We start from the raw sequence: 57671 nt of genomic DNA, 5'->3' as shown, positions 1-57671 counted from the left end.
GATTTGGCAAGTGGAATACCTTTCATTCTGGGCATCAAGATTTGAATGAAGCATTTGCTCAAATGTATGAGCAAAATGATTTTTCTAATCCCAGTTTTGCCATCACAACTCCAACTTTACTGACCCAAGCGCGGAGAGATTGTCCAGAAGATTGTCAAATAGTTGAATTTCTGACTGTTGCTAATTACAGTTATTTTAAGCAACTCTGGGATAGCGATCGCAAAGCTTATCGAAACAAGAAAAAAGAAATTTTGGATTCAATTTTAGACGTAGTTGAGAAACACTACGTTCCGAATTTTCGCAAACACATGGTCTTTCAGATTACAGGAAGTCCCACCACTAACGAGCGCTTCTGCTGGTGTCCTAATGGCAATTCCTATGGTTCTAGTCTAACGCCCCGTAACATGGGAGTCGATCGCCTAAATCACGAAACATCTCTCAACAATTTCTATTTTTGTAACGCCTCCTCCGGCTACCCAGGATTTGCGCCGACATTTTGGACAGGAGCACTTTTGTATCAACGTTTATCAGGCGATCCAATTTTAGGCTAGGAGGAATTCTCTAATAAAAAACACGAGGCAGAGCCTCTAGTAATGCGTTCCCAGGTAGAACCTGGGAACGAAAATTTATCCCATTTTCCATCTTCCATATTCTTTCCCCCCTTGGGGGGGGGTAGGGGGGGTTCTTCTTCCATCTTCTCCCTTGGGGGGGTAGGGGGGGTTCATCTTCCATCTTCCATCTTCCTTCTATCTATTTAGGAGAGAACCATGAGAATTGCAATTGTTGGAGGCGGAGCTAGTGGAATGGCCACAGCCTACTGGCTCGATAAACAGAAGCATGATGTTACAGTGTTTGAAAAACAGCCAATTTTAGGCGGACATATTCGGACACTCAACAAAAACGTTGCGCCCAATCAATCTGAGTGTAAAGAGATATTAGAAAATGGGGTACTAGAATTTCCGACAGTGTTTTATAATTTTGCTACTCTCATGGGAGAGCTAGGAGTAGAATTAGAGCCTGTGGAAATAGGTTCCTCGCTATTGTTTAAAGACGGCCGCCACTTTTTATCAGGAGTCGCCATTCAGAAAAACTTCACGGGAATTCAACGCCTGATTGAATATTTACAACTCGATGCTCTCTATGCTCGTTCTGCTGGATTCATCCTGAAAATGCGATTTTCTCAAACCCATGATTTCTACGATATGCCACTGGGTCAGCCTTTACATAGCTCCTGTGTACGCAATACTTGGCTCAAGTTACTAACCATGTATAGCTACTCGATACCTTTTGAAATTATCAACAATTTTCCCGCAGAATTGGCGATTCCCATGCTACGGGAATATGCGTCGGTTAACTGGGTAAGGATTAAAGGTGGCGTGTATTCTTACATTGAAAAAATTATCGATCGCTTTGGGGGTAAGATTTTGGTGAATGTGGAAATTGAGAGTATTTGTAGAGGCGCTGATGGTGTAAAAATTGTGCTGTCTACTGGGGAGATTCAGGAGTTTGATAAGGTTGTTTTTGCAACACCTCCCGATCGCGTAATGAAGCTGTTGTCTGACCCCACGGAGGCGGAAACTAAGCGGTTTTCGGCATGGCAAGCCAATTATGCGACTACTTTGCTGCATTCGGATACATCCATGTACGATCGCTACGGTATTCGCAAGTTATCAGAATTTGATTTTTTTGAAACAGACAAAGGATGGGGCTATAATGCGAGTTTAAATCAGCTTTGTGGCATCTCATCTTCGCGGCGATATAGTTTAGCTTTTCACATGGATGAATTGATTGCAAAAGAGCAGATTATTCACATTCAGAAACATCACACGCCTTTATATACAGTGGAATCTTTCCGATATCGAAATGAAATTATCGAGACTAATGGAGAGAATCATACTTATCATGGGGGGGCTTATTTGGGTGATGGTTTGCATGAAGGAGCGATTACGTCTGCTTTGCGAGTTGCTAAATTAATCGGGTGAGCTCAATCTACCTCTCCCATAATCATTGTGGAACAGGCATCCCTTCGACTTCGCTCAGGACACCGCCTGCCTGTTCTTGACTGTCTTTTTAGGAGATGTCTAATAGAAATCTCCCAAAATTATTGTGGGGAGTAGGGGTTATACCATTTTCATAAAGTCCTACTACAGATGTAGTTCAAAGCCCCCCCTTAGTAAGGGGGGGTTGGGGGGGTAGATATTAGGCATCCTGCTTACCCTTGATGCAAATGGTATAATAAACAGCCCAAATAGCCATGGGACGCAAATAGTGACAGGCCCGAAAAGTCCCCGTTGCTGTAATCGCTTCCGGCGTCCGAAACTGCAACCCATGGTCATAAATTTGTCGCACCACCGTATCAGTCAACTTAAATGCCTTATCCTCCATTCCCATCTGCACCAAAAAAGCCGCTAGCCCAAAATTAATCCCCGTCCAAACTTCTAGAGGATGAGTCGCATTCGGATTTTCCGGTGCACCATTGAGCATCAACCCATTGGCAGCCCCAAACTCACCATCTTTGAACTTCAGAAAGCAAGATTCGTAGACAGTTTCTAAAGCACTAATGGCACATTCTAGCGGCACAATGTCCGGCAAATCTAACAGTTTTGCGTAAAATTGACCGCACAATTGATCTGTCATTACCACTGCGGAATTACTCTCACTATCCAAACGGTAATATTGACCGTTCCAGAGTTTTTCTTGATAGTTTGGTCTGGCTTGTTCCAACCAACTGTGATATAATGCAATCTTTGCTTGAGGATTCGGAATTATTTCTGGCGCTCTATCTTCTAGGATTTCGCCGATCGCGATCGCACTTTCGAGCGCAGCCAACCACAAACCCCCACAATAGGCACTTATCCCCCGCATTTGCCAGTCATCAAACGTCTGATCCGGTGCTCCCGAATTCTCAGGAATCCCATCACCATCCTCATCAAAGGTTTTCAGATAAGCCAAAGCCTCAACAATTGCCGGCCAACAATCTTGCAAAAACTCATAATCTGTGCTACCAGTCAACAGGAAATCGCGATAAACTTGCAACACAAAATCCGAAGGCAAATCCTTCCACAAATTGCAATCTTGATAGCTAGTATAGTTCGTTTTCTCCCAAGGATGCTCGTTGGGAGCACCCAAATCGTGGGGAGTCGCGCCGACAGCTTTTCTAATAGCCGCAGCTTGATTCCAGCCCACAATTCTCGGTGTATCATCGCCCGTAGAAATTGCCCGCGCAAAAGCGATCATTACCGATTTTTCTAATTCCGGCCACAACATCAATAAAGCAAAGGAACCGTAAAGACGCACGTCTAAACTTTCATACCAACGGTAATCAAGGCACTCCAAAACTCCAAATTGACCCTTCGGATCGCGTTCATCAGCCGCAGTCCAAAGAGTACCGCCGTCAGTGAGGATATACAACTCATTAAACAAAGCCATTTTGAAGCTATCACTCAAATCTTCCCGTGACAAAATCGGTTTTTGCCAAGCTTCTATACTTTCGCGCCAAGTATCGGAATGCTTCATAGCAGTACGGATCATCGGCCAAGCATTTTTGCCATTGCGCCCAAAGAAATCTGTATAGCGGCGGTAATAACAAACTCCGGGTGCAAATTCAGTAATGGGGAAATCCCAGGCTAAAATAAACGGAATTTTGCGAGTTTTTCCTGGTCTAATTGTAAAGCGAACGGCGATCGCACAGGCCGATCTTTCTCCAGGGGCTGCCGGTGTCTCGTCTTTATCGTCCAACAAGAAACCTTCACCAGAAAAGTGTCGCCAAATCTCCTCCCCATTCCCCGCAGGATTCCAGCGAGTTTGATAGAATACTTCTACCGCTGGATTGGTAATAGTGGCGATCGCCCATTGTCCATCCCCTTCTTTTGGCTCATCATCAGCATTTAAGCGCGTCATGACACAGCCAATCCGGTGAAAATCTTCCACCAACAAATTCATATTTCCGCCACTTTCTCCCCACCGAGGCAGATACTCATAGGCGGGACTACCATCATCCCGAACCTTAACGGGAACCCCCCCGTAGCCCCCCTCAGTCAGGGGGGGCTGGGGGGGTATAGCATTAGTAAACCAGCCGACAATATTCTCCCAAGTTAACATGATGCTGAGAGTAATTGGCGCATCTGTAGGATTGTGTGCCACCCATTCAAACATGGCAAGTGGGTAACTGCTTTCTTGATAGTTATGAGGCAAAATTGGCGAAAATTGTTCGCAGCTTAATTCAGCCTGAAATACATTTTCATAAACAAACCAACTCCTGGGATACAAAGCATGATAAGTCCCAGAAGATTGAGATTCTCCCCCTCCTCCTTCTTCCTCTTCCCTCTTATTTTCCCCCCTTGGGGGGGGTAGGGGGGGGTTCTTCTTCCTTGGGTGGGGTTGCGGGGGGTTGACTTCTTCCTTCTTCCTTCTTCCTTCGTTGGGATACCATTTCCAACTAGATAAACTGCCATCTGTAGGCGGTTCAGTACACAATGCAAAAGCTTGTTTTTTACCAGCAGTTTCTTCAAAAACGCTGAATTGACAAGCGGGCAAACTATTAAAAATATGTTCTCCACCGTCGATATGCCAGAGGTTGAAGTCTCCACGGGGCGATCGACCAATACAGCCTGCACCGAAGCCACCCAAGGGCATTCCGTGCCAAGGGCCGTCGTCAAGATTGCTGGCGTAGCGGACTGTGTAGGGGTTGTCCCAACCGAGGCCTATGGCGCGTTTCCAGGTGTGTGGAGGGATGTTTGGATTGGATGTGCGATCGTTCATGATTGATTTGTATGGGGAAAGGCGATCGGTGAAATTCCGGCAGAACCTTAATAGTATATGTAGGACTTACGCAAAAAACCCAGTTTCTGATTTAGATTTCAGATATCGTAGGGTGCGTCGCCATCAGTCATCTACTTGGAAACCCGAAAAATCTGATAGCGACGCACCCTACAAGAACTCTCGTTACCGACAATATATCATCTCAGCTTAGATTGACAAACTCCGCAGGTATCGTTTAACATTTAATTAGATGCTAATTTCATGTCATCATTATGATTAACCTTTCAAGAGACATACATTCTCTCACCGATTTCAAACGTAATACGACTGAGTTTGTGCAGCGGCTCAAACAAACAAAACATCCTTTAGTTCTAACTGTCAACGGGAAAGCAGAGTTAGTTATTCAGGATGCTGAATCCTATCAGAAACTTTTAGATGCGGTTGAGTTATTAGAGACTTTAAAGGGAATTAAGCTGGGTTTGGCACAAATGGATCGAGGGGAAGGAAAAAAAGCGGAGGATTTTTTCAATCAACTGTTTGATAAGCTAGACAGTTAGCCATGAATCAGAAATATCAAGTCATTATCCAACCCGCCGCGCAAAAAGCAATCGAGGAAGCCTATTTTTGGTTGAGTAATCATTCTTCTCTGAAGGCTAGAACTTGGTTAGAAGGATTGTATAAAGCTACCTTATCGCTAGAAAATATGCCTTCTCGTTGTTCTTTCGCCTTTGAGAATAGTTTTTTTGATGAAGAAATACGACAACTGGTTTACGGTAAGGGACGAAATGCGTATCGGATTCTGTTTACGATTGTTGATGATAGGGTTCATATAATTTTCGTGCGACACGCTTCTCAAAAACCGATGATAGGTGAATCAGATGAGGGCTGAAACTAACACTATGAACGGAAGTATTATTGCTAGTGAGGGTAGTAATCAAGCTGCCATCCTGCCGCTTCCAGAGTTTTACAGTTCCGTCCGAACTACCAGAGGCAATCAAATTAAGAAAACTACTTAGAGGACTTGCTCCAATAAAATCAATGCGAGAGTCAGCAGTTCTCAGTTGTGAACTATTGGCTAAAATTTCCTTAAGCTTTCTTTGTTCTTCAGGCTTTAACAAGTTCATAGTTAGTCGCCATAATTAATTACTTTTGGTTGATGATTTTCACAATTATTTTTCACGAGATGGGAGAATTGGTTCAAATTGAGTTAGAAGTTCAGGAAGCTTATTTTGTACAACATCCCAGATTACATCAAAATCAACTTGGTCATATTTATGGATCAACATATCTCGCATTCCAGCTATCTCTCTCCAAGGGATTTCTGGATGTTGCTGACGAAAATCTTGAGATAGCCGTTTGGTTGCTTCGCCAATAATCGCAATCTGGTAGAGAATGGCTGATAATTTTTCATCATTCATTTCCAGTTCAGCTCGACTTATCTTGTCAGTGTAACGCAATATTCGTCTGGCTGCTCTTTCTATATCAATTAGGGATTCGTTATCGCGTGGCATAAATCACTTGTGCTGAATCTAAAATAATTTGACGACGTAACCAATTCTCGCTTTTTTCCAGGGCTTTCTTGATGATGAAATCTACTTCACGGGTAAACATTGCTTTTAACTCATCTTGCATTTCTAGAGTTTCAGTCAAACCCCGTTTAGCTTCTGGCGCAAAAGTCACTAACACATCAATATCACTATCAGGACGAAAATCCGATCGCAAAACCGAACCGAATACTGCAAATTCAATAATCTGCCAACGCTGACAAAACTCAATAATCGCTTTTTCTGAAACTCCGAACCGTCTCTCCAGAATATTTTTTGTGTCCACCTGGCTAAGAATTTCTATAGTCATTGATTCAAACTCCTAAATTTTCTTGTATTCAAAAAGTGTTTCCAGCGATCGCAATTCTGCCTCTGTCTCATCATCAATTTGCGGTAAAGGGCGCTGCATGATCGAATATAGCGATCGCCTTTCTCCTTTGCTTTGTAAACCGATCTCCCGCAAATAATCTTCGATTTTAAACACCATCGGTTTTCGATCGGATTTCGCCACATCAGGGCTGCGGTAAATCGCCGTTTTAATCGCAGGCAATAGCAATGTTTTTACTGGTTCATATTTCCCTGCACTAATGGCATCTTGTGCTTGGTCAACCAAATCTTTAATACTCCTCCAACAGCCTCAGCCGGATATTTTTGAGTTTACCATATTCCGTAAGGCATATCTATACTGAACGATCGCCCGCACTCTCCCAAACCCATCAAAAAGCCCGTGAAACCCAGCTATCCCGTCGGCAATAATCCCGCCTGTCACAAAATCAATCAGGGATTTGCGATCGCCCATATCATGCAATTCTCAACATACTACCTTAATATTAAATTAGTTTTGGGAAACAAGCTATGAAACGAGATAATGTACTAGCAATTGTAGCCGCACACCGAGAACAGTTGCATAAAATGGGAGTAAAATCTCTTAATTTATTTGGTTCAGTAGCACGAGATGAAGCTCGTTCAGATAGTGATGTAGACTTTTTAGTTGAATTTAATCAACCTGTAGGACTCTTTGAATTTATCGAAGTGCGGCTTTATTTGCAGGATATTTTGGGATGTTCAGTCGATTTGGGAACTCTGAAATCTTTAAAACAACATTTGCGAGAACCTGTACTTAAGGATGTCATCCATGCCTTCTAGAAATTGGCGACTTCGCCTTCAAGATATTTTGCAATCTATTGTATTCCTAAAGATTTTGACACGCCACTTTATCGATGTAGAATATCATCTAAGCGAAGTTGCAAGTTCTTTAGCAGAGGAGAAATAACTGGTTCACCTAGGCGAAACTGTTGCTGGATGTAATCTTGGTCAATCAGTTGACAAACTGTGATAGTAGGTTGTTTAGGTTTACCGATAAAAGCCACACCACCCAATCCACGATAATCAACTATCCAATATTCAGGAATTCCTACAAGAGCATATTCTTCAACTTTTCGGGCGTAATCCGTTTCCCAATTAGTGCTGACGACTTCTACCACTAACTTAATCGATCGCCCCAGGGTAATCACAGGTTCTCTTTCCCAGAGAGGTTCGCTGACAAGGGCAGTTTCATCTAATACGACTATATCGGGACGGCGCGCGGTAGCTGCGTCGGAAAATGGACGGATCAAACAAGTGCGGGGAATGAACCAGGGTAGTTTTTCGGCTGCGATAACGATGCCGATTTGAGTTGGTAGTTTACCGCCGACGGTTTCGTGGGGGCCTGTGGGTTCCATCTCAACTAATTCTCCGTCAGCGAGCTCGTAGCGGAAGTTGTCACAATAGCGATCGAGGAATGTTTCAAAAGTTAGGAATTTGTCTGTAGTGTAAATCATTAGAAATCAATACTTTTTTGCTTGATTTTAATTACGATAGTTTAGCATTGATGTCAAATAAAACTAGCTCGGAGATCCCCCCTAGCCCCCCTTAATAAGGGGGGGACAAGATTCCGGTCAAAGTCAACCCCTACTCCCCTTTTTTCCCCCCTTGGGGGGGGTAGGGGGGGGTGGGGGATTTAGGGGGATCTAGACGTCGATAAAAACGAGAGAGACAGATGGTTTCAGTTTTAATTGAATGTTGAAAACCTTATTCCTTCACCTCAACAAATCCCAAATCAGTCCCTTTCCCAGCATGAACTAAAGCCAACTTTTCGTAACGCCTAGCGTGCTCGATTAATTCCGCGGCTTCTTCCTGGGAAACATCCCGCAATCGCTTCGCAGGTACTCCGGTAACTAGGGTGTAAGGGGGAACGTCTTTGGTAACAACAGCCCCTGCACCGACGATCGATCCTGTGCCTACCCTGACTCCATCGAGGACGATCGCCCCAATCCCGATCAAACAACCCCGTTCAATATAAGCTGAGTGAATCACCGCTCGGTGTCCCACTGTCACAAAATCTTCCAAAACCGTAGGTTTTCCTGGATCGCCGTGTAAAACAGATCCATCTTGGATATTAGTACAAGAGCCGATCGCAATCCGCTCCACATCCCCTCGCACCACCGCCCCGTACCAAATACTCGCCCCCGCACCGACTTCTACCTTACCCATAACCACAGCACCGGCGGCGACAAAAGCAGCTTGGGAGAGATCGGGAATAGGCCAATAGGAAGGAAGTGTAGTCACGGATTCCTTGGGATTGCTCATCGAAAAAATGGGTTGACCTTAACCAATGGTCAATAGGAGATATAATACAAGTATTTGGGACTTTTGCAGAGAAAAAATTTTGGGACGCACTACATGATCGAAGTAGCCTTGCAATACCCGATGTTTGGCCCGGAGATTCAGTGTCCCCACTGTCGCCAAACAATTCCGGCTCTAACCCTCACGGATACCTATTTGTGTCCGCGTCACGGGGCTTTTGAGGCCGATCCAAAAACGGGAGATTTAGTTCACCTTCAGTCTGGGCGACACTGGCGCCACTGGGAAAATGAATGGTATCGTCAGCACACTCACCCCGATGGAATTCGGTTTGAAATTCACGAAGCGCTCGATCGACTATATACTCAAGGCTACCGAGCAACTCGCATCATCATTGCCCAACGCTATCGGGAATTAATCAGCGTGTATTTAGAGCGCAGCACATCTTGGCGGGGTCAATCGGAATCTGCCATGCCGAAGCTTTACGGTTTACCTGTGGATTTTAGCCCCCAATCCCAGGAAGAACCTTGCTGGGAAGTGATTAATTTTGATTTGGAAAAAGAGCCAGGAGTTCCGATTCGATATCCCTATTTTCGGTTGTTTGAATAGTCATTAGTTAAATGCACCACGCCTCGATTCGTACTGCTAATATTCACCGGGCGATCGCCTTTTACGAACAGTTGGGATTTACTGTGTGCGATCGCTTTACTACAGGTTACACCCTAGCCTGTTGGATGGAAGGCCTCAACGGACGCATTGAACTCATCCAAATCCCGGAACCCAAACCAGCCCCTGATGCTTTTGGAGACGAGCATTATGTTGGATATTATCATCTATCCTTTGATTTAACTGAGGTGACATCTGACTTGCCTACTTGGTTAGAGTCTCTCAAACAACGGTTTGAGCAAGCAGCTTCTGAGGAACCAAGCCAGTTTCAGCCGCTGAAAGTTTTATTAGAACCGACTCAACAGGCGATCGGCGATCGTGTTTACGAAGTAGCTTTTATTGCCGATACAGATGGTTTACCTTTAGAGTTTATTTGGCGTCTGAATAACTGATGCAATTCCAGATCGTGCAACACTAGCCTCTTCACTAAAATAAAACCCGCGTCGGCGGGTTTTATCTTAAAGCTAATTGTTAAGTGCCAATTTAATCTACTTCTGAGGAACCACAACTTCATTAGCAGCAACTGGACGAGCTGAGGAAGCGGTAGTTTTCAAAAGTGCGATCGCCTGGGCGTAACAAGGATCGTCCTTAGTAGCAACCAAAGTCGGTTTGTTAGCTAATTTCAGCTTTTGTGCATCGGTGACTTCGACTTTGACATCGGGAGTAACGCCCTTGTGACTAATATCAGTACCGTTGGGAGTATAGTAGTGAGCGATCGTCACCGCCAATCCCGAACCATCAGACAAAGAATGCACCGATTGTACTAAAGCTTTGCCAAAAGTTTGACCACCCATCACCGTCGCGCGTTTATTGTCCTTGAGAGCACCAGCCAAAATCTCGCTGGCGCTGGCAGAATTGTCATCTACAAGCACCACCAAAGGCTTGTCAGTAATAGCAGTCCGATTTGCCTTCATTTCCTGAGAATCTCCGGCTCGATCGACTGTACGGACGATAGCCCCGGTATCCATCCACATCCTGGCAATATCAATGCTCACACGTAGCAAACCCCCTGGATTGCCACGCAAATCCAACACAAAAGCATCAACTTTCTGATCCGAGAGCTTTTTAATTGCCGCTTGCATTTGTTCTCCGGCGTGGGAGCTAAACTCTTGCAAACGGATATAACCGACTTTCTTACCTCCTTCATTTTTGAGGCTGTAGCGAACTGCGGCTACCTCAATTCTGGCCCTAGTCAGGGTAATATCAAACTCACTTTTACCAGGCCGAGCAATCCGCAACGTGACTTTAGTGCCTTCAGCGCCCCGAATTATTTGAGCAGCATCAGAAACAGTCATGCCTGTAGTAGGTTTACCATCAATCACCAAAATGCGATCGCCCGCTTGAATCCCAGCCTTGAGGGCGGGGGAATTTTCCATCGGCTCAACCACCGTAATCGCCTTAGTTTTCTCGTCCGCTTCCAGCCTCATCCCTACCCCTGTCAGTTCCCCAGAGGTTTGATTAGTCAACGCTTCGTACTGCTTCGGGTCCATGAAGCGGGTGTAGGGGTCGTTTAACTTCTCTAATGCCTTGCGGAGAGAAGTATAGGCTGCTTCGCGAGAGGTATAATTTTGGCCCAGCAAATCTTGGCGGGTGACTTGCCAGTCAGTCTTGTTAAAGCTGCCATCAACATACTCTCGGTTCACGATTTGCCAAGCTTCGTCTAAAACAGCTTTAGGGCTATCTTGAAGCTCAGCACGGACGGATTGACTCAGGCCGGGTACAAGCAAAGATATGGAAGCGGTTGTGGCCAGAGCCCCACTGAACAGGGCTGCCTGTAATTTAGAAAAGCGTCTGCGGGCTACATTCATTGAATTTCGCTCAATTCTATTTTAGATTTTTGATGGAAGATTTTCGATTGCTAAAAAATCTCAAATCAGTGTAAATAAACTTTGTTGCGGAGGCTATGGCATCCTTTTGAACAGTTTAACTAGCTTTTTCACCGATCGCCAACCAATCACCAATCTATTTTACTGAATTTTACGCTGACCGACTAATCCTTTAAACTTAATTAATATCCTAAATTTCCAAGTGCCGTGCAAGCTAAAGTCGAACAATTTTACCAAAAGTGGTTGAGTCTGCTCCTCTGTGGAGTTATTGGTATAGCAGCCGCTTGCGGGGTCATTACCATGCAGTCCCAGGAGCAATTCGGCGGAATTTCTGCTAGGGAAACTGAGGGGGGAAAGCCCTTACCGACCATCTCGGCCGCTACTTTCAAGCAATCCGAACAGCAAGAAGCCCTGCGGCTGAAAATTCTCAAAGCCATCCCCAGTTTTGGGTTTGACAATTTAATTGCAGATTGGACATTTCTGAAATTTTTGCAATATTTTGGCGATGACGAAGCCAGAGACATCACAGGTTACAGCCTTAGTCAAGATTATTTTGACATCATCACTAGACGAGACCCCAGGCGAGTGGAAATTTACCCATTTCTGTCAGTTGCTGTTTCTTTTTACCAAGCAAAACCAGAAATTGCCGTCGAGTTAATGGAACGCGGCACTAATGCCCTGTCGCCACAAATTGACCCCCAAGCGTGGACGGTATGGCGAAATAAAGGACTTGACGAATTGCTGCTGCTGGGTGATATTCCTGAGTCTATTCGATCGCACGAAATGGCTGCTGACTGGGCAGAAAAAACACCACAAGGTCAGAAATTAGCACCGATGTTTCGTGCTACTGCTGAGTATTTGCGTCGAGACCCGGATAGCGTCCAGGTACGCTTTTCTGCTTGGAATATGGTTTATGCTCAAACAAAAGACAATTTTGTGCGCCAAAGGGCGAAACAAGCTCTTGTCAAATTGGGAGCTCAGGTGCGAAAGGATAAAAATGGAAAAGAGAGTTTTATTTTACCACCGAGAAAGTAGTTGAATCTTGGGGGTTTACTTTTAAATGTATTGGTAATTATCCCATTTAAAATCTCAAATCAGCTTGGGTTAGTTCGCGCCACTCACCGGGATTTAGGCCTTCTAGACGCAAATGTCCGATCGCACATCTAACCAACCGCAACGTCGGGAAGCCCACTGCTGCGGTCATCCTGCGGACTTGTCGATTGCGGCCTTCTGTCAGGGTCATTTCCAGCCATGCTGTGGGTATATGCTTGCGAAATCGAATCGGCGGTTCCCGTGGTGGTAAAAGGGGTTCCGCTGATAATAATTGCACTTTTGCCGATCGAGTCCGATAATCTTGAATAGTGACACCAGTCTGCAAAGTAGCGATCGCACCAGCATCAGGAATCCCTTCCACTTGCACCCAGTAAGTACGGGGATGAGCGAATTTCGGGTCACTGAGTCGGTGCTGCATTAGTCCATCATCCGTTAGCAACAACAAGCCTTCACTATCGCGATCGAGCCTTCCCACCGCATAAACGTCAGGAATCGGAATATAATCTTTCAGAGTTCTGCGTTTAGTTTCTCCTGAGTTGTCAGTGAATTGAGTTAAAACATCGTAAGGTTTGTAAAAGAGAATATAACGATAAGGCATGACAAATTAAAAAATAAAAATGTACGGTCAACTGTCAACGGTCAACTGTCAACGGTCAACTGTCAACGGTCAACTGTCAACGGTCAACTGTCAACTGTCAACTGTCAACTGTCAACTGTCAACTGTCAACTGTCAATTGCTATACCATGCCCGAATCCACACACCGAGTTTGCATCGTCCTAGGAACCCGCCCAGAAGCAATTAAACTAGCCCCAGTAATTCAACAATTCAAAAATTCCCCATCCTTTGACACCCAAGTAATATTAACAGGCCAACATCGAGAAATGGTCGAGCAAGTCATGGGACTGTTCCATCTAAAAGCCGATCGAGATTTAGCAATAATGCAACACCAGCAAACCTTGACAGACATTACTTGCCGCAGTCTGCAAGGTTTAGAAGCATTGTTCAAAGAACTACAACCAAAAATTGTCCTAGTACAAGGAGACACAACCACAGCTTTTGCCGCTGCTTTAGCTGCATTTTACCAAAAAATACCTCTAGGTCACGTAGAAGCCGGATTACGAACAGACGACCTGTTGAATCCTTACCCAGAAGAGGCTAACCGCCGGTTGATATCTCAGCTCACACGGCTGCATTTTGCCCCAACAGCCCTAGCTGCGGAAAATTTGGTGCGATCGGGCGTTTTGGGACAAATTCACCGTACAGGCAACACAGTGATTGATGCTTTGCTGGGAGTAGCCAAACGCGAACCAGAATGTAATATTCCCAACTTAGAATGGAGCAAATATCGCACTATTTTAGCCACAGTTCACCGCCGCGAAAATTGGGGAGAACCATTACAAGGAATTGCCAAGGCATTTCTCAAAATTTTAGCGCAATTCCCAGACACAGCCTTGTTATTACCACTGCACAAAAATCCCACAGTTAGAGAACCTTTACAAGCTATTTTGGGCAACCATCCCAGAGTCTTTTTAACTGAACCTTTAGATTACGCAGAATTAGTAGGAGCGATTCAAAGAGCCTATTTAATCCTCACAGATTCTGGCGGCTTACAAGAAGAAGCACCCAGTTTAGGGAAGCCTGTTTTAGTATTAAGAGAAACCACAGAAAGACCAGAAGCAATTGCCGCCGGCACTGCTAAACTCGTCGGTACAGATGCCGATTTAATAGCAGACTCCGCCGCCGAATTACTGAGCAATGCCGATGCTTACAACGCAATGGCAATGGCAATCAATCCTTTTGGAGACGGTTTGGCGGCGGCACGGATTTTGAAAATTGTTAAGGAGTATTTGAGTTAGAGCAACCGCCAAGCCTGTTAAGGTGCTCGGTCAACTTTCAACTATCACGTCAAATTCTATCAAATCCTTTCTTCAACTGAATAATTCAGATTTCTATTCTCTCCCTCTGTGTCCTCTGTGTTCTCTGCGGTTAAATCATTCCGATGTGCTATGGAAACCGAGTTGAAATCCCAGCCGGCATCCTTCGTCTATTTTAAGGAGCAGGAACTTGGGGCTGAAAGTTGCGAGTACCTTTATACCCCGATAAGATAGCAAGTTTTTCCAATGATTGCATTCCTGTATAATATTTACCCCCAATTTCCCAGGTGGGATAAGCTTTGATATTGGCGGCTTTGCATAAATCTGGCTGAGCATCTTTTCCTCTGGGATCGCACTCAATGTAAGTAATTGCAGTCAATGCTTCTTTGCCAAAAAGTTCTTGTTGTTTGTGACAATAAGGACACCAGTAAGCACCGTACATTCTCGCTCTAATGGTCTGCAAATGGGTTGCTAAAGCTACTTGATCCGGCAGGGATTCGCTACTAATAGGGGGTGCTGTCTGTGGGATTACTGGTAATGTGGCAGGGGGAGGAGGTGGGGGAGTTTGTGCTAACTTTTGAGTGGATTTGTTGCGGAAAGTGAACTGTGCGATTCCTCCCTCTGCTTGGGCTGTGACTAAAATCCCGAAAGTGAGGATGGCACCGATCGCACATAAGTTGATTTTGCTGAGTCTCATCTTGAATTTCCTGTGGAATTTGCTAGAATTTTACCAGTTTGGGCGATCGATCGCCGAGTAAAATTAGGACGTAAGGTGGTGATGCTGTACCCATAACTGTCTACTTTATTGGCGGCTAAGGCATAATATCAAATCCGGTAACATCGGAATTATTCATCTCTCTTATCTCCCTCTGTGTTCTCTGCGTTCTAGTAAGGTTAAATCATTCCGATGCAGCCGGAAACGATATAACTCAACAGTCACAATGAGTATACAAACAAAGTCCGACAGGGAATTAATTCCCTGTCGGACTTTCTCAAAACCGGGTTTCTTCGCTACTTTTTCCAATTTGGATTGACCGATCATCCTTATATAATGCAGCGCCAATCCTTGAGGTTATAGTTACACAAAGAAATTGGTAACGGGAATAGTGCCCAAAGCGGGTAACGTCCCGGTAGATCCGGTTAAGTTGATCACTAAATCGTTACTCGCCTGAAAACCAGCAGTACCATCATTAATCACAAGGTAAGTACCTGCGATTGAAGCCGTTGTAACCACAACTAAAGCAGCGCTATTAATTCCTAGAGCTTGGTTTCCGGCTAATGCTCCATTAGCATCGGTAAACACTTGAGTTATGACATTTTGTAAGGTAGTAGCAGCGCTATTAGCAGCACGGCTAAAGCTACTGGGCGCACCCATAGCTGCTCCACCTTGGGTCAGCAAGTCGATTTTATCACTGCCGATCGCCAAGTCGGTAATGCGATCGCTCGCGGATACAGGGGATTGTCCAAACTGGAACAGGAAGGTATCCGCACCCGTACCACCCGTTAGAGTATCTTGACCAGCCCCCCCGTTGAGCGTATTATTGGCAGCGTTGCCTGCAATAGTGTTCGCTAAACCGTTGCCCGTGCCGTTAATCGCCGTAGTGCCAGTTAAGGTAAGGTTTTCCACTTCTGCCGGTAAGGTGTAGGTGACAGAAGATTGCACCAAGTCGGTTCCTTGAGCTGCAAGTTCAGTGACGACATCTCCGACGCTATCGACAACATAAATATCGTTCCCCAATCCACCTTTAAGTTGGTCGTTTCCGAGTCCTCCATCTAAAAGATCGTTATCATTACCACCATCCAGGGTGTCGTTTCCTGCACCCCCGTTGAGGGTGTCGTTGCCGGCTAACCCATTGATGATATCTGCATTGGCAGTTCCAGTTAAGTTATCAGCGCCAGCAGTGCCATTAATGGCGGCGGTTCCCTGAGTTTTGAAATTCCAAGTGCTATTTCCGGTAATACCAGCATAATTGTTGCCAGCAATATCTTTAATTGCACCGTTGACAATTTCCACGTAGTAATCAGTACCTTGACCTAAATCTGCTGTCGGATTAATCGTGAGTTGAGTGCCACCAACTGTGACATTAGCAGCAGTTGCCGCGATCGTTTCTACAACCGAATTATCAGACAGTTTCTTGATGACCAGATTGCCAGTGCCTTTTTTAATGGCTTCACTGAAATTGACAACTAGGTTAGCGCCAACGGCAACCCCTGTGGCATTATCAACCGGAGTGAAACTGCTGGCTGTCGGTGGGGTGATATCGGCGGGTGCAACAGTTTTGAAATTCCAGGTGCTATTTCCGGTAATACCAGCATAATTGTTGCCAGCAATATCTTTAATCGCACCGTTGGCAATTTCCACGTAGTAATCAGTACCTTGACCTAAATCTGCTGTCGGATTAATCGTGAGTTGAGTGCCACCAACTGTGACATTAGCAGCAGTTGCCGCGATCGTTTCTACAACCGAATTATCAGACAGTTTCTTGATGACCAGATTCCCAGTGCCTTTTTTAATGGCTTCACTGAAATTGACAACTAGGTTAGCACCAACTGCAACCCCTGTGGCATTATCAACCGGAGTGAAACTGCTGGCTGTCGGTGCGATTGTATCGGCAGTGATAACTGTTCCTGTTCCTTGGAAGCTATAACCAGGAGAAGTATTTTTACTGCTAAAGTTGACCTTAGCATTCCCAGTCGTAAAAGTAGGTAACGCGGTGAAGTTGGCTTTGTATAGGGTGGTCGGTGAAGCCACGTTTGGCCAAGCCACACCGTTGATATTCAGCCAAGCCACATTAATCACTTTATCAGTGGAGGCGTCGTTATCTTCATCCAGGGTGTCCGCCTCTGGAGTGCCGATAGTCGGTGCTACGGGAGTTGACAATACCCCTGGATTCGCAAAATTGACAAAGTTAAGCTTGGAAGAATCGTAGTGCAGTTTAAATCCGAAGGAGGATGCCAGGGTGCTGTTGTTATCCGATGTCGAATACTTGGCATCAATTGAAACTGAACTACCCGGAGCTACATTCTGAGTGGTGGCGTTTGCGCTAATATTTTGGGTAGCGCCACTATTAGTAATTACGCCATTACTATTAGTAATTACGCTATTACTAGATGCAGGGGCTGTGGGCAAATACGAGCTTAAGAATTGCTGAATCTGAGTCGCAGTAGTGCGAGTAGCACCAGTACCAATGACTCCATTAGTTAGGGTAGTACCAGTAAAACCAAACAGATATCGAGCAATCAAAACCCCGTCCGTGGCTCCCTGTGCGACACCGTTGCCATCGGCATCTAGCATCGTCGTCCGACCATTTTCCAGGTAAGTTTGTATGTCTGTAGCAGTGGTGCGGGTGGCCCCAGTACCAATCGCCCCATTCGTGAGGGTAGTACCAGTAAAACCAAACAGATGGCGGGCAATCAAAACCCCGTCGGTGGCTCCCTGGGCTGCATTGTTACCATCAGCATCTAAACTGACCGGTGGTGCCAGAGTCAAGACTGCGGATGTGGGTGAAAAGCTATATCCAGGGGAGGCGTTATTACTGCTAAAGTTGACGTTTGTGCCTGTGTAGGTGGATGATGCCGTGAAGTTGGCTTTGTATAAGTTAGCGGGTAGAGCAGTATTCGGCCAAGCCGCACCACCGAAATTCAGCCAAGCCACATTAATTACTTTATCGGTGGCGGGGTCGTTATCTTCGTTCGCGGTGTCTGTCTCGGTCGTACCGATAGTCGGTGTTACGGGAGTTGACAACGGATTGGTAAGATTGACAAAGTTTAGTTGTGAGGAGTCGTAGTGCAGCTTAAACCCGAAGGAGGATGCTAGGCTGTTGTTGTTATCGGATGTGGAATATTTGACATCGACTCCGACGGAGTTATTGGGCCTGAAGCCTTTGGTGGTTTGATTTCCGGCGGTAGCACTATCAAAGTCGGGTGTAATTGTCTGTAGTAGCCCGCCAGCGGTGGCAGTTGTGAAATTCCAAGTGCTATTTCCGGTAATACCAGCATAATTGTTGCCAGCAATATCTTTAATTGCACCGTTGGCAATTTCCACGTAGTAATCAGTGCCTTGCCCTAAATCTGCTGTGGGATTAATCGTGAGTTGAGTACCACTAACTGTGACATTAGCAGCAGTTGCCGCGATCGTCTCTACCACCGAATTATCAGACAGTTTCTTGATGACTAGATTGCCAGTGCCTTTTTGGATGGCTTCGCTGAAGTTGATAACTAAGTTAGCACCAACGGCAACCCCTATGGCATTATCAGCGGGAGTGAAACTGCTGGCTGTCGGTGGAGTGATATCGGCAGCGGTGGCAGTTTTGAAATTCCAGGTGCTATTGCCGGTAATACCAGCATAATTGTTGCCAGCAATATCTTTAATTGCACCGTTGGCAATTTCCACGTAGTAATCAGTGCCTTGGCCTAAATCTGCTGTGGGATTAATCGTGAGTTGAGTACCACTAACTGTGACATTAGCAGCAGTTGCCGCTATGGTTTCTACCACCGAATTATCAGACAGTTTCTTGATGACAAGATTGCCAGTGCCTTTTTGGATAGCTTCGCTGAAGTTGATAACTAAGTTAGCACCAACGGCAACCCCTATGGCATTATCAGCGGGAGTGAAACTGCTGGCTGTCGGTGGGGTGATATCGGCAGCGGTGGCGGTTGTGAAATTCCAGGTGCTATTGCCAGTAATACCAGCATAATTGTTGCCAGCAATATCTTTAATTGCACCGTTGGCAATTTCCACGTAGTAATCAGTGCCTTGGCCTAAATCTGCTGTGGGATTAATCGTGAGTTGAGTACCAGCAACTGTGATATTAGCAGCAGTTACGGCAATGGTTTCTACCACCGAATTATCAGACAGTTTCTTGATGACCAGATTGCCAGTGCCTTTTTGGATAGCTTCGCTGAAGTTGATAACTAAGTTAGCACCAACGGCAACCCCTATGGCATTATCAGCGGGGCTGAAACTGCTTGCTGTGGGTGGGGTGATATCGGCAGTCGTAGCAATATTAAGTTGAATCGCACCGGTATTACTGTTATAACCATCAACAGCAATTTGATAGGTTGTCCCGGCTGTCGCATTCAGGCTGATCAGGCTAGTGTTATTCCCCCCTCCATCATCATCAAAGCTAATCAGACTTAGGTTATTAACCGCCGCGCCTGTGAAAATGGACAAGTAACTATCAAAATTACTGCCCTTTGTGTCTACCACAAAAGTGTTGCTACTGGGTGCAGTCCAAGACCACCACACCGAGTTAGTTGTCCCACTTTGGATAGGTTCACCTACTTCTCCGGTGGCTCCAATATTTGAGCCTGTGGTACTCACAGGTGCGCCACTTAGCAGAATCCGGTTAGCAAAGTTATCATTAGCCGTCGATGGTGGTGGGGTAGAGCCGGCCAAAGCATTGTTAATGTTCAACCGACCTCCTGAAACAGTCTTACCACTCAAAGCGGAAATAGGATCAGTTGTTTGCATCAGCTTGTCTTTAACTTGCTGTGCTGTCCAAGTGGGATTTTGAGACCACAACAACGCCGCCGCGCCGGTGACATGGGGAGATGCCATCGATGTCCCAGAGTAAGTGGCATAATTTGCTCCGGGTGTGGTGCTATAAATATCAGATCCGGGCGCACCTAAATCTACAGTGGTGGCTCCATAATTGGAGAAAGAAGAAAGTCCATCGGTGCGGGTGGTTGAGGCAACAGAAATAATATTAGATAGGTTGTAGCTGGCAGGATAAGCAGGCGTTATGTCTGTGTTCAGTGAACTATTACCCGCCGCGGCAATAAATAAAGCTCCCTGTTGTCCGGCAGTATTGATGGCATCGGATAGGGCTTGACTGTAGCCTCCGCCACCCCAAGAGTTATTAGTAAGTTTGACTCCCTTCGCCGTTGCATAGTTAATCGCCAAAATCGCATTGGATGTAGCGCCCGAACCACTATCATCTAAAAACTTAAGTGGCATAATCTTGGCATTCCAAGCAACCCCTGTCACTCCAACTCCGTTATTGCCTTTTCCCGCAATGGTTCCCGAAACATGGGTACCATGTCCCTGCACATCCATCGGGTTATTGTCGTTATAGGCAAAGTCCCAGCCGCGAGTGTCGTCTATATATCCGTTATTGTCGTTATCGATGCCATCTCCGGCGATTTCCCCTGGATTTGTCCAGATATTTCCCACTAAGTCGGGGTGGTTGTAATCAACGCCCGTATCAATAACGCCGATAACTAAGTTGGGGTTTCCTTTTTGAATATCCCAGGCTTCGGGGGCATCGATGTCTGCATCGGCTGTTCCGCCACTTTGACCTGTGTTGTTGAGTCCCCATAATTGGGTATAGCTAGGGTCATTGGGAGTTGTGGCTTGGGGTGTAATTGTGGCTAATTTTTCTTGAGTAGGACTCGGTTTTTGGATATCTTCAAGGGTGATAATATAATCCGGCTCTATGTATTCAATGCGGGGATCGTTCTTATAAGCGGATATTGTTTGTTCAACCTTTCCTGAAGGAATCTGCCAAATGTCAATGCCAAGTTGTGAAGCTTTGGTGACGTTGGTCACTCCGATTTCTGCCTGCAAATTGGTAATTTGACTTGAATTTGTGGTGGGTCTCAGTTTGAGTATTACACGATTGGGGTTGAAATTTGTAGCCATGATGATGCAGTTCCTGTATTGATTGATAGCTCGGAAAAATGTGGGGATATCGTCTGGCAAAAATGCCATTATAGATCTGTTAATTATTCACAAAGTTGTTTTATTTATTTACCCAGTGTATAATTAACAATAACAATATCATTGTTTCACATCGATCGCATCAGCAATAACTCTCAAAAATCTAGGCTAATTGGCCTAGTAAGTCAGTATCTTTACTGAGGTAAATCGCCCATCCATGCCACATAGCCAAAGCAAATTAAGCAGCAGCCCTAGGGCTACTGCTTTCTGTCGTCTCAACCGGGAGCAACTACAGCGGTTCCCGCTGCAAGAGCGACACACAAACATGAATCCTCAAATAAAATTTATATTCAATCACAATTCAGCTAGAACTTGTGGGTATTTTTCAGCAATTTTTACCGCTATTTTTTTGATTTTGGAAAATCCTGTACGCCTCCAAAAAGAGCGAATAGTTTGTTCCTTGATATTCAACTGGCGGGCGATGGTTGCCATTTTGGCTGGCGATTCATCCAAAAGTAATTTTTGAGCAATTATTTGGCAGTTGCAGTCGGGACGGTTGCGAGGATGACTGTTGCGCAGTTCCTGTTGTGGATCTCCCTGGAAATAATTGGCTATATCCCGTACTAAAGCTTGTTTTTCTTCTCTGTCAATCCGTTCGATTTCCAAGTCCAAAGCATCCAAACATCCATAAAATCCACTTGTTTCTAAAGCCTCTAAAGGAAGTGTGTTTTGATTTTTGCTATTTTTGGAAGTATATAAATCTTGAATTCGATACCTGAGATGACCGTTAACCCAAGTGACGAGACTGGCTTGAATCGGAGAACGTTTGGGATTAAACTCGTGAAGGTGCTTGTTTAACCATAGCCAAGTTTTATTCTGGGCTTGTAAATAATAGGGATGAGAAACTTTTGACAATTTTGGTGAGAGTTGCAGTTTCCGAAATAATCGATCGACTAATTTTCGACGCTGGATAATATCCACTGATTCCGAGCAAATTGCTAAAATTAGTTCACATAATAATTCGTCTTGGGGAGTGCGATCGGAATATTTTTCCAGTTTCAACCTCAATTCATTTATGCGCTCCATAATCACCATTTTAGTAAATGTACCCGATGTAACACCGTGCAAACTTTGGTTTAGGTTGGTAGAGATGAAAAATGATTAAACTAACTCGCAGACTTTAGGTACAATTCGGACAGCTCACCTAAACCTAGTTTGGTACAGTTGTTACTTCTACACATTTTCCCGGAGTGGCATAATCAAAACAAGGCTAAAATTCACACAGAAAGTTCACAATTTTTATGAAAAAATCACAAAAATCACAAAAATCATCTTATAATTACTAAAAAATAGATTAACTGGGGAAAGCAATGGAAGTGGAACAAATGTTGAAGGTCTTAGATGCCTGGGTTTTGGAAAAGAAGGGCCGATCGCTGGATTGGGCGGAAAAAGAGATAATTCGACTAAGCTGGCTGGATGTGGATTATGCGGATATGAACATTTATGGCTACAAACCTAGCTATATCGAGAGAAGGCTAGCACAAGGTTTGTGGGCTCTAGTATCTGAGGTGATTGGGGAAGGAACAAAAGTTACTAAAAAAAGATTCAGGCTGGCGATGGAAGCAGCAATCAAAAAGCGCTCGCAGCCTGTGCCCCCACCAATAGAAGTGACTTTTATTGGGGAGGCGAAGGATGCTAACAATCGAGGGTTTAAATTAAAAGAAGCTGGGCAATTAATTGAAGCGAGAAAACACTTCGAGCTAGCTATTAAAATTAATCCAGATAATGCAGCAACTTATTACAATCAGGCATTGATGTATGAAGAAGCGGGAATAGTCGATCGCGCTATTCAACTATATCAGGAGGCGGCATTCCTAGGATTTGCTGCGGCTTACTGCAAGTTGGGCCGCTTGTATATCATTGAATATAAAGATTTGCGGAAATCCGTTGAAAAAATTGGGCTAGGTTTAAAACTGGTGGAAACGGAGAAAGTTAAGCATGACAAAATAGTCAAAGCAGGGTTGTTAACTTATCTTGCTTGGGCTTGGAAGGAACAAGGATGCTATGAAGAAGCTTTGAGCAATTTGCAACAGGCTATGAAACTACAGAGCGATCGGGGTTTAACTTATGGCATTATGGCGGAAGTTTACGAAAATCTGGGGAACCATGCAGAAGTTGCGACTGCTTGGAAAAAATGCCTGGAATATGCTAAGTGCGATCGACCCGATGAAGATTTTTACATTGGTAAGGCTCGTCAGCGTCTGAAGCAAATAAATGGTTGTAATTAAAGGTAAAGTGCGATCGCAGCGCGATCGCACTCTGACTAAAAAAACCGGGTTTTTGACTAAATTTGCGGGCTGCAAACTGTATATTTTCTTAGGAAAACCCGGTTTCTGATACCCCATGGGGTCTATGACTAATTAATCAAGGACATGGGTATTCATTGCCATATTCATCTATACATATTTGGGGTATGATGTGATTGGTGGCTGACCCAAAGGCGATGCGGGCGATGGAAGCACCTGAAACTGCCGCTAGTACCAGACTTATGTTGGCGAATGCGATCGAGCAGATGAGGAGGGGTGAAATCAAGACTTTGCAATTCATACTCTTGTCTCCAAGTCAATTTTTTGAACAAAGGACAACTGAGTTAGGCCTAACTGCTGTCTACATACCCACTCTATAAATGTCTGATTCCAACATGGAACCCAACAATCCAAAACAAGTTGGGGAATTAAGTTGGAAAGGTTAAAAATACCTCTCCTAATAGACTGCTGTACGTGAAGTCTGTTACTCAACCTTAAAGAGCGTTGCTAAGATGACCAACATATCAAATCCCCCTTGCCTGGAATGTCAGGAAGCAGAACAGAGAGAGAATCTCGATATTAACTGTATTTTAAATAGACTAAAATCAGTAAAAAAAAGCCAACTTTCTTCTAGGGAAATTTCCTATTTATGTTTGTGTTTATGTTTGTTGTCAAGGTATGAAAAAGCTTTTAGAATGGTTAAATATAAAACCCCGACAATAGAAGATCTCAATACCAAAGATCCAGAAATCAGTAAAAAGGGTGAAAATCTGAGTGCAGATATGTCAAAAACAGTACACCTTTATATTAAAGAAATGATGAGCATATATGAAGAAAAACGCTTGCCACCTTGGCCTAAAATTGTATCATTTATGCGCGATACAGGATGTAAAAAAAATCAGCAATCACCTCAAGTAGAAATGCAAAGGTTTATGTTCATTGCCAGAGTCAAAGGTAATAAAATATCTGACCTTGAAATGCAAAATCAATTGAAAACCATTGGAATTGAAATAGAAATTATAGAGATGCTAAGAAATGAATAATGAAATTGATAAAAATCAGCAACAAGAAGAAATGAGTAGCAGCACTTTGTTTGTTTTCAAAGGATCTCAGGAAGATTTTTACCGGATGATGAGTCTCTTTGAAGCAGGGGAACTGAGTGATTTACTGGGGATAGAAGTGCTGGATGTAGGAGCCATTGTAGAATCTCAACTGGTAGCACAGCCAAAAGTCATAAATTTGAGCCAATGGTTCCAGAATAATTTTGTTGAAGCTATTCAGGAAGCATGGCTGACATTAGAAGAAGTTTTTGGTAAGAGCATACGGAATCCAGCTTTTCGATCGCAAGCTGTAAAACGAGCTAAATCAATTCAATTAGGCGATCGTACAGTAGCTTTAATTCTCGATATAGCAACAGCGGAAAACCAAGAAATCAGCACAATATTAGGAGTCTATCCTATTGGCAGTCAAACTTATCTGCCAGAAAACCTTAAGCTGGATGTGTATGAATCAGAAGAAACTTTAGTAGAACTTCAAGCACCATTACAAAGTGAGGGAATGATACAAGAATTATTCTTTTTACCTGGAGAAGCATTTCGGATAGAAGTTTCTTTGGGTGATTTCAAGCAAATAGAAAATTTTCTTTTATTCCCAACAAGGTAGGCGATAAAAATGTCAGGTGTAAAGTTGGTTTTCTTAAAAATTAATAATGGCAATTTTGACCAAGGGTTTAAAGTTAACTTGCGAATTTACCAAGCAGGAAATTCTGCTTTTTTAGAAGCTGATGGCAGATTTCCCGCAGCACCAAAGATTCCTGAAATATATCAAAGTTGGCAGAAAAAATATTTACGCATGGACTGGTGTTTTCGAGCCAGGAAGGGAGAAACTATCAACGATGTTGGCAAGGTTCCCGAAGATTGTAGCCAATCATCTCAAAAATTAAGAGAAAGCATTAAAGAGTGGTTGAGAAAGTCTGATGATAGCGAGTTTCAAAAAATCAGGGAAAGACTTATAGGAGAATTAGATAAAAAAGACGAAATTAGGGTATTTATTCAAACCAAAGATGAGTTACTGAAAAAAATTCCTTGGCAGGAATGGGATTTATTTGCGGATACATACACCAATTCTGAAATTGTCCTCAGCCCCCCTGAAAATACAGAAATTCCCAGAAATGTTACAGCGTCAAGAGGAAAGTTTAACATAAAAATATTATCTATTTTGGGTTGTAGCCAAGGAATTGATGTTCAAGTCGATCAGAAGTTTCTCAAAAGTTTACCTAATACTGAACCACTTTTTCTTCCCGAACCTCGACGGAAACAATTAAGCGATAGCCTTTGGGAGAAAAACTGGGATATATTATTTTTTGCTGGTCACAGTTGGAGTGATAGTAACAGTGGCAATCTGGCTATCAATTCCGATGAAACACTCACCCTGCTAGATTTGAAGCACGGTTTGCGCTGCGCTATAGAAAACGGCTTGCAGTTGGCTATTTTTAATTCCTGTGATGGTTTGAAGTTAGCAGAAAATTTAGCTGATTTGCACATTCCGCTAGTTATTGTGATGCGGGAACCTGTACCCGATCGGATTGCTCAAGAGTTTTTGAAATATTTTCTGACGGCGTACTCAAGTGGAGAACCTTTATATTTAGCAGCACGGAAAGCACGGGAACGTTTGGAGACAGAAGGTCTAGACAAGGAATTTCCGGGGGCGACTTGGTTGCCCATAATTTGTCAAAATCCCGCTGTAGAACCTCCGACTTGGCAAGGTTTTCTCAGTAAAACTGAAACAAAATTTCAAGAATCATTTCGGGAACTTAAAAAAACTTGGAAAACCGAAAATACTCTCACAGATCATTCAGACATTATTAAATCAGTCGCGATTCACCCAGATGGTCAAATTTTCGCTAGTTGCAGTCTGGACCAAACGATTAAAGTATGGAACTTGACAACAGGAGAACTTCTCGAAAATCTCACCGGACATTCTGGCGGCGTGACTTGCGTTAGTTTCAGCAGCGACGGACAAACTCTTGCTAGCAGCAGCGCCAATCCTGACGGCACTATTAAATTGTGGGATACTCAAACCTGGCAACTAAAACGCACTCTCAAAGGCGATGATTGGGTGGTTCTTTCTGTATGGTCGATCGCCCTAACCTCCAATGGTAAAACTTTAGTCAGCGGACACCATGCTGACAGTACCGTGAAAGTTTGGAACCTCGAAACCGGGGAATTGCGACACACTCTCAGAGGTCATGTTTGGGCAGTTCATGACGTTGCGATCGCTCCCGACGGCAATATAATGGCTAGTGGAAGTTTCGACAGCAATATCAAGCTTTGGAATCTTCACACAGGCAGAGAAATCCGCAATTTAAACGGCCCTGGGGACGGCCCTATTGGTTGGACTCGTTCTTTCTTTAGCGACAACATCGTTTATACTGTTTCCTTCAGTCCCGACGGACAAACTCTCGCCAGCGGCGGGGCGAAGCAACCGATTAAACTATGGCGTTTAAGCAGTGGAGAAATCAAAAGCAACTTGACAGGACATACGGATGATGTTCACGCTATTGCTTTTAGTCCTGATGGCAAATATCTCGCCAGCGGTAGTGCCGATCGCACTATTAGAATTTGGGATTTATTTACCGGAGAACCGATTCACACTCTAGGACATTCAGACACTGTTTATTGTCTTGCCTTTAGTCCTGACGGAGAAACTCTCGTAAGTGGTAGCCGAGATAGAACTATTAAGATTTGGCGTTTTTCCACCTGACGATAACTGCTAATATCGCTTTTTGAACAGGCTTTCCGGCCTGTTCAACAATAAATATGGTCTATGTCTATTAAAAAATCTCCCCAACAATCATCCCCGCCAATATGACAAACCCTACCCAAACATTTTGGCGAAATATTTGACCATAAACGGGATTCGGGATATCCGCCTTCCGCAGTTGACTGTACTGCAAAAACCACAAAATTGCCGCCCCCAAAACAGCCAACCAAAAACCAATATGCAACTGTAAATTAATCCCCATAGCCACTAATAAACCCACTGTAGCTAAAAAGAAAAAACCCACAGCATTAGTGGCATTATTCCCAAAAAATAGCGCACTGGAATTCACACCTAAACGCAAATCATCTTCCCGATCGCTCATGGCATAAACGGTATCAAATCCCAAGGTCCATAGCACCACAGCACCCCACAGCAACCAAGTAGCTAATTCTAGTTTCCCAACCGTCGCACTCCAACTAATTAAAACGGCAAATCCCCAGGCTATTGATAATACTAATTGCGGGACTGGAAAGAATCTTTTTGCTAGGGGATAGCAGATAATTACTGGTACGGCGGCGACGCACAACCAGAAACTTAAGGGATTTAGATAAAAGGCGAGAATGGCCGCACAAACAAAGGAAATTAAAGCAACTCCGATCGCAGTTTGCACTTTCAGGGCGCGGGATGCTAGGGGGCGCGATCGCGTTCTTTCGACTTGGGGGTCAATATCCCGATCCCACAAGTCGTTGATGACGCATCCCGCCGCACTGGTGGCTAAGGTGCCAAGCACAATCACACCCACCAAGGTTGCGGGTGGCCTCCCGTGGGCTGCTAAAAATACCGCCCAGAGGGCTGGAATCATTAAAATTAGCCGTCCTGCTGGCTTGTCCCATCTCAAAAGCCTCACGATGGCTAGCAGTGTGGATTCGGTTGGGCGATCGGACTCGGTAAGCATTTCTATTTTAGATTGGAGATTTTTAATTTTTAATTTTATCAAAATTTAGGTGCCGATCGCCCAAGCTCAAGGCTGCGGAAAATGGAAAACCGGGAATCTCGAATAGGTGAAAGTCTGTAAATTCGTGAAATAATGAAAAATATCTGTCAACTCTGATACACTCCTATGGTTAATTCACTTGCTTCTGCGGAGTCAAATCGCATTATTGCTGCTATTGATATGGGTACTAACTCCTTTCATATGGTGGTGGCGCGCATCGATGCGAAATTGCCGGCTTTTACGATTATTGCTAGAGAAAAAGATACGGTGCGCTTGGGTGATTGTGAAACAAAAACAGGGTGTTTGAAGTCTGAGGTGATGGAAAGGGCGATCGCCACTTTGCGCCGTTTTCAAGGTATTGCCAAAACCTTCAATGCGGAACAAATAATCGCTGTGGCTACCAGTGCGGTTCGAGAAGCCCCTAATGGTCGAGATTTTCTCAAACAAGTTGCGGACGAACTAGACCTTTATGTTAGCTTGATTTCCGGCCAGGAAGAAGCGCGGAGAATTTATCTCGGTGTTCTTTCGGGAATGGAATTTAACAATCAATCCCAGGTAATTATTGACATAGGGGGCGGTTCTACTGAATTAATTTTAGGAGATAGTGCAGAACCTCGGTGTCTCACCAGTACCAAAATTGGTGCGGTTCGCCTCACTGGAGAATTTGTCAAAACTGACCCGATTAGCAGGGAAGAGTTTGCCTATTTGCAAGCTTATATTCGGATTGCGCTGGAAAGACCGATCGACGAATTGCGCGCTCAATTTAATGGTGATGAAACTCTCCGTTTAATTGGTACTGCTGGCACTATCGAAACTTTAGCTGCCATTAACGCTCGCGAAAAATTGGGAACCGTACCAAGTCCCCTGGCTGGCTATCAATTAAGTTTAAAGGATTTGCGGGATTTAGTCAATCGTTTTCGCAAACTTTCCTATGCCGAAAGGTTGGCAATTCCGGGAATGTCTGACAAGCGGGCGGAAATTATTCTGGCTGGTGCTTTGATTTTGCAGGAAGCCATGACGCTATTAGGAATGGAATTTCTCACGGTTTGCGATCGCTCTTTGAGAGAAGGGGTAATAGTTGACTGGATGCTGTCTCACGGTTTGATAGAAAACCGCTTGCGTTACCAAGGTTCAATCCGCCAGCGCAGCATTTTACACATGGCCCAAAAATATCAAGTTAATTTAGAGTATAGCGAAAGAACCGCAGCATTTACTCTCAATTTGTTCGACCAAACCCAAGGAATTCTGCATAATTGGGGAACCGAAGAACGGGAATTGTTGTGGGCGGCAGCAATTTTACACAACTGCGGTTTGTATGTCAGCCATTCGGCTCACCACAAGCATTCTTATTATTTAATTCGGAATGGCGAGTTGTTGGGTTACACTGAAACAGAGATTGAAATTATTGCTAATTTAGCGCGCTATCACCGAAAAAGTTCTCCGAAAAAGAAGCATGAAAACTTTATGATTCTTCCCAGAAAGTATCGGATATTAGTTGGCAATTTACATCCTTTTTTGCGGTTAGCAGTCGCTTTAGATAGGAGACAAATTGGAGCAGTTGCTAACTTGAAATGCGAGGTGAGACCGGAAGTGAGAGAGTTTCATTTACAACTAACACCGAAAAATAATGATGATGATTGCGCTCTTGAACTGTGGAGTTTAGATTACAAAAAACCTGCTTTTGAAGATGAGTACAATCTCAAATTAGTGGCAAGTTTAGAGCCAAATCTTGTGGTAGTTTAAGACCGGCTTCCTCAGCGCAGTAGAATCCCTGAGCCTAGTCGAATCCCTGAACGTAGTCGAAGGGGTTTGTTTATTCCGCTATAATTGAGCGATCGCGAATTTCAGCATAAAATACAAAAATGTCCAATCCCTTGCTCAGCCTCAACTACGAACCCGCCATCGAATCCCTCGGTGGCGACTATTTTGATGAAGTCCCGGCGGCCGATTTTCCCCAGCACATCCTCCGCTTTCGCAATGACCAATTATTGCCGAAATTGGGTTTAGATCCAGCACAAGTAACCGACGAACATTTCACCCAAGCATTCGGGGAATTTCACTGCGTCCGTCCCTTCCTCGCACTCCGCTACCACGGCTATCAATTTAACGAATACAATCCCAATTTAGGCGATGGTAGAGGCTTTTTGTACGGTCAAGTTCGCGGTACTGATGGCAGACTTTATGACTTTGGTACCAAAGGTTCGGGCCGCACACCTTATTCCCGGTCTGCTGATGGTAGACTGACTCTCAAAGGGGGAGTTCGGGAAGTTTTAGCGGCAGAAACTTTGCATAGGTTAGGAGTGCGGACATCTCGCTGTTTTAGTTTAGTTGAAACCGGGGAATCTTTGTGGCGTGGGGATGAACCTTCTCCCACGCGCTCGTCTGTCATGATACGTTTTAGTCATTCTCACATCCGGTTCGGTACTTTTGAAAGATTGCATTACATCCGTCGCCCGGATTTAATTACAAAACTTTTAGATTTTGTGATTGAATATTACTATCCTGAATTGCATTTAGCAGCCAGCACTGAGGGTCTTGCTCCAGGGGAAAAATATGCACTTTTCTATGCTGAATTAGTCAAGAAGGTAGCCGAATTAGTTGCTCAGTGGATGGCGGCGGGATTTTGTCATGCTGTGCTCAATACTGATAATATGTCGATTACTGGAGAAAGTTTTGACTATGGACCTTTTGCTTTTATCCCGACTTATAATCCTAAGTTTACCGCGGCTTATTTTGACTATTATGGTCTTTATTGTTACGGGAATCAACCGTTTATTTGCCAGGGGAATTTAGAGAAACTTCAGAAACCGCTAGTTTGTGCGATCGCTCAAACCGATCTGGATGCTGCTTTGGCAAAGTTTGGCGATTATTATAATGCAGCTTATCGACAGTTGATGCTGAATAAATTGGGATTTGAGCAGTTATCGGAGGCTGATGGTGATGAGTTGTTGCAACTGACAATTAAATTGCTGGCGGAGTCTCAAGTCGATTATCAAGGTTTCTTTTTTGAGTTGCGAAAACAGTTCGCTCCCACTTGGCGAGATGATGCGAGTCAAATTTTTAGTGAAGCGGAACCGACGGATTTCATAGCACATTGGCGGCAGTTTTATTGTCACGTTTTGCAAACTTTGTCCTCCGACGATCTGGATCGAATGGCGGAAAGGTTACGCAGGTGCAATCCCGAACAATCGCTGTTGAGACCGACGATTGAGGCGGTTTGGGAGCAAATAGCTATTGAGGATAATTGGCAACCTTTTTATGAGTTGGTTAAGCGAATTCAAGACTCGTAAAGGGAATTGGGCGTTGTTGACGGTTGATCTCAATTCCGGTTGTATCGGAATGATTTAACCGCGAAGGCGCGAAGTACGCGAAGGAAGAGAAGAGAGAGTTTAATACAGGACGATGAAGAGAGGATTTGGTATGACTGTTGATTGTTTGCTCACCACCATGGGAGCATCCCGATTTTGTAATGGCTATAGCATGACCGCAGATAATTTATTAGTGATAACCAGAGATTTACAGCCGTCATGCTTCGCCCCTAGGAATATATTTGCACTCATTGAGATGCACCCACCACAATCAACAGACAACTAACTATCGTCCACTGACTATTTGAGTTTTTCTATCTCAAATTGTGCGTCTTTGTAACCGCCGGTAAGTCCTTGATCGAGAAAGATTTTTCCGGCTTTTTCATAGTCACTAATCGCTCCTGCTTTGTCTCCTAAAGAGCGACGCACAGCGCCTCTACCGTAGTAAGCCGCAGCATAATTGGGGTTGATCCGAATTGCTTGCACATAATCGGCGATCGCACTATTGTAATTATTTAACTGTTGGTAAATCTTGGCTCGATTGGCGTAAGCTTCAGCATCGTTGGGATTGATGCCAATGGCTGAGGTAAAATCCGCGATCGCCCCCTGTGGGTCTGCCCCTCCGTTGCGAGCTAAACCCCGATTACTAAAAGCATTATAATCATTGGGATTCATTTTCACCGCTTGAGAGCAATCCTCAATTGCTTTGGGATAATCTTTTAAGTTTAAATAAGCAATGCAGCGATTGTTATAAGGAACCGCATCCTCATCGCTCAGCGCAATGGCCTGAGTGCAATCGTCAATGGCTGCTTGATGAGCCGCCAAATTTAACTGGGTACTGCACCGATTAGCATAAGCATCTGCATTCTTGGGATCGATCGCAATTACCTGAGAATAATCGGCAAAAGCTCCCTTATAATCACCCGAATGAAAGCGAGCTCTCCCCCGACTATACAAAGCTTTAGTATCTTGAGAATCGAGCTTAATTGCTTCTGTATAATCCCCAATGGCTCCCTGCAAATCTCCCCCCGCAGCGCGAGCTAATCCCCGTGAATGATAACCTTTAGCCAGTTGGGGCTGCAACCGAATCACCTCACTCAAATCTTGAATCGCCGTTTTGTAATCTTGTAAGTCCAAATAAACCACACCTCGTTCATAATAAGCATCAACATCGTTAGGTTTGAGACTCAAAACCTTAGTGTAATCCTCAAGAGCGCCTCGCTTGTCGTTAAAATCGTAGCGAGCTAAACCTCGGTTAAAATAAGCCTGAAAGTAATTAGGATCTAGAGCGATCGTCTGAGAATAATCAGCAATTGATTCCTGATACTTTTTCAAATCATAATTGGCATTAGCTCGCCGATACAAAGTCTCAGGATTGTTAGGATTGAATTTAAGTGACTGGCTAAAAGCCTCTACTGCCCCAGCAGCATCTCGATCGCGAGACTTTGCCACCCCCTGTTCGTAATATTCCCTAGCTTTCACAGGATTGGGACGATTCCAGTAATTGAACAGCAACATTAAACCTATTAGGGTGCCCAACCCAGCGAAAGCCAGCAACCAAAACCTGCTTCCCAAATTGAAAAAGGAGTTACCATAAGACCAGAATCTCGACTGAGACAGGCTGTTTTTTTGAGAATTATTTGCAGTATCGTGGCGATGTCTGATCTTGCTCAAAGCCTCCAAAACTTCCTCAGCAGATTGATAGCGCTTGCCAAATTGATGACAGACCATTTTGTCAATGATATTAGCCAAATTGTTAGAACATTGAGAGCGGTTGCGCCAGACAATTTCTCCGGTATGAGAAGGGCTTGGATCTTGCAATTTTGGCAAGTCAGTACCGGGCAATCCGGTAATAGCTTGGATAGCCATCATCCCGACTGCATAGATATCGCTGCTAAATTGTGGGTTGCCTTGAAATTGTTCGATCGGCATATAAGCCGGAGTCCCTGTCGCAATGGTTCTCGGAAATTCTGTATCATAGTCACTCAGATGAGTTGTAACTTCTTTTACCGAGCCGAAGTCAATTAAAACCAATTTTCCATCTGGTTTACGGCGGATTAAATTGGATGGATTGACATCGCGGTGAATCACTCCCTGAGAGTGGACAAAAACGAGAATTTCTAAGACTTCTTCTAGGAGGGATATCACTCGTTCTTCCGGCCAGTATTGACCAGCTACGATTTCCCTGTTTAGTGCTTGTCCCGGCACAAATTCTTCCACTAAATAGAACTGATTGCTGTCTTCAAAATATGCTAGTAAAAAGGGAATTTGATCGTGTTTTCCTAATTTTTCTAGAATTTCTGCTTCTTGTTTAAATAATCGATAAGCAGTTTTGAGAACTGTGGAAGTATTGCTGGGTGGTCGCAGTTGTTTGACTACACATTGAGGGTGGTTGGGGCGGCGAGTATCGACAGCTAAATATGTTTGTCCAAAAGCCCCAGAGCTCAGCACTTGGACTACGCGGTAACGTCCGTCTAGAAGTTGACCAACCATGTTCATATTGGTAAGGAGTAATGAAACAATTTTAGATTTGGGATTTGGGATTTGGGATTGGGAATTTGGGATTTTAAATTTATGGCTAATTTAAATCTAAAATCCCCGATCGGATAGGAATTGGTAAGGACTACAGTTAACAGTTAACTGATGAAGCATTTAGTTAAGTTGGTTAATTTGTGCTTGCGCGTCTTGAAAACCATCGCCTCTTCCTTGTTCTAGAAACAGCGTTGCAGCTTTCTGAAAATCTGCGATCGCCCCATTACGGTCTTTGAATTGGCCACGGACGAGACCTCGACTGTAGAAAGCTGTAGCATTGTTGGGGTTGAGTTTCACTGACTGTGCAAAATCTGCAACCGCTAAATTATAGTTTTTCAGTTCCGAGTAAATATTACCGCGATTGCTATAAGCAACTGAATCACTGGGATTGAGCCGAATTGATTCTGTAAAATCGGTGATGGCACCGGCCTTGTCTCCCGAAGCGTTACGAGCTAATCCTCGATTGCTGTATGCTTTGGAATTTTTCTTGTTGAGTTCGATGGTTGAACTGCAATCTTCAACGGCTTTCTGAAATTGTTTTAAATTCAGGTGAGCAATGCAGCGGTTATTATAAGCAGCTTCGTCTTTTGGATCGATGGTAATTGCTTGGGTACAATCTTCAATCGCTTTATCGTAGGTTGCTAAATTCAAGTAAGCGCTGCATCGGTTGGTATAAGCATCAGCTCGATCGGGCGCTAATTCGATCGCCTTAGTGTAATCTGTCATTGCTCCTTGATAATCTCCCACATTAAATCTCGATCGACCCCGACCATAATAAACACCAGCATCTGTGGGGCTAATTTGAATCGCTTGGGTAAAATCTGCCATCGCTCCTGTTTTGTCCCCAGCAGCCGATCGAGCCAAACCCCTGTTGCTATAAGCTTTAGTATCATTGGGATTCAAGCGAATTGCTTGGGTATAGTCTTCAATTGCCGCCGGATAGTCCGACAAATCGTAGTAAGCCAAAGCCCTTTGATAAAAAGCATCGGCATCAGTGGAATTCAGCCGGACTGCTTGGGTAAAATCTTCTAGAGCACCCTGCTTATTGCCTAGTTCCCGGCGGGTCAAACCTCGATTGTAGATGGCTTTACTGTGGCTGGGATTGAGTTTAATGGCTTGAGTATAATCCTCTATTGCTTGCTCCCGCGCCCCAAGGTCATAGCGAGCGTTAGCCCGCTTGTAGAAAGCTTCGGCATCGCTGGAATTGATGGCGAGGGCTTGGGTATAATCAGCGATCGCACCTGTTTTGTCCCCTTGCAGTGCCTTTTGTTGACCCTGGGCGAACAATTCCTGTGACCTCGCTGGATCTTGAGTCTGCCAATAGTAAATGAGTCCTGCTGTCAAGATTAAAGCGGAAAAAGTTCCAGCAATACTGAGCAGGATGATTTGACTCGGCTTCAGAGGCGGTTGACTCATAGCTGGAGTAATGGTGGTTGGTAGCGGTGGCTCAACCTTGATTTTTCGTCTGATTTTCTTGAAGTCGGCTAAAACTTCTGTGGCACCCTGATAGCGTTCCTCAAAGTCGGAGCGCACCATTTTCTCAATAATATCTGCTAAAGCTACACCACAATTTGCTCGATCGCCACCATTTATTTTCTGTTTCTGATTTTGTAAGGAAGCCAGTTCAAGAGTTGAAACTCCTGTGACAGCAACCAGAGCAATCGTACCTAGAGCATAGATATCGCTATTGTAGCGAGGGTTGCCTTCCCATTGTTCCATAGGCGTATATACTGTCTTGGCAACCACCGACTGTTTTTTCGCAACAGACCATTTAATTGAATTCGAGGAAGTTGGTAATGACAAATAACAATTAGCAATTTCCGGGCTCAGTTCCCCGTCTAAACGAAAGTCCGTTAACACCCATTTCCGATCGGACTGACGCCTAATCAGATTATCTGGTTGAATTCTGCCATGAATAAAGCCGTTCTCATGTATAAACACCAAAACTTCTAATATTTCCTCAAGCAAACCAAATATTTTCTTTTGGGTCCAAGGTTGACCGGGGATTAGTTCAGTGCTTAAAGGTTCCCCAGCAATTAATTCTTCAATTAAGTATAAACTTCGATTTTCGGCAAAATAAGCCGATAATTCGGGAATTTGGTGATGTTTTCCCAATTTTTCAATTTTTTCGGCATTTCTTTGAAAGATAGTTTGGACTGATTCAGGAATCTGCAAACTCTTACCGGGAAGTCGCATTTTTCTAACCAGGCATTGCGGAGAACCCCGACGGTGAGTATCTGCTGCCAAATAGGTGGTTCCCACCTCACTTGAGTCTGTGACTTTAATGATGCGGTAACGTCTGTCTAGAAGTTGACCAATCATGATATGCCCTCATCCCTGTTACTGATTGAATTTTCGCATAAAATCAGGATAGTTAATCAATGAGTATAGCATTAAAATTAGCATCAGTCCGATCCCCTTAGCCCTTAGACATCTCCTAAAAACACAGTCAAGAACAGGATTTATGGTCTGTTCCACAGGAATTATGGCAAAGGTCTAGGGACCAGAGAACCCCACCCTCAACTTAGAGAAGAAACAAGAAGCAAGAAGATCCAGGGGGAAATGCAATAATAAAATTGTAGGATACCTCAGACTTTCAATATAAGTAATTAAAAATGGCTGAATCATTAACAAAAGGAGGAACGATCGCTGCGATCGCCACTGCCATCGTCCCCCAACAAGGCAGTGTCGGCATTGTGCGAGTTTCCGGCTCCCAAGCTCTCAAAATTGCCGAAACTTTGTTTCGCAGTCCAGGAAAGCAAATTTGGGACTCTCACCGAATTATTTATGGCTATATCCACCATCCCCAAACTCAAGAATTAGTCGATGAAGCTTTACTATTAATTATGAAAGCACCCCGTTCTTTCACCCGGGAAGATGTGGTAGAATTTCACTGTCACGGCGGGATTATGGCGGTGCAGCAAGTCTTGCAATTGTGTTTGGAAAACGGAGCTAGATTGGCGCAACCGGGAGAGTTTTCGCTGCGAGCTTTTTTGAACGGAAGACTAGATTTAACTCAAGCAGAAAGCATCGCTGATTTGGTGGGAGCCCAATCTCCGGCTGCTGCCCAAAGTGCTTTGGCGGGGTTGCAAGGAAAATTGGCTAAGCCAATTCGTCAATTGAGAACAATTTGTTTAGATGTGTTAGCAGAAATTGAAGCAAGAATAGATTTTGAGGAAGATTTGCCGCCTTTAAATGAGGCTCAAATAGTGTTAGAAATAACTCAGGTTTTGGAGCAATTGTCAACTATTTTGGCCACAGCCGATCGCGGAGAGTTGTTGAGAAGCGGTTTGAAAGTGGCGATCGTCGGCCGCCCAAATGTGGGAAAATCCAGTTTGTTGAATGCGTGGAGTAGGAGCGATCGGGCGATCGTCACTGACTTGCCCGGTACAACGCGGGATGTGGTAGAATCCCAGTTAGTTGTCGGCCCAATTCCAGTGCAGGTGCTAGACACTGCGGGAATTCGGGAAACGGAAGACAAAGTAGAAAAGATCGGAGTTGAGCGATCGCGCGCCGCAGCAAAGCAAGCCGATCTAGTATTATTGACAATAGACGCACAATCGGGATGGACAGAAGCAGACTCAGAAATTTACGAACAAGTAAAACACCGCCCACTAATCATCATCCTCAACAAAATCGACCTAGTAAAAACCACCCCAAAACTACCATTTTCCTCTGAAAATCACCGAATAGTCACCACCGCCGCCGCCCTAGATCGAGGCATAGAAGACTTAGAAACCGCCATCTTAGATGCCGTCAACAGCGACAACTTGCAAGCAGAAAACCTAGACTTAGCAATTAATCAGCGGCAAGCAGCAGCCATCACCAAAGCCAAATTTTGTATAGAACAATGCTTAGTTACGATTAGAGATAAATTGCCCTTAGATTTCTGGACAATAGACTTGCGTGGTGCAATTCAAGCCCTAGGAGAAGTGACGGGAGAGGAAGTGACAGAATCAGTATTAGATAGAATCTTCAGTAGATTTTGTATTGGGAAATAAGCAGAGACTGCCAGAAACCGGGTTTTTTACCAAAATGTTTCATTCCCATGCAGATTCAACGAAAAACCCGGTTTCTTTGGCGGAGTCCATCCGAGACTCAGAAACCGGGTTTTTTACCAAAATACTTCATTCCCAACCATAATTTTCATGAAAAACCCGGTTTCTTTGGCGGAGTCATTCAGCCCTGTAATTGTGACTGTGGCGTGCAAGACTGTAAAAGGGCGATCGTAGTTTTGGCAAATTCACCAAATTTTGCCTCCTAGGGTGATGTGATAGAAACCTGCTCGACCATTTTAAAAATATTAATTTTTGAAACCCTTGCTCTCATTGAATCTCAGCCTATATTTTCTCCTTCTCAATTGCGCATTTGAGAGGCAACCTAAGCCAATATCGACGCACCTCGCTGAATCTCTGAAACCCCTATAATTTCGTTGAGGTGCGTCGATGCCAAGTGGGGATTGGGTTTGAGGGCTATGGTTTGCTCATTTTTGTGATATCGTTTCCGGCTGCATCGGAATGATTTAACCGCAGAGAACACAGAGGACACAGAGGGAGAGAATAGAGATCTGAATCATTCAGATGCTACCGGATTTGATATGATTCATCTATGCTATATTTGGGAGGTGCGTCGATTTGATGGCTGAATCCCGCTCTGGGTATGGTCTCTGCGCCGAACTCTCCCTACTCGCTAGGGAAACTAATTGAATGGAAACTAATTTACCCTGACTATTTTCCAAGTCAGGGTAATTTTTTGATTCCTATTTTTTCCCAAAAAATATATAGTTTTTCTCAGTTAGGTGGGTACTAGGTAATATCAAATCCGTTGACATCGGAATTATTATTTCTCTCTTCTCTTTCTCTGTGTCCTCTGTGTCCTAGTAAGGTTTAATCATTCCGATACAACCGGAATTAATATAATGGGTAATGGGGCATGGGGAACCCCCCCCTGCCCCCCCCTAGGGGGGATCGGAAATGGGGGAAGGGCATAGAGCATTACCAATTACCAATTACCAATTACCAATTACCTATTACCAATTACCAATTACCAATTACCTATTACCCATTACCCATTACCAATTACCAATTACCAATTACCCATTACCAATTACCAATTACCTATTACCCATCACATACTTATGTATTTTCCCACTCATCTACTTAACAACTAACATCAAGATCTAGGCCTACCCAAAGTAGTAATATAAACCACTGCTTCATCAGCGGGAATTCCCAAAACCTCATTTACCTTATCATCAAAAAATCCGGCAATCCCACTCACACCCAAACGCAATTGAATCGCCGCCAAATTCAGCCGCTGGCCCAAATGACCCGCATCCATGTGCAAATAACGGTAAACGCGATCGCCATATTTAGCCACCGCCTTCTTCAAATCCGCCGTATGAAACAACAAAACCGCCGCATCTCTTCCTAATTCTTGGCCCAAGCACAAATAGTGCAACTCCCTACGGAAATTCTTAAACCTAATTTGGCGCAACTCTTGAGCTTTCGGAGCATAATAATAACAGCCTTCTTCCAGACCATTCACGGCAGAAACTGCTACAAAAGTCTCGATTAAACTCAAATCGAAATAGTCAGGATAACCGTCTAATCCTTGGTCAGTGTAGTGGTGTGGCTGATAAGTAAAATCCAGCAGGGCTAGCAGTTCTGCCAAGCTCAAGGAAGCACCTGTATAGGAACGAGTAGAACGCCGTTTCAGAATTGTATTCTCTAAATTATCTAAGTGAAATCCCCAACTGATCGAAGGAGTCACCGTCGATACTTTAGTACAAAATGGGAAGTTATATTTATCTTCTATTCCCTCTTCAATTTCATTGAGTTTCCACCCATCCGTACCTGTCGTATCTGAATCCAACTGTGTAGCTTGATGGAGGTATTCTAGCAGTTGACCTTCCGGAATGTGCGGATAATCTGTGGTGCTTTTTCCAGGTAAAGCTGTTCTGAATCTGGGCAAGTTTTGGTTGATATCTAGCAAGTCCGCTAAAGCCACTACACAGATTGCTCCTTCTTGCTTGGAGTCGATGTAAAGCAATTGATTGATGGCTTCATCTGCGAATCCTCCTATCAGGTGAGGTCGGTAATCATTCAGTGCCGCAGCCAATTCAATGTTGCTCAATAAATGACCTGTATCTAGGAAAATTCGTCTATAAGCTCGGTCTTCGTAGCGCCAAGAAGAACGGAAAAAGACATTGGTAATTGCCAGTGCCAATTTGGTATCTTCTAAGGCTGGCGACCAAAAACAAGCCGCTTGCAGAGCCAGCCAAACTTCGCTATCCCAAAAGTGGACTAGGGAATGAGTTCTCGCTTGATAATTGTAAAGTCCGGCTGGCAAATACTTAGTGCCACGGGAGATTAAATAAACCTCTGCGGGGTAAAGCCCCCCAGCCGACGGTGCCGATCGCAAATACAGCGGGCTCCCATCCATGGTGGACACTTTGGCCGTCAAACCGTAGCTGCACAACAGGAAGTTGGACAATCGATACCACCAACTGCTATCAGAATCTGCCGGGGACTCCTGTGAAGTCTCTTTGAGATAGGGCTTGAGGTCAAAATATGCTCCTATTTTATATTCTTTGAAAGGAACAGGTTGCTCTTCCCAGTCTAGCTGTCTGCTTTTGGCAGCAATGGTTTCAGGGTCATATTTTGTCCGTTGGTGGTAGTGCTGAGCAATGGATACTGGAGTTTCTGGCATAGTCAGAGTCGGAGCCTCTTTGGTTGCTAATTTGATCTTGACATTACAAACTACTTACTAGCAGCGGATAAATGGACAAATATAAAAAAAATCTTAGAAAAAATGCGATCGTTGTTACACAAGCTTAACATAAGGGAATCCATAAGTATAAATACGCAGACTAACATCTATTAATTATTCTAATGGATGGGCAGCACTAGCTGTAGTCATAGAGGGGTAAAAATGCAAAAGCTAAGCGCTAAGGAATTGCTGGCTCAGTATTCTGAGGGCAAGCGAAACTTTGACGCCGTAGATTTAAGTGAAAATAACTTGTTTCAAGCTGATTTGCAAGAAATCAATCTTTCTGGCAGCGACTTGAGGCAAATTTATTTACCCTACGGAAATCTGACTCAAGCTAATTTTTCTCAAACTCAGTTTCAAGATGCTGAATTGGGTGACACTCAACTTTATCAAGCCAATTTGTCTGAAGCGAACTTGTCTGGTGCTAATTTGTCAAGAGCTAATTTGCGCCACGCGAATTTGCAAGGTGCGAATTTACAGAAAGCTAATTTGCAAGGTGCGAATTTGTACAATGCAGATTTGAGTTATGCAGATTTGAGAAATGCTGATTTAAGCAGAACTAATTTGGAAAATGCCAAATTCACCAAAGCTCAATTAGCTGGGTGTAATTTATTTCGATCGCGTTTGGGAGATTTATCTGATGCTGAGTGCGATCGCACTACCATCGGCCCGGAAGGATATTAACCTGTTTGAGGTAACAAGGGCGATCGGGGGTGCATCTGTATTTGGCAAATATATTCGTACGATGCTCTAGCCCTTACCAAATCCGGCTGCTCCTGGCGATCGCCCCCGATCGCTCTAAATTTCATAGATTTCTAATGGTAAATTATCGGGGTCCCGAAAAAAGGTAAACTGCTTTCCTGTAATCTCGTCGATGCGAATTTCTTCCACATCGATATTGTGAGATTTTAAATCAGCAATAGATTGTTTGATATCCTCAACTGCAAAAGCTAAATGCCTTAAACCGCAAGCTTCAGGATTGTTGACCCTTGCAGGAGGATGAGAAAAGGAAAAAAGCTCGATCGCCCCGCCGTTTCCCAATTGCAAATCTAGCTTGTAGGAATTTCTCTCGGCTCGGAAGGTTTCTTGGATGATGGAACACCCCAATACTTCTACATAAAATTTCTTAGAGGCTTCGTAATCAGAGCAAATAATCGCCACATGATGTATACCCGTGATTTTCATAGTTAAAAAATTAGCAGATCGCCTGTTTAAGATACCACAGCATTTACCATTATATTTGACCTTAACAACCTGCGACCTCACCCATCCCAAATTAAGAGCGATCGCCTTTTATTTTCTCTACTATAAATTTTAATCCATAAATTTTTATATAAATAGGTACGAATTTTGATAAGATTAAAGGTTTGCAGTCAATTACAATATTTTTACCGCAGGAGACAACTACTATGGCCCGTATGTATTACGACACCGACGCTAACCTAGACCTATTAGCCAACAAAACCATTGCGATTGTCGGTTATGGCTCCCAAGGACACGCCCACGCCCTCAACCTCAAAGACAGTGGCATGAACGTGATTGTCGGCTTGTATCCCGGTAGCAAATCGGCAGCCAAAGCCACAGCAGCGGGTTTAACGGTTCACCCAGTAGACAAAGCAGCAGCCGCCGCTGACTTCATCATGATTTTGTTGCCAGATGAAGTACAAAAAACCGTTTACAAAGAACACATTGAACCCCATCTTTCCGCCGGAAAAGTTCTTGCCTTTGCCCACGGTTTTAACATTCACTTCGGTCAAGTTGTGCCCCCAGCCGATGTAGACGTAGTAATGGTTGCTCCCAAAGGCCCCGGACACTTGGTGCGACGGACTTACGAACAGGGAGAAGGTGTTCCTAGCTTGTTTGCTATCTATCAAGATGCTTCTGGTCAAGCGCGCGATCGGGCAATGGCCTATGCTAAAGGTATCGGCGGCACCAGAGCAGGCATCCTCGAAACCAGCTTCCGCGAAGAAACCGAAACCGATCTTTTTGGCGAACAAGTAGTTTTGTGCGGTGGTTTAAGCGCCCTGATCAAAGCTGGATTTGAAACCTTAGTTGACGCCGGATACCAACCAGAATTAGCTTATTTTGAATGCTTGCATGAAGTCAAACTGATAGTTGACTTAGTAGTGGAAGGAGGACTTGCCAAAATGCGCGATAGCATCTCCAACACCGCAGAATACGGCGACTTGACTCGTGGTCCCCGCATCGTCACCGATCAAACCCGCGCTGAAATGCGGAAAATTCTCAGCGAAATTCAATCTGGCCAATTTGCCCGCGAATTCGTTCTGGAAAACCAAGCTGGCAAACCAGGATTTACTTCTATGCGCCGTCAGGAAGCAGAACATCCTATCGAAGAAGTCGGCAAAGATTTGCGCGCCATGTTTAGCTGGTTGAAAAAGCACTAAAATGTGAAAGATTAGGGGCATCAGTTATAGGTTGTTAGTTAGTTATTCTGGGTTATTTGTTATCTATCGTTTGTGATTAGTTAGTTATTATAATAACAAATAACTAATAACCAATAACAACTAACCAATAACTAATAACCTATAACCTAGCCCCAATCCCTCTGCTCCCTAGCTCCGTAAGGATGTCTCACTGAATCCCAGTTAATATAAATCCTGTTTTGTCCTCAACGGTTGGGACTAGGGCTTTTTTGCAGTTGCTCGATATCCCGTTGTCTTTGCTGGTTGAAATCCTTGGGTTTCAGCCATGATGGCCATAACCCAACTACGAATTTTCGACTTGTCACGCTGGCATCCCTTGCGGGTTTGGGGAGAAAAGTCCAACTGTCACCGTAGATGATAAACAGTGCTGTTACCAATAGTAACAGCGGGATGAAGTTTCTTTTAGCCATAGCAATTTTGGAGTAGACTTTTTCAAAGTGCTTGATATATATATTTTGCCCTTTAACAGCCAGAAAATATCACTAGGGTGTGACTGCCCAGTTAAAAATTATGTTTTCTAAGTTAAAACTGAGAAACTCGATCCTGATTGGATACCTTTTACCAATTATTTCTTTGATAGTATTAAGCCTATTTACATATAAGATGGCAATGCGGAGAGAACAATTTTCGGCAACTGTCAGGCGTTCTCAAAATACTATTATCAGCGCCGAAAATTTAAATAATGGTTTCTCTAGAATGCTCAGAAATGTGAGGGGAGCGGTGCTGTTTCCCGAAGATAAAAGCTACATGACCAGCTATGAAGCTGGATGGAATACTTATTTAATTTCCTCAGCAGAATTAGAAACTATGCTGACGAATCCTCATGATAAAGAAGAATTGGAGCGCGTAAAATCGGCAATAAAACAACTGGATACTAATTCTAGACAAGTATTTGATTTGTTAAAAAAAGGTGACAATATATCTGCTAAAAATATCACAGCTTCCCTGAGATCAAAAGAAATTGAATCAGCACAAGAACAGCTAATGGCAGAACAACAAGCATTTTTAGGCGCAGCATACAAAGCAGAACAAGACGAGACTAAGTGGCTGTTTACTATCATTGTCATCGGTACTGCTTTGTCTGCATTGACTTCTTTGAGGCTGGGTTTTGTCATCGCCTCTAAAATTGTCAGAATTATCGATCTAACAGCCGTGGCGATCGCCGATTCTGCGGTGGAAATTGTCGCTACAGTCGAACAGCAAGAAGCCATTGCCACTCAGCAGTCAGCCGCAGTCAATCAAACCAGTGTGACAATGGAAGAGTTGGGGGCATCCTCCAAAACTACGGCGGAGCAAGCAGAATCAGCAGTAACCGGAGCACTTAAAGCATTAAATTTAGCTGAAGGAGGAACCGAAGCAGTAATCCGTACTTTAGAAGGAATGACTCTATTAAAAGAAAAAGTAGAAGCGATCGCAGCCCAAATTCTCCAATTAAACGCCCAAACTAAACAAATTGCAAATATTGCCTATTTAGTCAGCGAATTTGCCAGCCAAACGAATATGCTAGCCCTAAATGCAGCAGTAGAAGCCGTCCGCGCCGGCGAAAACGGTAGAGGTTTTGCAGTGATTGCAGGAGAAATTAGATTGTTAGCCGATCGCAGCAAAGAATCAGCCGAAAACATCAACAACCTCGTCACGGATATTCAAAAAGCGATCAATACTACAGCGAAAGTAACATCAGAAGGCACGCAAACCGTAGATGAAGGAATGCAGTTAGCTCAAGGTACAGCCAAAGCCTTCAGCGATGTAGCAAATGCCATCAACAACATTGCAGTTAGCACTCAACAAATTTCTTTGACAGCACAGCAACAAGCATTAGCAGTGGAGCAAGTAGTGGAAGCCATGAGACAAATTAATCAAGGTTCTACACAAACATCCAGTGGGGTTGCTCACACCAAATTTACCACTCAAAATCTTAACCAAGCCGCGCAAAATCTCAAACAGTATTTTTAGTTATTGGTTATTGGTTATTGGTTATTGGTTATTGGTTATATCAATTCCGGTTGTATCGGAATGATTTAACCGCGAAGGCGCAAAGGACGCGAAGGAAGAGAAGAGAGAGTTTCATACAGGACGATGAAGAGAGGATTTTATATTATTGGTTATTTGTTATATCAAATCCTCTGGGAGCATCCCGACTTTGCATAGGCGAAGCATGACCGCAGACAATTTATTAGTGATAACCAGAGATTTACAGCGGTCATGCTTCGCCCCTACGAATATATTTGTAAAGCAGCAGTTCCCTAGGCCCTATTTATTCTGCTCCATAAAACTTTTTACAATTGCATTCGCTTCCGGGGGAATCTCTGTCACCAATCGCACCGGAAGTGCTGGTGTAGAAGCAAATTGGGCATAATCTGGTGTTAAAAAAACTGCATACTTATCAGCATCCGCCGTCATTTGAGCAGCCATCGCCAAACTTACAGCTTTAATATAGTTGCGAATACTAACAGCTTTTTCCCCGACTACTTCATCACCGGTAATCACTGTACTCGGCTTACCAACTTGATCTAAAGTTGTACTGGGGTCTTTCACACTTAAATGCGTTGCGCCCACAAACCCAACTAGCCATTTGGGAGATGGGATTTGGGGAAATCCGACAATTTGTTCGACTAACGCCGGAGTAGTTTTATCAGCAGAAGCAGCAACTATTAAGGTGGGAATTTCTATCTTACTTAAACCTGTTTCTCCAAATAACAAAGAAGTCGTAGGATTCATGGCGATCGCCCTTTTAATTCTGGGATCGCGCAATTGATAACGTTCCTCTGGTAATCCGGCGGCCGCGCACTGAATGCCTTCGCCCAAACTTAAAGTAATCAAATCCGCCTGACACCGCTGTTTAAGACGGCCCAATTGCATCTCGGCCCCGGCTAAGGACAAAGCAGTTGCGCCACCGAAGGAATATCCAATTACCATGGATTTGTCGATCGCAATTTTACCCTGCAAATTAACATCGGTTTTGTTCAATTTGGCCAATTCATCGAGGACAAAACTGATATCCTTGGGACGATTCAAAAACTCTTGAGGAGCAATCAATCGCGATTGACCGACAATTGCAGCATTAGTGTTAGCCTCGTTGCTTCCCGGATGTTCCAAAGCAGCCACTATATAGCCGTGAGATGCTAAATGTTCGGCTAAGTAGCGCAAATCGGTACGCACAGAACCTAAACCATGAGAAAACACGATCGTCGGTTTGTCGGCTGTCGCGGCTTTCGACCAATACAGGTCAACGGGAATACGCCGATCGCGCGCGGTATCATTTAAATCTAGCTTGAGTACCTGCACTGCATTCGGGCCAGCTTGACTGGCATCAAAGGGCAGATTCAGCGCTGCTTTATTGGCCCCTAACTGAGGTGCGATGGCCGCCATAAACCGTTGAGTTTGCCAGAAACCAGTATTCAAATTGGCCAACACCGCAAAAGCGCGATCGAGATCCACTACTACCCGTCGCCCCGGATAATTTTCAATAAAACTCAATACCGACAAACCTTCAGGCTTATTTGCTCCCAAAACTAACGCTGCTCGTAGTGCTTCGACACCCGCACCGTCGCGCCTAGGTATGACAGTGGTGAGATCAGCGAGAATCGCAGTACCAACGCGAGTATTCAGCAAGCTGCTGAGCCCCACGATATTCAGGGGAATTTTGGCTTTGAGAGCTCCAAAGATTTGACTCCTTTGTTCCGAGGAGAGGAGATTGGCGTAACTTTGAAGGCCATCCGGGACTTTTCCGGTTTCCACAAGGGATCGCAAATCCGCCACCGATATGGAAGATTCTAAAAAACCTTTACGAACCACAACCGTTTCGGCCGCTTGTGCCGGGGCAAAAGTGCCACTGAAAGTGCTCATGGCGATAATGCTAATCATACTTGCCAGGGACGACAACCACTTACATCCTAATTTGTTGCTCATTTTTACTCGCTCGTAATTGTTAATAATATATCTACAATCAGAATACTCTCAAAACTTTTCTGATTCTGGCAAAAGATCGCTTTTGCTCGATCGAACCCGAGAGCGCCACCCCTGCAACTGTAGCAATCGTAAAATGAAATTTTTCCTTACAGACTTTACCTACTAACATTTCTACGACCACAGTAAAATCTGGGAGCATCCCGATTTTGTACGATGGTCTAGCATGACCGCTGTAAATCTCTCGTTATCACTAATAAATTTTCTGCGGTCATGCGAAAGCCCCTAGGAATATATTTGCACTCATTGAGATGCACCTTAAAATCTTTCCTCTAAATCTCAAACTCACATAAAATTTATACTTATTATACTTAAGTAATACTTTTTGAGATATACTCTTGGCTGCTACTGTCAATATAAGTTATAGTTGATACTCCCAGCTTACTTGGCCGGTCTGACTCAGGTAAGATAACAAGCTCGATCGTACACGTCTCACAGTCACCACTTTAACAGCTATGCAAATACTTCCGGGCTACCGCATCAGCGCCTCAATTTCTGAAGGCTTCAATACCAGCGTCTACCGCGGCATTAGAAACTCAGACGAACAACCAGTAATCATCAAAATTCTCAAGGCAGAATTTCCCACCCTAGAACAAATTACCCGCTTAAAACACGAATATAAAATCACTCAAAATTTGCACATTGAAGGTATAGTCAAAGCCTACAGCCTCGAAACATATCAAAACCGAATAGCTCTGATTTTAGAAGACTTTGGCGGAGATGTCCTCAGCCATTCAACAAAACTTAATTTACCAGCCTTTCTAAAGATCGCCGTTCAACTAGCATCAACACTCAAATCGCTGCACAGAAACAGCATCATTCACAAAGACATAAAACCATCCAATATTATCATCAATTCAGCCACAGGAACCGTCAAGATTACCGACTTCAGCGTTGCTTCCCGCCTCAGAAAAGAAAACCCGCAACTCAACAACATCAACTTAGTAGAAGGTACTGTCGCTTATATGTCTCCCGAACAAACCGGGAGAATGAATCGCACCTTAGATTATCGCACAGACTTTTATTCCCTAGGTGTCACATTTTACGAAATGCTGACAGGTAAATTACCTTTTAACAACAGCGATATTTTAGAAATTGTCCACTGTCACATCGCCAAACAAGCCATACCGCCCGAAAAATTAAATCCAGAGATTCCTCAAGTTATTTCCGATATTGTCATGAAGCTGTTAGAGAAAAATGCTGAAGATAGGTATCAAACTGCCCAAGGGCTGAAAGCCGATTTAGAAAATTGTTTTAATTCACTACAACAGGTTGGAGAAATTGTCAACTTTACACCGGGACAATTAGATAGATCGGGACAATTATTAATCCCTCAAAAACTCTACGGGCGGGAAGCAGAAGTCGAGCGGCTGCTAGCTGCTTTTGACAGAGTTAGCGATACTCCGCAACAGCCAATAACTCAGAATGAGAATTCAGAACCAGCCTTAAAAATCGGATCGGGTAGAAGCGAAATCCTATTAGTTTCCGGTTACTCCGGCATTGGCAAAACCGCGATAGTCAATGAAATTTACAAGCCGATCGTCCGGCAGCGAGGTTATTTTGTCAAGGGCAAATTCGACCAATTTAAGCGCGACATTCCTTATGCAGCTTTGATTCAAGCTTTTCAGTCTTTAATCTGGCAGTTACTGACAGAAAATACAGACAAACTGGAAAATTGGCGAGAAAAAATATCAGCAGCTTTGGGCGAGCAAGGTAAGGTAATTGCTGGGGTAATTCCTGAAGTTGAGCTAATTATTGGCAAACAGCCAGAAGTACCGCAACTAGGGCCGGCAGAAACTCAAAATCGCTTTAACCAAATCTTCAAAAAATTTATCAGCGTCTTTACTACGAAAGAACATCCCCTCGCCATCTTTTTAGACGATTTGCAGTGGGCAGATGTCGCATCGCTGAATTTAATGCAACTGCTGGTTAGCGATGCTGAAAGCCTACATTTGCTGTTGATTGGAGCATATCGCGATAACGAAGTTTCTCCGACTCATCCGCTGGTGCACGCGATCGCCGAAATAGAAAAAACAGGCACTCCTATTCACAATATTGTCCTGCAACCGTTAGATTTTCGCAATGTCAACGAGTTAATAACTGATACTATCGGCATCTCTCAAAATGACGCTGAAACACGAGAATTATCTCGTTTCCAGGCAGAGACTGGTAACGCAGAAACCGGAGGCTATGCCTCCAGAATTGACGAGGCTGAGCCTCTATATCTTCATTCCCAGGCTGAGCTTGGGAACGAGAAAAAAGTGAAGCTACTAGCTGAGTTGATCTTTAATAAAACTGGTGGAAATCCATTTTTCTTAACGCAACTCCTGCAAGCACTGTATCAAGAAAAACTGTTAAGATTTGAATTTGACAGCGGCAATTGGCAGTGGAATTTAGAGGAAATTCAGGCGATCGGAATTACCGACAAAAACGTAGTAGAACTAATAGCCAGTCGCATCGAAAAACTGCCGGAAACGACTCAACAAATTTTAAAATTGGCTGCTTGCATCGGCAACATATTTACTCTAGATGTTTTGTCTGTTGTCAGCAAAGAATCACCTACTGTGACAGCTAGCGAACTCTGGCCCGCACTGCAAAGCGGATTAGTCCTCCCCTTGAACGATGCTTACAAAATCCCCTTAGTTGGAGACTGGGAATTGGGTGATTTCCGGCTGCTTGCTGATTCGCGATCGCAAATTTCCTACAAATTCCTGCACGATAGAGTACAGCAAGCAGCTTACTCTCTCATCCCCGACAGCGACAAGAAAGCAACTCACCTAAAAATCGGTCAACTGCTGCTACAAAATGGCGGACACAGTTCGACTTCGCTCACTGACCGCGGGGGTGCCGCCCCTACGGCATCTGAGCTCGCAGAAAATGTCTTTGATATTGTCAACCAACTGAATATCGGCGTTGAATTCATCACCGAAAAAACAGAAAAAGATGAACTGGCAAAACTCAATCTCATAGCTGGCAAAAAAGCCAAAGCATCAAACGCTTACGAAGCCGCTGTCAGGTATTTGAATGCGGGTTTAGAATTGTTGGCGGCTGATAGTTGGCAGACTGATTATCAGTTGACGCTGAATCTTTATGTAGCAGCAACCGAAGCAGAATATCTCAATACTAACTTTGAGCGATCGCAATATTTAGCCGATGTCGTTTTGCAACAAGCTGTTAGCGTACTCGACAAAATTAAGGTCTACGAAATCCAAATCCAGTCTTATATGTCTCAAAACCAGATGCTAAAAGCCATCGATACTGGTTTAATAGCGTTGGAAATATTAGGATTTTCCCTGTCTGAAATCCCCTCAGAGGGGCTGGCTGGAATCAAGTTACCTCAGCTTGAGGAACTAGACAGCATTCCGATAATGACTGATGAATATCAGTTAGCTACAATGCGGATACTTTCGGTTATTCTTACTTCTGCTTTTGCTGGAAAACCAGAATTATTCCCGCAGATCATCTTTACAATGGTGGATCTTTGTATTAAATACGGTCCTTCAGCCCTTGGGGCGATCGCCTATAGTTGGTATGGCTTGCTGTTGGCTGGGGCAGTAGGAGAGATAGAAGCGGGATATCATTCTGGAAAGCTAGCATTGAAGTTATTGGATCAATTCAATGCTAAAGAATTCAAGTGCAAAATCTACCACTTATTTAACACTTTTGTCCGCCACTGGAAAGAACACGCTAGAGAAACAATTCCACCTTTAATGGAGGCGATTCAAAGCGGTTTAGAAACAGGAGATTTAGAATTTAGCAGTTATAATGCTTTGAACTGTTGTTCTTGCCCATTTTTGATTGGTGAACCTCTGGAAAATGTCAATGTTAAACAAATAAAGTACCTCGAATTATCGCTCAAACTCAAACAAAATATATCGAGTGAATTGCTATCGATTTGGGGACAAATTATTTTAAACCTGATCGGGAAATCCGAGAGCAAATCTCAGTTAATAGGTGACAGATTTAATGAAGTCGAAAGCTTGCCTCGGTTGCAAGCCACTAACAATTATATGTCACTTTTTACAGTTTATTTTGCTAAAATGCTGCTTTCTTACTTGTTTAAAGAATCGGAGCAAGCCCTGGCTAGCGCATCTTTAGCAGCAGAATATGCAAAAGCAGCAGTTGGCTTCATGATGATTGGTACCCACAATCTTTACTATTCCCTAGCACTCCTGGCTCTGTACCCAACTGCTGAAAGTGAAAAACAACAACAATACTTAATGCAAGTGGTGGCGAACCAAGAAAAAATGCAAAAATGGGCGCACCATGCCCCCATGAATTATCAGCACAAGTATGACCTGGTTGAAGCAGAAACAGCCAGGATTTTGGGTAAAAATTGGGTAGCAACAGAGTATTATGACCGAGCTATTGAAGGAGCAAAAGAGCAGGGATACCTCCAAGAAGAAGCCCTAGCCAACGAACTAGCAGCCGAGTTTTATTACTCTTGCAATAAAGATAAAATTGCTCTAGTTTATCTCACAGAAGCCTACTACGGTTATATCCGCTGGGGAGCGATCGCCAAAGTTAAAGATTTAGAAGCCAGATATCCGCAATTAGTTGCCCAAACCCTCAACCAACCACCTAAAAGTAGCAATGTCAGTGCGATCGCTACGACAACTACTACTAATAGCAGTTTGGGAAATGCCTTAGATGTAGGTACTTTTATCAAAGCATCTCAAGCCATTACCAGCGAAATTGTATTGGACAAATTGCTAGCTAGCTTAATCACAATATTGTTAGAGAATGCCGCCGCTCAAAAAGCAGTGTTGATGCTGTTCAAAGGAACTCGGCTATTGATAGAAGCCACCTGCACCGCCGAACAACAAGAAGCGACTGTTTTGCAATCTCTTCCTGTGGAAAACAGCCAGGATTTGCCAATTTCTGCTGTTAACTATGTCGCCCGAACCCATCAAAATTTGGTTTTGCACGATGCGACATCCGAGACTTTATTTAACACAGATGCGTACATTGTCAGCCATAAACCAAAATCAATTTTGTGTGCGCCTATCGTCAATAAAGGTCATCTTACGGGCATAATTTACCTCGAAAATAACTTGGCTGCGGGTGCATTTACTGCTGAGAGATTGCAAATTTTAAATTTGTTAACTGTGCAAGTTGCAATTGCTGTAGAAAATGCCCAACTCTACGCCAGAGAGCAAGAAAAATCCCAGCTACTCGAGCAATCTTTGCACAAATTGCAGCAAACTCAAGCTCAACTCGTGCAAACCGAAAAAATCTCTAGTTTGGGACAGTTGGTAGCAGGAGTTGCTCACGAAGTCAATAACCCTGTTGGCTTTATTTCTGGCAATCTCCACTACGCCGTCGCAAATATTAATGACTTGATTAATTTTGTGAATCTTTATCAGGAACACTATCCGAATCCAGTAGCGGAAATTGTCGAAGCAGCCGCCGAAATCAATCTCGATTATCTGATCGCAGATTTGCCGAAAATGCTGGCTTCGATGAAGCTAGGAACCGATCGCATTCGCGAGATCATGCAATCGCTGCGGAACTTTTCGCGAATTGACGGTACTGAGAAAAAAGCAGCCGACATTCACGCTGGAATTGACAGCACGTTGATGATTTTGCAGCACCGCTTGAAAGCTCAACCCGATCGCCCCGCAATTCAAGTTATTAAAAAATACGGCGATTTGCCCTTAGTTAAATGTTACAGCGGACAACTGAATCAGGTATTTATGAATTTGCTGGGAAATGCGATCGATGCTTTGAATGAATCTAATGCCGATCGCACTTATGATGAGATAGAAAGTTGCCCCAATACGATCGAGATTCGCACTTGTATTCAGGAAGGTACGACACTCGCCATCTCAATTATTGACAATGGGTGTGGGATGACACCAGAAGTGCGATCGAAATTGCTGGAACCATTCTTTACCACAAAACCAGCCGGAAAGGGTACCGGATTGGGATTATCTATTTCGCACTCGATTGTCGCCGAAAAGCACGGAGGCACACTTAAATGTAACTCAACACCGGGAGCAGGAAGCGAGTTTGTAATTGAAATTCCGATCTCTGACTCGATTAGTTAAATCGTTTCCGGCTGCGCCGGAATGATATAGAGGATACGGCACTGCCGTTTCCCTGCCGCCGCAAATAATACCGTAGGGACACGACACTGTCCATTGGTGTCAACTTAACGTCAAACCGATAGTCCGACAGGGGTTTAAACCCCTGTCTCAAAGCTAAAGTCCTCTAAAAGAGGACTAATGAGTTGAGATTCTTCTCTTCAGTCCTCTTTGAGAGGACTTTCGCTATTAGACAGGGGTTTCAACCCCTGGCGGACTTGATGAATGACTAACGGACTTGGCGGGCTGACAGCTTAAGTTGACACCAATGGACACTGTCGTGTCCTAATTTCAGCAACTAACAATTCCAAGGCTAACGGATTTGATATTAAAACTCACTTAAAATCCAAAACCGGGAAAGGTTTCGCCGCTTCCATCTGCGCCGCCAAAGCAATTAAAGTAGCTTCCGCCGCTGGCCGGCCGATAATTTGAATCCCCACAGGCAAACCGTTACTATCTAAAATAGCCGGAAGTGCGATCGCCGGTTGGCCACTAGCATTAAACGGTGGACAAGGAGCAATCCAATTAATAATATTAGCCAAAGTTTCTTCACAACTCAAATCCGCCCACTCACCAATCTGAATCGGCGAGTGCATATAAGTGGGCAAAACTAACACATCAAATTTTTCAAAGAATCCCACAATCCGCCGTGAAACTACCTGGATTTGATGCACCGCCCGCAAATATTCCCCAGCCGAAATAGATCTTTCCAACAACCAGCGATTCATCGGTTGCAAAACAGAGGCTGGAATGCCACTTGCAGCCGCTCCAGTCTGCCAAATGGCTGTAAACGGCTCGATCAAACCCGTAAAATCCGGGCATCCAGGTTCCAGATCGTGACCTAAATCAGTGAGTAATTTTACGGTATCGAGTACGGCTTGTTGACAGACATCCGCAGCCTCGCCCACAGGGAAAACAGAGGTGGAAAAAGCAATTCGCAATTTGCCTAACTTTTGACTTGCTGACTCTAAAAATGTGGGATTTGGATCTGGAAGCCAATAAGGATCGCCGGTGGTGTAGCCAGACATGACATCCAAAAGGGCGGCTGCATCTGCGACTGTGCGGGCTAGAGGGCCATTGGCAGAAATGCCACTGAGATAATCTCCGACAGGGGCCCAGGAAACTCGTCCTCGCGAGGGTTTAATGCCCACTAAACCGCAGCAGGAAGCTGGACCTCGAACTGAACCGCCGCCGTCTGAACCTTGGGCGATCGCGCATAAACCTGCTGCTACCGCCGCCGCTGAACCCCCACTGGAACCTCCTGGCGTGTAGTCTCGGTTCCAGGGATTGCGCGCTGGGCGGAAACCTGGGGGTTCGGTGTAAGGTAATGAGCCAATTTGAGAGGTTGCTGTTTTGCCGAGAATGTTAAATCCGGCTGCTTTGATGCGCCATACTACTGATTCGTCGTAGGCTGAGATATTATCGATAAGAGCCTGGGTGCCATAGGTACAGGGAATACCGGTAACAGGTGTCAAGTCTTTGATGGCGATCGGCACTCCGAAGAAAGGTGGTAATTCTTCTGATTTGTTGAAGCCAGCTAGTTGTTCGGTTTGAGCTTTGGCTAGGGCTTGAGCGCGATCGGCTGTGACTGTAAAATAACTGCCTAGTTTGGGGTTTAGGCGATCGATCCTTTCTAAGTAAACATTGACAAGTTCCAGGGGGGACACCTCTCGATCGCGGATCGACTTCGCCAATTCCAGAGCAGGAGTAAAAGCCACATCAACAGAATCCATCATATTCCCATCCTTTCAATACAAATATCGGTAATAATTTATACTGCGGGCGCAGTTACAACTCTAGACCTAAAAAAAATTCTCAACAGACTCAAAAAATCTATTGTTTATCCTATACCGATCGCGATCGGTATAGGATGTAGCGAATAAAATTTCCGTTGGGATAACGCTGTTTTGCTCCCTCTTGAGATAGACTAATATGAAAAGTTAAGCTTTTGTGTAAGACACGCACAATCGCGTTTAACATTCCCAGACTTCCACAAATCATTCGCTCAACTAAGCCTTTTCGCCAACATTTTAGGTAGCGCATATGACACAACAGCGTCCGCCAGCTCCTCGCCCCCCCGTACCTGGTGCTCCACCACCCCCAGGTATGCCACCCCGTCCTCCAGCTCCCGGCATTGCCAAAACCGGAGGATTGCCACCAGCACCACCACCAGCACCACCATCCGCCCCGCCTCCGGCCGCACCAGCCCCCCAATCCTTTGCCCCACCCAAAGAGTCCAGCTCAGAAAACAATGGATACCCAAGTTTGAGAGAACTCGTTCTGCGAGCCAAAGAAGAAGGCATTTCTGACTTGCACTTGGGAGTAAACGAGATCCCCCGCTTCCGCAAGCGCGGTGAAATTACTGATGCGGGCTATCCCCTAACTGATTTAGATGTCTTCATGGGTTGGCTGCGGGAGTGCATGACTGATGATGAAATTGCCTACTTCCAGAAAAACCTAGACTTTGATGGTGCCTTCGACTTTGGTTTTGTCCGCATTCGGATCAGCGCCTTTGACTCTTTAGCAGGCCCTGCTATGGTATTGCGGCTCATCCCCGCCGAAATTTTGACCATGGAGCAATTGAAGCTACCAGAGGTATTTCGGAAAATATGTGGCTATCACAAAGGTCTAATTTTGGTGACAGGGCCCACGGGTTCCGGTAAGTCCACCACGATGGCCGCCATGATTGACTACATCAACAAAAATAATTCTCACCACATTATTACGATCGAAGACCCTGTAGAATTTGTACACACCAGTCGAAAATCTTTGATCAAACACCGGGAAGTGGGCCGACACACTCTAAAGTTTGTCAACGCCCTCAAAGGCGCTCTGCGACAAGACCCCGACATGATGCTAGTAGGGGAAATTCGCGACAGAGAAACAGTGGAAATCGCCCTGAAAGCTGCCCAAACAGGTCACTTGGTAGCGGGGACGTTGCACACCAACAGCGCTGTCAAAACCCTGAACCGGATTCTGGATATGTTTGGTTCAGAAGAACAACCGGCTCTACGGGTTTCGATGGCGGAATCTCTAGTGGCAATCATCGCTCAACTGCTGTGTAAAACCACAGATGGCAAGCGGGCTGCCTTCCACGACGTTCTGATCAATACAGACGTGGTTAAGGAATACATCATGAAGGGGCAGAATGAAGAAATTAACCAAATCATGATCAAAGATACCTATGAGGGTATGACGACGATGAATAAGTCTCTTTACGGCCTATATCAAGAAGGTCGGATCACTGAAGAGATTTGTATCGAACAGTCCCCATCTCCTAACGAAATGGCCCAAATGCTTAGAGGTCGAGTTTAAAAATTAACAGATAACTGTTATCTGTTAACTGTTATCTGTGATGGCGGTTCTCAAAAAAGTGAGGTACGCCCGATGCCCGATGCCCGATGCCCCATGCCCTATTGGTGTACTTCATTGAAAGCCGATCGCCCACCCTTGCCCCAAATTTTCAAAGGCATTGCACTTTTTACACCTGGTGGAGATTTAATCTACTGCATAGACTCATGCAAGCAAGCTCGGTGGCACTTGCAATTGTGCGTAGCCCTACAATCCATACTTGGTTTGTCGGAACCACCACATTTTTTAGTGCCTTGCTACACCGCTACTGTTGACTGTTGGTTAGATCCGCGCGATCGCCAGTTGCGAATTGCTGCCGAAGCCTACCCACCTGTGATGCGACACCAAACGCTGCTAAATGCGGTTTTTGAGACTCGTGATTTGGTTTGGCACCCCCGTGTGGAAGAAATGTGTGAGCCTATGGCGATCGCTACTTATCACAAAGAATTCCCCGAACTTTGGGAGAATCATGACCTAGTTATACATTGGAAGAACGCAGAATCTCGATCGGAATTTCGCAGTTCCGGCATGGTATCTCCTTCCCTATTCCCAAAGCCACAGCAAACCGAGATTCCTCTACCCACTGAACTTACCGAACAGTCAGAAACTCTAGGCTATGTGCTGCGGTTGTTTGTTTCCGGCAACAATGCTAATACGGAACGAACTCTCGAAACCGTACACCAATTGTTAGAAAAAGCCCTGCACTATCCCTATACCTTAAAAGTAATTGATGTTTTTAAACATCCCGAACAAGCCGAAAAAGATCAGATTTCTGCTACTCCTACTTTGATTAAAGTTTGGCCAAAACCTGTGCGACGTATTGTGGGAGAGTTGAATGATGTGGAAAAAATTATGCGATTGCTCAGTTGTTCCGAATTTTAAATTTTTATCCCCATCAGGAGTAAGGACTTTATTCCTGATGGGCTAAAAGCCGTAAAAACAGAATAAATTCCTCACTACAAACTTAGTATAATTGTTAGAGCGGTTTACCAAGCACTCAGGTATTGCCAAAAGCTCGATCGGTATGCCTCTAATCATTAATTTATTGGACAAGACTGAACAATGCGTACATGGTGAGCCATAATACTAATATGGCAAAGTACGTGAAACCAAATGAAGCAGCTAACACTTTGGGAGTTTGCC

The 57671-nt window shown here is 44.2% G+C and carries 46 protein-coding genes (1 of these 46 running past the window's edge); 23 read left to right on the top strand and 23 right to left on the bottom strand.

Features of this window, described 5'->3' with window-relative positions; translation table 11 throughout:
• Positions 1-551, top strand: partial view of a phytoene desaturase family protein gene (locus ACBR23_RS13985; RefSeq protein ID WP_371115266.1) — the 3' end only. 982 nt of this gene lie to the left of the window's left edge; 551 of the gene's 1533 nt are visible here — the last part of the coding sequence; its start codon lies beyond the left edge, outside the window; its stop codon occupies positions 549-551.
• A gap of 216 nt (positions 552-767) precedes the next feature.
• Positions 768-1982: an FAD-dependent oxidoreductase gene (locus ACBR23_RS13980; protein WP_371115265.1), complete on the top strand. Its 1215-nt coding sequence runs from the start codon at positions 768-770 to the stop codon at positions 1980-1982.
• Positions 1983-2199: 217 nt separating this feature from the next.
• Here the strand turns inward: ACBR23_RS13980 and ACBR23_RS13975 are convergent, their stop codons facing one another.
• Positions 2200-4761, bottom strand: a complete 2562-nt coding sequence (locus ACBR23_RS13975; protein ID WP_371120731.1) for a GH116 family glycosyl hydrolase — start codon at positions 4759-4761, stop codon at positions 2200-2202.
• Between the two features lie 272 nt (positions 4762-5033).
• Here ACBR23_RS13975 and ACBR23_RS13970 point away from each other — a divergent pair, with 272 nt between their 5' ends.
• Positions 5034-5318, top strand: coding sequence for a type II toxin-antitoxin system Phd/YefM family antitoxin (locus ACBR23_RS13970; RefSeq protein ID WP_341734418.1), 285 nt, complete (start codon positions 5034-5036; stop codon positions 5316-5318).
• Between the two features lie 2 nt (positions 5319-5320).
• A complete protein-coding gene (locus ACBR23_RS13965; RefSeq protein ID WP_371120730.1) occupies positions 5321-5650 on the top strand; it encodes a type II toxin-antitoxin system RelE/ParE family toxin in 330 nt (109 codons plus the stop codon).
• Here ACBR23_RS13965 and ACBR23_RS13960 read toward each other — a convergent pair.
• From ACBR23_RS13960 to ACBR23_RS13940, 5 genes are read right to left on the bottom strand one after another with little or no spacing between them, the layout of a single operon-like run.
• Entirely contained in the window at positions 5565-5885 is a 321-nt protein-coding gene (locus tag ACBR23_RS13960) for a WD40 repeat domain-containing protein (protein WP_371120729.1), read from the bottom strand. The two genes, ACBR23_RS13965 and ACBR23_RS13960, sit on opposite strands and share 86 nt — an antisense overlap.
• A gap of 45 nt (positions 5886-5930) precedes the next feature.
• Positions 5931-6272: a DUF86 domain-containing protein gene (locus tag ACBR23_RS13955; protein ID WP_371120728.1), complete on the bottom strand. Its 342-nt coding sequence runs from the start codon at positions 6270-6272 to the stop codon at positions 5931-5933.
• Positions 6259-6615 (bottom strand): nucleotidyltransferase family protein, encoded by a 357-nt coding sequence (locus tag ACBR23_RS13950; RefSeq protein ID WP_371120727.1) that lies wholly within the window; start codon positions 6613-6615, stop codon positions 6259-6261. Before ACBR23_RS13950 ends, ACBR23_RS13955 begins: the two co-directional genes overlap by 14 nt.
• A gap of 12 nt (positions 6616-6627) precedes the next feature.
• A complete protein-coding gene (locus ACBR23_RS13945) occupies positions 6628-6918 on the bottom strand; it encodes a hypothetical protein (RefSeq protein WP_371120726.1) in 291 nt (96 codons plus the stop codon).
• 24 nt (positions 6919-6942) lie between these two features.
• Complete coding sequence (locus ACBR23_RS13940) at positions 6943-7104, bottom strand: hypothetical protein (protein ID WP_371120725.1); 162 nt, start codon at positions 7102-7104, stop codon at positions 6943-6945.
• Between the two features lie 56 nt (positions 7105-7160).
• On the opposite strand from ACBR23_RS13940, the gene ACBR23_RS13935 reads away from it, so the two are divergent.
• Positions 7161-7451 (top strand): nucleotidyltransferase family protein, encoded by a 291-nt coding sequence (locus tag ACBR23_RS13935; RefSeq protein WP_371120724.1) that lies wholly within the window; start codon positions 7161-7163, stop codon positions 7449-7451.
• Positions 7452-7519: 68 nt separating this feature from the next.
• Here ACBR23_RS13935 and ACBR23_RS13930 read toward each other — a convergent pair whose 3' ends face one another.
• Together ACBR23_RS13930 and ACBR23_RS13925 are read right to left on the bottom strand one after the other, a co-directional pair.
• Positions 7520-8125, bottom strand: coding sequence for a Uma2 family endonuclease (locus tag ACBR23_RS13930; RefSeq protein ID WP_371120723.1), 606 nt, complete (start codon positions 8123-8125; stop codon positions 7520-7522).
• Positions 8126-8375: 250 nt separating this feature from the next.
• Entirely contained in the window at positions 8376-8933 is a 558-nt protein-coding gene (locus tag ACBR23_RS13925) for a gamma carbonic anhydrase family protein (RefSeq protein ID WP_341737890.1), read from the bottom strand.
• A gap of 93 nt (positions 8934-9026) precedes the next feature.
• Between ACBR23_RS13925 and ACBR23_RS13920 the strand changes: the two genes are divergently transcribed.
• Together ACBR23_RS13920 and ACBR23_RS13915 are read left to right on the top strand one after the other, a co-directional pair.
• Positions 9027-9536 (top strand): TIGR02652 family protein, encoded by a 510-nt coding sequence (locus ACBR23_RS13920; protein ID WP_341737889.1) that lies wholly within the window; start codon positions 9027-9029, stop codon positions 9534-9536.
• Between the two features lie 11 nt (positions 9537-9547).
• Entirely contained in the window at positions 9548-9985 is a 438-nt protein-coding gene (locus ACBR23_RS13915; RefSeq protein WP_371120722.1) for a VOC family protein, read from the top strand.
• 96 nt (positions 9986-10081) lie between these two features.
• Here ACBR23_RS13915 and ctpB read toward each other — a convergent pair whose 3' ends face one another.
• Positions 10082-11401 (bottom strand): carboxyl-terminal processing protease CtpB, encoded by a 1320-nt coding sequence (gene ctpB, locus ACBR23_RS13910; RefSeq protein ID WP_371120721.1) that lies wholly within the window; start codon positions 11399-11401, stop codon positions 10082-10084.
• 225 nt (positions 11402-11626) lie between these two features.
• Here ctpB and ACBR23_RS13905 point away from each other — a divergent pair, with 225 nt between their 5' ends.
• Positions 11627-12454, top strand: a complete 828-nt coding sequence (locus ACBR23_RS13905) for a hypothetical protein (RefSeq protein WP_371120720.1) — start codon at positions 11627-11629, stop codon at positions 12452-12454.
• A gap of 46 nt (positions 12455-12500) precedes the next feature.
• On the opposite strand, the gene ACBR23_RS13900 is transcribed toward ACBR23_RS13905, so the two are convergent.
• Entirely contained in the window at positions 12501-13070 is a 570-nt protein-coding gene (locus ACBR23_RS13900; RefSeq protein ID WP_371115258.1) for a pseudouridine synthase, read from the bottom strand.
• 146 nt (positions 13071-13216) lie between these two features.
• On the opposite strand from ACBR23_RS13900, the gene wecB reads away from it, so the two are divergent.
• A complete protein-coding gene (gene wecB / locus ACBR23_RS13895; protein ID WP_371115271.1) occupies positions 13217-14329 on the top strand; it encodes a non-hydrolyzing UDP-N-acetylglucosamine 2-epimerase in 1113 nt (370 codons plus the stop codon).
• 193 nt (positions 14330-14522) lie between these two features.
• Here the strand turns inward: wecB and ACBR23_RS13890 are convergent, their stop codons facing one another.
• The 3 genes from ACBR23_RS13890 to ACBR23_RS13880 all read right to left on the bottom strand — a co-directional run bounded on the left by ACBR23_RS13890 (position 14523) and on the right by ACBR23_RS13880 (position 22094).
• Positions 14523-15044, bottom strand: a complete 522-nt coding sequence (locus ACBR23_RS13890) for a hypothetical protein (RefSeq protein WP_371120245.1) — start codon at positions 15042-15044, stop codon at positions 14523-14525.
• A gap of 381 nt (positions 15045-15425) precedes the next feature.
• The gene (locus tag ACBR23_RS13885) at positions 15426-21059 is read right to left on the bottom strand and encodes an Ig-like domain-containing protein (protein WP_371120244.1); all 5634 of its coding nucleotides are present in this window, start codon (positions 21057-21059) and stop codon (positions 15426-15428) included.
• A 303-nt stretch (positions 21060-21362) separates the two neighbouring features.
• Positions 21363-22094: a hypothetical protein gene (locus ACBR23_RS13880; protein WP_371120243.1), complete on the bottom strand. Its 732-nt coding sequence runs from the start codon at positions 22092-22094 to the stop codon at positions 21363-21365.
• Positions 22095-22378: 284 nt separating this feature from the next.
• Between ACBR23_RS13880 and ACBR23_RS13875 the strand changes: the two genes are divergently transcribed.
• Both ACBR23_RS13875 and ACBR23_RS13870 read left to right on the top strand, forming a co-directional pair.
• Positions 22379-23296: a tetratricopeptide repeat protein gene (locus tag ACBR23_RS13875; protein WP_371120242.1), complete on the top strand. Its 918-nt coding sequence runs from the start codon at positions 22379-22381 to the stop codon at positions 23294-23296.
• Entirely contained in the window at positions 23283-23405 is a 123-nt protein-coding gene (locus tag ACBR23_RS13870) for a hypothetical protein (protein ID WP_371115254.1), read from the top strand. Before ACBR23_RS13875 ends, ACBR23_RS13870 begins: the two co-directional genes overlap by 14 nt.
• A 27-nt stretch (positions 23406-23432) precedes the next feature.
• Here the strand turns inward: ACBR23_RS13870 and ACBR23_RS13865 are convergent, their stop codons facing one another.
• Positions 23433-23615, bottom strand: a complete 183-nt coding sequence (locus ACBR23_RS13865; protein WP_371120241.1) for a hypothetical protein — start codon at positions 23613-23615, stop codon at positions 23433-23435.
• 211 nt (positions 23616-23826) lie between these two features.
• Here ACBR23_RS13865 and ACBR23_RS13860 point away from each other — a divergent pair, with 211 nt between their 5' ends.
• Genes ACBR23_RS13860 through ACBR23_RS13850 form a run of 3 tightly spaced genes read left to right on the top strand, consistent with a single transcriptional unit; the run spans position 23827 to position 27076 of the window.
• Positions 23827-24357: a hypothetical protein gene (locus ACBR23_RS13860; RefSeq protein WP_371120240.1), complete on the top strand. Its 531-nt coding sequence runs from the start codon at positions 23827-23829 to the stop codon at positions 24355-24357.
• A complete protein-coding gene (locus ACBR23_RS13855) occupies positions 24350-24976 on the top strand; it encodes a DUF1822 family protein (protein ID WP_371120239.1) in 627 nt (208 codons plus the stop codon). The genes ACBR23_RS13860 and ACBR23_RS13855 overlap by 8 nt, the downstream gene beginning before the upstream one ends.
• 9 nt (positions 24977-24985) lie before the next feature.
• Complete coding sequence (locus ACBR23_RS13850) at positions 24986-27076, top strand: CHAT domain-containing protein (protein WP_371120238.1); 2091 nt, start codon at positions 24986-24988, stop codon at positions 27074-27076.
• Between the two features lie 70 nt (positions 27077-27146).
• Here the strand turns inward: ACBR23_RS13850 and ACBR23_RS13845 are convergent, their stop codons facing one another.
• Positions 27147-28031, bottom strand: a complete 885-nt coding sequence (locus tag ACBR23_RS13845) for a 4-hydroxybenzoate solanesyltransferase (RefSeq protein ID WP_371120237.1) — start codon at positions 28029-28031, stop codon at positions 27147-27149.
• A gap of 165 nt (positions 28032-28196) precedes the next feature.
• Between ACBR23_RS13845 and ACBR23_RS13840 the strand changes: the two genes are divergently transcribed.
• The gene (locus ACBR23_RS13840; protein ID WP_371120236.1) at positions 28197-29813 is read left to right on the top strand and encodes an HD domain-containing protein; all 1617 of its coding nucleotides are present in this window, start codon (positions 28197-28199) and stop codon (positions 29811-29813) included.
• Positions 29814-29932: 119 nt separating this feature from the next.
• Positions 29933-31360: a YdiU family protein gene (locus tag ACBR23_RS13835; RefSeq protein ID WP_371120235.1), complete on the top strand. Its 1428-nt coding sequence runs from the start codon at positions 29933-29935 to the stop codon at positions 31358-31360.
• Between the two features lie 318 nt (positions 31361-31678).
• On the opposite strand, the gene ACBR23_RS13830 is transcribed toward ACBR23_RS13835, so the two are convergent.
• On the bottom strand, positions 31679-33871 hold the full coding sequence (locus ACBR23_RS13830; protein ID WP_371120234.1) for a tetratricopeptide repeat protein: 2193 nt from the start codon (positions 33869-33871) through the stop codon (positions 31679-31681).
• A 159-nt stretch (positions 33872-34030) separates the two neighbouring features.
• Positions 34031-36232, bottom strand: coding sequence for a tetratricopeptide repeat protein (locus ACBR23_RS13825; RefSeq protein ID WP_371120233.1), 2202 nt, complete (start codon positions 36230-36232; stop codon positions 34031-34033).
• 293 nt (positions 36233-36525) lie between these two features.
• Here ACBR23_RS13825 and mnmE point away from each other — a divergent pair, with 293 nt between their 5' ends.
• Positions 36526-37911, top strand: a complete 1386-nt coding sequence (mnmE, locus tag ACBR23_RS13820; protein WP_371120232.1) for a tRNA uridine-5-carboxymethylaminomethyl(34) synthesis GTPase MnmE — start codon at positions 36526-36528, stop codon at positions 37909-37911.
• 1171 nt (positions 37912-39082) lie between these two features.
• Here mnmE and ACBR23_RS13815 read toward each other — a convergent pair.
• Complete coding sequence (locus tag ACBR23_RS13815; RefSeq protein ID WP_371120231.1) at positions 39083-40621, bottom strand: SagB/ThcOx family dehydrogenase; 1539 nt, start codon at positions 40619-40621, stop codon at positions 39083-39085.
• Between the two features lie 222 nt (positions 40622-40843).
• Between ACBR23_RS13815 and ACBR23_RS13810 the strand changes: the two genes are divergently transcribed.
• The gene (locus tag ACBR23_RS13810) at positions 40844-41365 is read left to right on the top strand and encodes a pentapeptide repeat-containing protein (RefSeq protein WP_371115243.1); all 522 of its coding nucleotides are present in this window, start codon (positions 40844-40846) and stop codon (positions 41363-41365) included.
• A gap of 114 nt (positions 41366-41479) precedes the next feature.
• Here ACBR23_RS13810 and ACBR23_RS13805 read toward each other — a convergent pair whose 3' ends face one another.
• A complete protein-coding gene (locus ACBR23_RS13805) occupies positions 41480-41866 on the bottom strand; it encodes a VOC family protein (RefSeq protein ID WP_341737868.1) in 387 nt (128 codons plus the stop codon).
• 224 nt (positions 41867-42090) lie between these two features.
• On the opposite strand from ACBR23_RS13805, the gene ilvC reads away from it, so the two are divergent.
• Positions 42091-43086, top strand: a complete 996-nt coding sequence (gene ilvC / locus ACBR23_RS13800; RefSeq protein ID WP_341730299.1) for a ketol-acid reductoisomerase — start codon at positions 42091-42093, stop codon at positions 43084-43086.
• A gap of 224 nt (positions 43087-43310) precedes the next feature.
• On the opposite strand, the gene ACBR23_RS13795 is transcribed toward ilvC, so the two are convergent.
• Positions 43311-43535 (bottom strand): hypothetical protein, encoded by a 225-nt coding sequence (locus tag ACBR23_RS13795; protein WP_371120230.1) that lies wholly within the window; start codon positions 43533-43535, stop codon positions 43311-43313.
• 199 nt (positions 43536-43734) lie between these two features.
• Between ACBR23_RS13795 and ACBR23_RS13790 the strand changes: the two genes are divergently transcribed.
• Positions 43735-45078 (top strand): methyl-accepting chemotaxis protein, encoded by a 1344-nt coding sequence (locus tag ACBR23_RS13790; RefSeq protein WP_371120229.1) that lies wholly within the window; start codon positions 43735-43737, stop codon positions 45076-45078.
• Between the two features lie 297 nt (positions 45079-45375).
• Here ACBR23_RS13790 and ACBR23_RS13785 read toward each other — a convergent pair whose 3' ends face one another.
• Complete coding sequence (locus ACBR23_RS13785) at positions 45376-47034, bottom strand: alpha/beta hydrolase (RefSeq protein WP_371120228.1); 1659 nt, start codon at positions 47032-47034, stop codon at positions 45376-45378.
• Positions 47035-47546: 512 nt separating this feature from the next.
• On the opposite strand from ACBR23_RS13785, the gene ACBR23_RS13780 reads away from it, so the two are divergent.
• Positions 47547-53141, top strand: a complete 5595-nt coding sequence (locus tag ACBR23_RS13780; protein ID WP_371120227.1) for an AAA family ATPase — start codon at positions 47547-47549, stop codon at positions 53139-53141.
• Between the two features lie 371 nt (positions 53142-53512).
• On the opposite strand, the gene ACBR23_RS13775 is transcribed toward ACBR23_RS13780, so the two are convergent.
• Both ACBR23_RS13775 and ACBR23_RS13770 read right to left on the bottom strand, forming a co-directional pair.
• Positions 53513-54910 (bottom strand): amidase, encoded by a 1398-nt coding sequence (locus ACBR23_RS13775; RefSeq protein WP_371120247.1) that lies wholly within the window; start codon positions 54908-54910, stop codon positions 53513-53515.
• A 112-nt stretch (positions 54911-55022) separates the two neighbouring features.
• Positions 55023-55157 carry a hypothetical protein gene (locus tag ACBR23_RS13770; RefSeq protein WP_371115238.1) on the bottom strand — a complete coding sequence of 45 codons (135 nt, stop codon included), beginning with the start codon at positions 55155-55157 and terminating at the stop codon, positions 55023-55025.
• 63 nt (positions 55158-55220) lie between these two features.
• On the opposite strand from ACBR23_RS13770, the gene ACBR23_RS13765 reads away from it, so the two are divergent.
• Positions 55221-56492 (top strand): type IV pilus twitching motility protein PilT, encoded by a 1272-nt coding sequence (locus tag ACBR23_RS13765; protein WP_371120226.1) that lies wholly within the window; start codon positions 55221-55223, stop codon positions 56490-56492.
• Positions 56493-56606: 114 nt separating this feature from the next.
• Entirely contained in the window at positions 56607-57410 is an 804-nt protein-coding gene (locus ACBR23_RS13760; protein ID WP_371120246.1) for a circadian clock KaiB family protein, read from the top strand.
• The last annotated feature ends 261 nt before the right edge of the window (positions 57411-57671 follow it).

The sequence above is a fragment of the Microcoleus sp. genome, from assembly GCF_041354475.1.
Classification (GTDB): Bacteria; Cyanobacteriota; Cyanobacteriia; order Cyanobacteriales; family Microcoleaceae; genus Microcoleus.
Note: the sequence above shows the minus strand (reverse complement) of the source record. Positions and strands in the feature narration are given on the sequence as shown.

Excerpts from the sequence above, each read along its gene's own strand:
- wecB (WP_371115271.1), top strand. The coding sequence starts at position 13,217 with ATGCCCGAATCCACACACCGAGTTTGCATCGTCCTAGGAACCCGCCCA.
- ACBR23_RS13965 (WP_371120730.1), top strand. The coding sequence starts at position 5,321 with ATGAATCAGAAATATCAAGTCATTATCCAACCCGCCGCGCAAAAAGCA.
- mnmE (WP_371120232.1), top strand. The coding sequence starts at position 36,526 with ATGGCTGAATCATTAACAAAAGGAGGAACGATCGCTGCGATCGCCACT.
- ACBR23_RS13880 (WP_371120243.1), bottom strand. The coding sequence starts at position 22,094 with ATGGAGCGCATAAATGAATTGAGGTTGAAACTGGAAAAATATTCCGAT.
- ACBR23_RS13790 (WP_371120229.1), top strand. The coding sequence starts at position 43,735 with ATGCGGAGAGAACAATTTTCGGCAACTGTCAGGCGTTCTCAAAATACT.
- ACBR23_RS13930 (WP_371120723.1), bottom strand. The coding sequence starts at position 8,125 with ATGATTTACACTACAGACAAATTCCTAACTTTTGAAACATTCCTCGAT.
- ACBR23_RS13770 (WP_371115238.1), bottom strand. The coding sequence starts at position 55,157 with ATGTTAAACGCGATTGTGCGTGTCTTACACAAAAGCTTAACTTTTCAT.
- ACBR23_RS13860 (WP_371120240.1), top strand. The coding sequence starts at position 23,827 with ATGACCAACATATCAAATCCCCCTTGCCTGGAATGTCAGGAAGCAGAA.
- ACBR23_RS13890 (WP_371120245.1), bottom strand. The coding sequence starts at position 15,044 with ATGAGACTCAGCAAAATCAACTTATGTGCGATCGGTGCCATCCTCACT.
- ACBR23_RS13970 (WP_341734418.1), top strand. The coding sequence starts at position 5,034 with ATGATTAACCTTTCAAGAGACATACATTCTCTCACCGATTTCAAACGT.
- ACBR23_RS13955 (WP_371120728.1), bottom strand. The coding sequence starts at position 6,272 with ATGCCACGCGATAACGAATCCCTAATTGATATAGAAAGAGCAGCCAGA.
- ACBR23_RS13885 (WP_371120244.1), bottom strand. The coding sequence starts at position 21,059 with ATGGCATTTTTGCCAGACGATATCCCCACATTTTTCCGAGCTATCAAT.
- ACBR23_RS13950 (WP_371120727.1), bottom strand. The coding sequence starts at position 6,615 with ATGACTATAGAAATTCTTAGCCAGGTGGACACAAAAAATATTCTGGAG.
- ACBR23_RS13845 (WP_371120237.1), bottom strand. The coding sequence starts at position 28,031 with ATGCTTACCGAGTCCGATCGCCCAACCGAATCCACACTGCTAGCCATC.
- ACBR23_RS13805 (WP_341737868.1), bottom strand. The coding sequence starts at position 41,866 with ATGAAAATCACGGGTATACATCATGTGGCGATTATTTGCTCTGATTAC.
- ilvC (WP_341730299.1), top strand. The coding sequence starts at position 42,091 with ATGGCCCGTATGTATTACGACACCGACGCTAACCTAGACCTATTAGCC.
- ACBR23_RS13865 (WP_371120241.1), bottom strand. The coding sequence starts at position 23,615 with ATGAATTGCAAAGTCTTGATTTCACCCCTCCTCATCTGCTCGATCGCA.
- ACBR23_RS13850 (WP_371120238.1), top strand. The coding sequence starts at position 24,986 with ATGTCAGGTGTAAAGTTGGTTTTCTTAAAAATTAATAATGGCAATTTT.
- ACBR23_RS13840 (WP_371120236.1), top strand. The coding sequence starts at position 28,197 with ATGGTTAATTCACTTGCTTCTGCGGAGTCAAATCGCATTATTGCTGCT.
- ACBR23_RS13915 (WP_371120722.1), top strand. The coding sequence starts at position 9,548 with ATGCACCACGCCTCGATTCGTACTGCTAATATTCACCGGGCGATCGCC.
- ACBR23_RS13920 (WP_341737889.1), top strand. The coding sequence starts at position 9,027 with ATGATCGAAGTAGCCTTGCAATACCCGATGTTTGGCCCGGAGATTCAG.
- ACBR23_RS13775 (WP_371120247.1), bottom strand. The coding sequence starts at position 54,910 with ATGGATTCTGTTGATGTGGCTTTTACTCCTGCTCTGGAATTGGCGAAG.
- ACBR23_RS13925 (WP_341737890.1), bottom strand. The coding sequence starts at position 8,933 with ATGAGCAATCCCAAGGAATCCGTGACTACACTTCCTTCCTATTGGCCT.
- ACBR23_RS13935 (WP_371120724.1), top strand. The coding sequence starts at position 7,161 with ATGAAACGAGATAATGTACTAGCAATTGTAGCCGCACACCGAGAACAG.
- ACBR23_RS13825 (WP_371120233.1), bottom strand. The coding sequence starts at position 36,232 with ATGATTGGTCAACTTCTAGACAGACGTTACCGCATCATTAAAGTCACA.
- ACBR23_RS13870 (WP_371115254.1), top strand. The coding sequence starts at position 23,283 with ATGGTTGTAATTAAAGGTAAAGTGCGATCGCAGCGCGATCGCACTCTG.
- ACBR23_RS13975 (WP_371120731.1), bottom strand. The coding sequence starts at position 4,761 with ATGAACGATCGCACATCCAATCCAAACATCCCTCCACACACCTGGAAA.
- ACBR23_RS13940 (WP_371120725.1), bottom strand. The coding sequence starts at position 7,104 with ATGGGCGATCGCAAATCCCTGATTGATTTTGTGACAGGCGGGATTATT.
- ACBR23_RS13960 (WP_371120729.1), bottom strand. The coding sequence starts at position 5,885 with ATGAACTTGTTAAAGCCTGAAGAACAAAGAAAGCTTAAGGAAATTTTA.
- ctpB (WP_371120721.1), bottom strand. The coding sequence starts at position 11,401 with ATGAATGTAGCCCGCAGACGCTTTTCTAAATTACAGGCAGCCCTGTTC.
- ACBR23_RS13810 (WP_371115243.1), top strand. The coding sequence starts at position 40,844 with ATGCAAAAGCTAAGCGCTAAGGAATTGCTGGCTCAGTATTCTGAGGGC.
- ACBR23_RS13855 (WP_371120239.1), top strand. The coding sequence starts at position 24,350 with ATGAATAATGAAATTGATAAAAATCAGCAACAAGAAGAAATGAGTAGC.
- ACBR23_RS13815 (WP_371120231.1), bottom strand. The coding sequence starts at position 40,621 with ATGCCAGAAACTCCAGTATCCATTGCTCAGCACTACCACCAACGGACA.
- ACBR23_RS13785 (WP_371120228.1), bottom strand. The coding sequence starts at position 47,034 with ATGAGCAACAAATTAGGATGTAAGTGGTTGTCGTCCCTGGCAAGTATG.
- ACBR23_RS13795 (WP_371120230.1), bottom strand. The coding sequence starts at position 43,535 with ATGGCTAAAAGAAACTTCATCCCGCTGTTACTATTGGTAACAGCACTG.
- ACBR23_RS13900 (WP_371115258.1), bottom strand. The coding sequence starts at position 13,070 with ATGCCTTATCGTTATATTCTCTTTTACAAACCTTACGATGTTTTAACT.
- ACBR23_RS13765 (WP_371120226.1), top strand. The coding sequence starts at position 55,221 with ATGACACAACAGCGTCCGCCAGCTCCTCGCCCCCCCGTACCTGGTGCT.
- ACBR23_RS13830 (WP_371120234.1), bottom strand. The coding sequence starts at position 33,871 with ATGGTTGGTCAACTTCTAGACGGACGTTACCGCGTAGTCCAAGTGCTG.
- ACBR23_RS13780 (WP_371120227.1), top strand. The coding sequence starts at position 47,547 with ATGCAAATACTTCCGGGCTACCGCATCAGCGCCTCAATTTCTGAAGGC.
- ACBR23_RS13835 (WP_371120235.1), top strand. The coding sequence starts at position 29,933 with ATGTCCAATCCCTTGCTCAGCCTCAACTACGAACCCGCCATCGAATCC.
- ACBR23_RS13875 (WP_371120242.1), top strand. The coding sequence starts at position 22,379 with ATGGAAGTGGAACAAATGTTGAAGGTCTTAGATGCCTGGGTTTTGGAA.
- ACBR23_RS13980 (WP_371115265.1), top strand. The coding sequence starts at position 768 with ATGAGAATTGCAATTGTTGGAGGCGGAGCTAGTGGAATGGCCACAGCC.